We start from the raw sequence: 56741 nt of genomic DNA on the forward strand, positions 1-56741 counted from the left end.
AATACACCGTAGCCGATACCGACGGCCACATCAGCAAACCGGGTACCGTTACCGTCACCTACGACGGCACCACCCCGCCGCCGACGCCACAACCGGGCAACGACGCGCCGGTCGCCAACGCCGACACCATGAAAGGCACGAAAGGCCAGCCGGTCACCGTTGACGTCCTCGCCAACGACACCGACGCGCAGGGCAACAACACCATCGATCCGAAGAGCGTCAAACTGGTCGGCACCAACGGCCAGCCGGTCACCAGCCTGACCGTCGCCGGGGAAGGCACGTGGACGGTTGATGCCACCACCGGCAAAATCACCTTTGCGCCGGAAAAAGGCTTCACCGGCAACCCGACGCCGGTGCAATACACCGTAGCCGATACCGACGGCCACATCAGCAAACCGGGTACCGTTACCGTTACCTACGACGGCACCACGCCGCCGCCGGCAAACGTCAAACCGGCTGCTGCCGCCGATACCGCCAAGGGCGAAGCAGGCAAGGCAGTAGAAATAGACGTGCTCGCCAACGACTCCGACCCGCAAGGCAACGATACCCTCGACAAGGGCAGCGTCAAACTGATTGACCCGGCGACGGGCGAGAAAGTAACCACGCTGAAAGTCGCGGGCGAAGGCACCTGGGAAGTCCTGGCGGACGGCAAAGTACGCTTTACCCCGGACAACGGCTTTACCGGCAACCCGAAAGCGGTGCAATACGTAGTCTCTGACACCGACAAGAACGAAAGCGAACCGGCGAGCATCACCGTTACCTACGACGGCACCACGCCGCCGCCGGCAAACGTCAAACCGGCTGCTGCCGCCGATACCGCCAAGGGCGAAGCAGGCAAGGCAGTAGAAATAGACGTGCTCGCCAACGACTCCGACCCGCAAGGCAACGATACCCTCGACAAGGGCAGCGTCAAACTGATTGACCCGGCGACGGGCGAGAAAGTAACCACGCTGAAAGTCGCGGGCGAAGGCACCTGGGAAGTCCTGGCGGACGGCAAAGTACGCTTTACCCCGGACAACGGCTTTACCGGCAACCCGAAAGCGGTGCAATACGTAGTCTCTGACACCGACAAGAACGAAAGCGAACCGGCGAGCATCACCGTTACCTACGACGGCACCACGCCGCCGCCGGCTGCCGATGCAGAAGTTGCCAGCATTACAGGCGATAAGGCGGTGGAAGGCACGGAACTACACTACGACGTCACCCTGAGCAAGGCGCCGACCGCCGATACCGAAGTCACCCTGAAACTGGTCAACGGCACCGGCGATGTCGCAACCGATCTCGGCAAAGAAGTCGAAGTCAGCACCGACGGCGGCAACACCTGGACGAAAGTCGCGCTTGATGCCGACGGGACCTTCAAAGTCACCGTTCCGGCGGGTAGCACCAATGGTGTCAAGGTCAGCGTACCGACGACGGATGATAGCGAAGTGGAAGGCGACGAAACCATCCGCCTTGAAGGCAAGACTGCCACGCAGCAGACTACCGTGGTGGGCGAAGGCACCATCGTGGACAACGATGCAAGCGGCAACGAGCCGACGCCGCCGACCGTTGCCAAAGACGACGCGCACAAGGGCGGCATGGTCATCACGCCGAACGACAAGGCTGACAAACTGGAAATTGACTACACCAACGAAAGCAACCAGCCGCAGAAAATCACTCTCAACAAAGACCCGGCGAGCGGCGAATGGAAAGCGGACGGCACCTTGCCGCAAGACGTGACCGTTGATGCGACGACGGGCAAAGTCACCCTGCCACCGAAAGAAGTCAAAGACGGCTCAATCGTGACCGCGAAGAACAGCGTGGGCAGCGAAAGCAGCGTTCCGGCGAAAGAAATCGCCGACAGTAACGACGTTACGCCGCCGCCTGCTGACAACCCCACCGAACCCCTGCTGGAAAAAGGCACGGGCAACGAACAGGGCGGCGTCAGCATCAAGCCGCAGGCGAATACCGACAAAGTCGTCATCACCTACAAAGATGAGAGCGACCAGCCGCACACCGTCACCGTGACCAAAGACCCGCAGACGGGCAAATGGAGCGCGGATGGCTTGCCGCAAAACGGCAAACTGGATGCCGACAGCGGCGAAGTCAAACTGCCGCCGGAAGCCATCAAAGACGAAAGCCCGGTAACCGCAGTCGCGCACAACGGCAACAACCCGAACACCGCGACCAGCGAAGTCACGAGCGACGTTAACGGCACCACGCCGCCGACCCCGCAACCGGGCGAGCCGACTGTAACCATCAGTGGTAGCGAAAGCGTCAACGAAGGCGAGGCGGCCAGCTACACCGTCAAACTGAGCCAGCCGAGCGACAAAGACGTCACCGTCACCGTCACCCTGACCCACAAGGGTACGGACGATGCCGACTTCGCCACCGCGCCGGATGCGACCAAGACGCTCACCATCAAGGCGGGCGAGACCGAAGCGAAATTCACGCTGGATATCGCCAAAGACGGCAAATTTGAAGGTGCGGAAAACTACAACCTCACCATCAGCAACCCGCAAGGTGCCGCACTGGGCAAAGACACCAGCGTTGATACCAAGATCGTTGACATCGATACCCCGCCTGCACCGACCATCAGCGAAGGTGCAGAAAAAGGCTCCGTTGACATCACCCCGACTGTGGGCGCGGACAAACTGACCGTCAAATACATCGACGAGAACGACAAACCGCAAACGCTGACCGTCAGCAAAGACCCGGCAACCGGCGAGTGGAAGGGCGATAACCTGCCGCAAGGCGTGGACGTTGATGCGAAGACCGGCAAAGTCACCCTGACGCCAGGTGCTGTCAAGGACAACAGCGACGTGGTTGCGACCAACAGCGGTGGTAGCGAAACCAGCCCCGAAGCCAAAGGCCAGGCGGGCGCGGGCGACAACACCCCGCCGAACCCGCCACAACCGGGCGAGCCGACTGTGACCATCAGCGGCAGCGAGACCGTCGAAGAAGGCGGCATCGCGACCTACAAAGTCACGCTGAGCCAGCCGAGCGACAAAGACGTCACCGTCAAAGTGACCCTGAAGCACAACGAAACCGACGACAGCGACTTCAGCCCGGCGCCGGAAATCACCAAGACGCTGACCATCAAGGCGGGACAAACCAGTGCAGAATTTACCCTGCACCCGGTAGATGACCAAAAAGCCGAAGACAAAGAAACCTACAGCCTCACCCTGAGCGAACCGCAAGGGGCGAAACTGGGCGACCAAACCTCGGTCACAACGGCCATCACCGACAAAGGCACCACGCCGCCGGCTGACGACGCACAAGTCAAGGCCATCAACGCCCCGACGACAGAAGAAGGCCAGCCGCTGGTGTACGAAGTCACCGTTGACACGCCGAAGGCTGATACCACCGTCACCCTGACGCTGAAGAGCGGCACGGCAACGCTGGGTACCGACACCGGCACCCCGATCGAAACCAGCACCGACGGCGGCCAAACCTGGCAAACCGTCACCCCGGACGCCAGCGGCAACTTCACCGCGACCGTTCCGGCGGGCAGCGACAAAGGCGTACAAGTGCGCGTTCCGACCGTTGTTGATACCGAAGTGGAAGGCAAAGAAACCCTCACCCTCGAAGCGGCAGCCAAGGGACAAACCACCCCGGTCAGCGGCGAAGGCACCATCGCCGACCAAGGCACCACGCCGCCGGCTGACGACGCACAAGTCAAGGCCATCAACGCCCCGACGACAGAAGAAGGCCAGCCGCTGGTGTACGAAGTCACCGTTGACACGCCGAAGGCTGATACCACCGTCACCCTGACGCTGAAGAGCGGCACGGCAACGCTGGGTACCGACACCGGCACCCCGATCGAAACCAGCACCGACGGCGGCCAAACCTGGCAAACCGTCACCCCGGACGCCAGCGGCAACTTCACCGCGACCGTTCCGGCGGGCAGCGACAAAGGCGTACAAGTGCGCGTTCCGACCGTTGTTGATACCGAAGTGGAAGGCAAAGAAACCCTCACCCTCGAAGCGGCAGCCAAGGGACAAACCACCCCGGTCAGCGGCGAAGGCACCATCGCCGACCAAGGCACCACGCCGCCGGCTGACGACGCACAAGTCAAGGCCATCAACGCCCCGACGACAGAAGAAGGCCAGCCGCTGGTGTACGAAGTCACCGTTGACACGCCGAAGGCTGATACCACCGTCACCCTGACGCTGAAGAGCGGCACGGCAACGCTGGGTACCGACACCGGCACCCCGATCGAAACCAGCACCGACGGCGGCCAAACCTGGCAAACCGTCACCCCGGACGCCAGCGGCAACTTCACCGCGACCGTTCCGGCGGGCAGCGACAAAGGCGTACAAGTGCGCGTTCCGACCGTTGTTGATACCGAAGTGGAAGGCAAAGAAACCCTCACCCTCGAAGCGGCAGCCAAGGGACAAACCACCCCGGTCAGCGGCGAAGGTACCATCACCGATGCCGCCAACAACACCCCGCCGCAGGCGCCGCAAATCGCCGACGGCGAGGCCAAAGGCAGCGTCACCATCACCCCGGATGCCAACGCCGACAGCCTGAAAGTAAGCTACGAAGACGAAAACGGTGACAAGCACACCCTTGAGCTGCACAAAGAAAACGGCAAATGGGTGCCGAAAGAAACCCTGCCGACAGACGTGAAGCTCGACGAAACCAGTGGCAAAGTCACCCTTGAGCCGAATGCGGTGAAAGACGGCAGCGACGTCAGTGCGACCAACGGCCACGGCGGCGCGGACAGCGATGCCGCCACCCACCAGGCCGGCACGGACGAAGCCAAAGTCATCCAGGGCAACGCCACCAGCGAAGCCATTGCAGCGGATAAAGTCGGTCTGAGCGGTGAGTATTACGGCTACAACGACGATAGCATTGACCGCTTGGTACAAAACGATCCGAAAGTCGCCGCTAATGTCCGTTATCACGCTGATGACAAAACATCCGGTGTAAACCTCAATAACAACAATAACCTGTATGATCTTGATTTCACAGAAAGAATGATCAATGGTCGTAATGGCAGCAAAGTTACTGGCGAGATCAAATCTGCAGCCGAAGGCACCCCAGATGCACGCTTCACCGTTACCGATATCAATTATGGTGGTAAAGCAGCGGTGTCCAGCGGTCTCGCCAACAACGAGAAAACCGCTGTGGGTCAAGGCTTAAGCCAAAGCAGTGCACTGCGCAACTTCCTTGACGTCAATGGCGCGGAAGATGCTGATTCCGCCAGAGTCGAAGCGGGCGCGCCATATAAGGGTACTTCTGGCCTCGGCTATACCACTGATGCTGCCGTACGGATCGTGGGTCACGTCTATTTCGGTGAAGGCACCTACGACTTCAAGTTTGCACTTGATAACGGAGCAACAGTTCGTATTGATGGCAAAGATATCTACAAAGATTTCTCCATCAGCGAGGCCGATACGCTTGGCAAGCACCCGAATGGTATCCACCTGACTGAAGGTGTACATAGTGTGGAAGTCATCTACCTTGAAGAAGGTGCGGTTTCCACCCTGCATATGCAATACAAAGCGCATGGTGCAGCGGATAGCAGCTATCAAACCATGGGGCTGGATAACAACCTCATGCTCAAACCGGAAGCCAGTCTGGATCTAAACCAGTTGCAAGACGTGCACAATACCGGTACGGCAAACAACCCGGCATGGCACGTCCGCACCGGCGCCACGCTGGACGGTGGTGAAGGCAAAGACGATATCACCGGATCCGAAGGTCGCGACTTCATCTATGGCCACGGCGGCAACGACAGCCTGACTGGTGGTAAGGGTGGCGATACCTTCATCTACAATACGAAGGCAGCGAATGGTCACGATGTCATCAAGGACTTCAAGATCGGCGAAGACAAAATCTCGCTCACCGATCTATTGGATACCAAGAGCATCGACGCCAAAACGCCGGGCTGGAAAGGCCTATCGGAAATCCAGAACGCCCAGTGGGATGACAGCGCACACAAACTTAGCTTCGACACCACCGATGGCGTGAAGACCTACCACAACAGCATTACCTTTGAGGGCATGACGCACAGCTACAGCAGTGCCGAAGAATTCCTCAAGGACAACACGCACATCATCTGATTCGTGCAGTGGTAAAAAACAAAGCCGCCCGCAAGGGCGGCTTTTCTTTTAGGCAAATTACCGTAGGGGCGGTTAGCAAGGAACGAGCGTAACCGCCCGCAACAACGAGCAACAGGCTGTTTCCCTATATAGCCATCCACCGAAAGTTTCAGACAAGGCGCGTCGCCGAAGACAGTACGCGGTTGTACGGCACGGGTTTCCCTAAAAGCCTGTTCAAAATCCCGGTCATCCGCACAAATTTGAATGGTTGCGCCAAATTGTCCCCTCCCCCGCAGGGCGAAGCCCGCAGCGGGCGGGTTCCCACGCAAAATGCGTCCGCATTTTGCGTGGGGCTCGGGGGAGGGTTAGGGGCTGTTTACATTTCAACCCTGCCCCGTTGCGGGCTTTGCTCTGCGGTCATCCACCAAACTGCTCCCTCCCCCGTGGGGGAGGGGCGGGGTGGGGGCAGCAAACCATCCGCGTCAGCGACTGCTTGTAAACAGCCGGTAGCGAGGAACGAGCGTAACCGCCCGCAACCACGAGCCAAACAACAGGCTGTTTCCCTTTTTTCAGGAATTGGGATGAAAAAACCGCCGCAGCGGCCTTTTCTCACCCCTTGTCATCCCCGCCTGCAGGCGGTTGCCGCCCCGCCATACGCTGCAACACCTTCTCGCCGCGCCGCTGATGAATCACCGTCATCACAATATGCCCGACGACAAGCGCCAGCAAAAACCACGCGCTACGCCCATGCCAAAGATCGCCAAAATGCGTTAGCGCATTCTCCGCGTTACCGTCGCGCCCGCGGGCTGCATCGCGCAGCAGCGCAATGCCTGGCACGGTGAGCATCAGCACATACAGCGCAAAATGACCGCATCGCACCGCACGATTGCCAGCGGCCGGACGGGTTTCGCTGGCAATCGCCCAAATGATGCGAAACAGCAGCAACATTAGCAGCACCGTACCGAGCGCCTTGTGTGCGGGAACCAGTACCCGCCAGCGTGCATCAATATGCCAGGCGAGCGCCAGCAGAAACATCAGCGCAATACCCAGCGCCATGCTCCAGTGCAGAAAGCGGCTGATACTGCCGTAGCGGTTGCGGGAGTCAGGTTGCATCATTGAATTTCCTCAAAGCTGTAAGTTCTCTGGGCAAGCATACGCGTTTGCACCCGCGGGCAGCATAAAAAATGCGCCCCGCCCACGCTCCCCTGGCACAAACCCGCCCATGCCGCTATCCTGCCGCTATCCCCGCAACCCGGATAACCATGACGACCAAACCCCTGCACATCGCCCTGCTCGCGGGCGAAACCTCCGGCGACCTGCTCGGCGCGCCGCTCCTCACCGTCCTGCGCAATCGCCTGCCCGCAGCCCGCTTCAGCGGCGTCGGCGGCGCGGCGATGCAGGCGGCGGGGCTTGATTCGCTGATCGATATGAACCGCCTCGCGGTGATGGGGCTGGTGGAAGTCTTGCGCCACTTGCCGGACATCCTCGCCGCGCAAAAGACGCTGCTGCAATACTGGGCGGACGACCCGCCGGACGTGTTCATCGGCATCGACGCGCCCGATTTCAACCTGCGCATCGCCCGTGCCCTGCATGCGCGCGGCGTGAAGACGGTGCATTACGTCAGCCCGTCGCTGTGGGCGTGGAAGGAAAAGCGCATCCACAAAATCCGCCGCTGCATCGACCTCATGCTCTGCCTCTTTCCCTTTGAAACCGCGGTGTACGACAAGCACGGCGTGCCTGCGGTCTGCGTCGGCCACCCGCTGCGCGACCGCCTGCAACCTGTCGCCGCAAGCGACGCCCGCGCCGTGCTCGGTCTGCCGCAAGACGTGCCTATCCTCGGCATCTTCCCCGGCTCGCGCCGCGGCGAAATCCGGCGGCTGTTGCCCGATTTTCTCCACACCTATGAACGCCTCAAGGCGGAAAATCCCGCGCTGCACGCCGTGCTTTCGCTGCGCCATCCGCCGGATGACGAAAGCGCCGCGCTGCTCGCCCGCCTGCCCGATTTGCACCCGATTGACGCCGACAGCGCCACGCTGATGTCTGCCTGCGACGCGCTCTTGCTCGCCAGCGGCACGATAACGCTCGAAGCGGCGCTGCTGGCGCGGCCAATGGTGGTCGCCTACCGCGTTCATCCGGTGAGCGCCGTCATTGCGCGCGCGCTGCGTCTTTTGAAAATCAACCGTTTCTCCCTGCCGAACCTGCTCGCGGGCGCGGACATCGTGCCGGAGTGCATTCAGGAAGACTGCAACTCGCCGCGCCTGGCCGCTGAGCTGGCGCCGCTGCTCACCAACGCCCCCGCCGCCGATGCGCAACGCGCCGCGCTTGCCCGCATCGCAGCCGCGCTGCCGCATAACGTTTCCGCGCGCGCGACAGACGCCATCCTCAAACAGTTTCCGTTAAACCCATGAAATCCCAAGCCATTCCCTCACACCCCGCAGACGCCCGCCAACGCGCCGCCCGCCTTGATGCCTTCCTTGAAGCCTGGGACGGCAATCCCCGGTTGCTTCAGATTTCTTACTTTCCGCTGCGCGACAACCGCCCGTTTGATCACTATCAGGCCTTTTGTGACGCCTTTGAGCAAAACCTCACGCCCGTTTTTTGCACCGATACCGCCGACCTGTACCGGCTCGCCGCACTGCTGCTCGGCGAGGCGCTGGTGGCGCATCTGGATTACGCGTGGTGCCGCAGCGGCGTTTTCCCCGATGAGCCGCTGCAAGTCATGCGGGACGGCGCTCACCCCCATGTGCTGCACCTGCCCGGGATGATTGCCAACGTTATCGCGCAAATCGACGAGACCGAACTGCCGCTGCTGCTTGACCGCATCTGTGACGAATACCTGCCCGATGCCGATCTCTACCACTGGCTGCTCGCACTCAACCATCCCAAATACGACGAAGCCGCCTACCGCGCCCGCTTTGGCATCACCCTCAATGCCAACCGCCGCAGCCGTGTCCGCCAACTGCTTGCCTGCAACACGGCCGCCATCCTGTACAACAGCACCCTGCAGCCACCGCTTGTGGCGATGGGGAAAAAGGGCTGGTACGCTGTGGACAGGTTTCTCAACCGGATGGAAAAACAGTTCGCCCGCGACTACGGCGAGGACTGGCGCAACATGACCGTCAATCCCGAGGAACTGCGATGATTGCCGGGGTAGATGAAGCCGGACGCGGTGCGCTGGTCGGCAACGTTATCGCCGCTGCCGTCATCCTGCCCGCGCACTACGACCTGCCCGGCCTGACCGACAGCAAAAAACTGAGCGCGCGCCAACGCGAAGCACTCTACACCGCCATCACCGCGCAAGCCGTCGCCTGGAGCGCAGCGGCGGCAACACCCGAAGAAATCGACGCGCTTAACATCCACCACGCGACGCTGCTGGCGATGCAGCGTGCGCTGGCCGCGCTTGACCCGCCGCCGTCAGAGGCGCTGATAGACGGCAAATTCACGCCGACGCTCGCCATCCCCGCCCGCGCCATCGTTGGCGGCGACGCGAGCGAGGCCTGCATCGCCGCCGCCTCCATCATCGCCAAAGTGACGCGCGACCACGAAATGCTCATCCTGGAGGCGCGCTTCCCCGGCTACGGCTTCGCCGCGCACAAAGGCTACGGCACCAAAGCGCACCTCGCCGCCCTCGCCCGCCTCGGCGCGATGCCGGAACACCGCCGCAGTTACGCGCCGGTGCGGGCGGTCATTACCCAACCCGACCTGCTCTGACCATGCTGCCTTACCGCTCCGAACGCGCTCCGTGGGGCGGCTTTCCGCCCGCCATCCGCAACGGCTACATCGACAGCCTCGCCGCCCTGCCCGACTACCCCGCCGCCAAAGCAGGCGAAGCGCCCGCCGCCTTCCGCCTCGTGCAGAAGCTGCTCAAGCCGGAAACCATTGCCGCCGTTGCCGCCTGCTTCCGCCCCACGCCCGATACCCGCATCGTCCCGGTACACGCCGAAGAACAGGGCGGGCGCAACAAAATCCCGCTGATGCTGGCGCACCTCCTCGCCGACGGCCTCGGCGGCAACCCGGTCGAAACTGGCATCGTGCAAAGCAGCCGCGCCCACCGCACCGGCAGCAACGCCAATCACCGCCTCGCCTTTCCGCCCGCTTTCGATGGCGCCGTCCAGCCCGGCTGCTGCTATATCCTCGTTGATGACACCCTGACCCAGGGCGGCACCCTCGCCGCCTTGCGCGGCCACATCGAAAACCGCGGCGGGCGCGTCCTCGGCGTCGTCGTCATGAGCGCCAAGCACTACTCGCTGCCACTCGCGCCCACCCCGCAAACCCTCGCCGCGCTGCACGCCAAACACGGCGACGCCCTCAATACCTACTGGAAACAGGAATTTCACTATGAACTCAACCGACTCACCCAATCCGAAGCCGCCCACCTCTGCGCCGCCGCTGATCTTGACACCATCCGAAATCGCATCGCTCAGGCAAGACTTGCAGCAGGCGTCGGCGTGGGCGCTGGCGGAGATACAGAAACAGAAAAATACCGCCACATCCTGACCCTGCTGCGGCAAGAAAACCCGGACGCCGTCCTCAAAAGCGAAAAACCCGCCGCCCCCTGCCGCGGCCGCGTGGTCTTCGCCGATAGCGACATCATCGTGCAGCACGTCGCCGACGGCAGCCGCTACTACCAAATCCATGAAAAAAGCGCGCTTGCCCGCGTCCCTGCCGTGGGCGAAAAAGCCAACATCAGCTACGCCGCGCACGAAAAACGGGCGCGGGTGCGGGTAATCAAGACGTGAGCCATATCGCCCGGATGATGCGCCGAGGCGCACCCTATGGCAGATGCTGTGCGTAGGGAGTGTGGCGGCGCAGCCGACACGCACGCGGGGAAGACTGAAACGCGTGCCTACTTGCGGCATACATCCTACAAATCAATAAAAAGCGTGCGTAGGGTGGGGCTTGCCCCACCGCCGCACAATCATGCCAGGTGCAGTCTATGGCGAGTTTGGGCGTTGTTTACCATTCAGCGGATAAGCCCCTCTCCCTCTGGGACTGGGACAGCTCGCGCAGCGAGAGAGGGCTGGGGTGAGGACAGCAAGTAATTGAAAAAGCAGAATTTCGGTTTGTCGATAATATCGCTACCCCCACCCCAGCCCTCCCCCGGGCCCCACGCAAAATGCGTCCGCATTTTGCGTGGGAGCCCGCCCGCTGCGGGCTTCGCCCTGCAGGGGAGGGGGATTTCTCAAATTGCAAACACCTCCTAACCGCGATAGAACAGCCCCGCATCCGGCACCTTGCCGCCGGTGATTTTGGCATTGAGCGCGTGCATTTCCGTGTAGAAATTCAGGATTTCCGCCTCGATGCCGGCAGCGGGAATGGCGGAAAAGCGCGAATGCGGAATGCCGGCAGCGAGCGCTTCTGGTGGGAAGGGCAGGTATTCGGCTGCGAGTTTCGCCGTCTCGTCAGGATGCGCCTTGCTCCATTCGACTGCCGCCTGCAAATCGTCATTGAGCACGACAATAAAATCTTTGTGCTGCGCGATAAATTCTTCGGTAAAAAGCAGCCCGGCGAGCGGCACCCGTGGCGCGCTGTTGAATGCTTCGCCCCAGAGCTGCTGCACGTCCAGCGCGCGCGCGATTTCCCTGCCTTTTTCTTTCGCCTTGATTTGCGCGAGGCTCATCAGCGGTTCGGGCAGGTTGGCGCAATCCACTTTGCCGCTCAGGAACAGTACCAGCGCTTCCGGCGGTGTTGCGGTGTAGCTCACCTTCGCCGCCGCAAAATCCAGCCCCGCTTTTTTGTAGAGGATTTGCAGGAGCAGGTCGGGCATATCGTTTTTGAAGGGGATGACGAGGCTGCGTTGCGTGAGATCGGCGAGGCTGGCGATAAGCGGCTTGCCGTCTTCGACGGGGGCGGCAATGTAGTTCAATCCTTCGCTCATGATGTTGAACAGTTTGACCTTGCGCCCCTGATTGTAGAGGTTGGCGGCGACGTAGCTCGGCACGATGGAGGCGGCAATTTCGCCGTTCACCAACCCGGCGCGCAACTGGTCGGGACTGCGCCAGATTTGCACGTCAAACGGGCTGATGTCTTTCGCCTTGCCTTCGCGCGCGGCGATGGCAAGCAACACGCTCGGCGTCACCGGCGGCCCCCACAGGGTCAGTTTGCCCGCGTTCTGCGCACGGGCGGGGAACGACAATGCGGCGAGCGCGGCGGAGGTGGTTGCGATAAATTGTCGGCGTTTCAACATGATGGTTCTCCGGTTGCAAATGAGAATGGCATTATAGCCCGCGCGTCGTCGCTGTCGTAGGGTATAGCAATCCCCACCAAGCCCTGTACAGCGTTGCGCCGCCTCGCCGTACAGGGCTTGGTGAGTATCGCTATATAATCCGGGCGATAGCTGAAGCGGAGATTGTTATGAACGATGAGCTGTGCGTGGTGCTCTCCACCGCGCCCGATCGCGCCAGTGCCGAACGCATCGGCGAGGCACTGCTGGCCGAACATCTTGTCGGCTGCGTCCAGTACGAGGCGATTCGCAGTCAATACTGGTGGCAGGGCGCGCTGTGCATGGACGACGAGGTGCGCCTTGCCATCAAGACGCGGCGGGCGCTGTATGACGCGGTCGAGGCGGCAATAATCCGCCTGCATCCGTATGACTGTCCGCAGGTATTGTGCCTGCCGGTTGTGGCGGTGAACGCGGGTTACGCGCAATGGTTGGCGGCGACGTTACGATGCGACAACCCTCAATGACGCCGCCCGGCGCGCGCCCTATACTTGCGCGCCGCGGCGCAACTGCCCGCATTCCAACACGAAACCGGAGACATCCCATGCAAGAAACTTTCCCCACCTTTTTTGCCCAGGCACCGACCGTGCGCGTGCGCGACCCGCTCGCCCGTTTCCTCGGCGCCGCAGCGGGTGGCATCCTTGAATACCACTACGCCGATGCGGTGCGCCTCGCCGGGCATTCCTGCCCGACGGTTGCGGGCGCCTACCTCCTCGTCCGTCGCGGTCTGCGCGCGCTCTACGGCGACGACCTGCCCGAACGCGGCGGCATCACCGTGCAAATGCGCGATTCCCGCGACAATGGCACCACCGGTGTCATCGCTACCATCGCCACCCTGCTCACCGGCGCCGCCGCCGAAACCGGCTTTGGCGGCATCGGCGCGCCGGGGCGGTTCCGCCGCCGCGACCTGCTCTCCTACGACGCACCGCTGACCGGGCTGATGGCGCTCACCCGCCTCGATAACGGCGCGCGGGTCGAACTGGAACTCAACGCCAGCATCGTCCCCTTTGCCGCCGATATGCAGACGCTGATGCCGAAAGCGGTCAGCGGCGAGGCGAATGCTGCTGAACTCGCCCGCTTTGGCGAACTGTGGCAAAGCCGCGTCCGCGCCATGCTGATTGAACACGCCGACGACCCGCAAATGTTGCAGGTGTTGTGAGAAAGTCGCCCTGCCTTGCCCGCCTGACGAAAAGCCCCTTTCACGCGCTGCGCGAAAGGGGCTAAATGTATGGCGGGTTGCTGTTTAGAGAAAATAGCGCCGGAAAATATCCGTCACCCCGTAAACCTCATCGGCATCGCTGACGTAGTCGCACACCGCCTTCACTGACTCCGCCGCGTTGGCGGGGCAGGCGGCAAAATCCGCCTGAGTCAGAATCGGCAAATCGCCGGGCGAGTCGCCAATGGCGGCGATGCGCGTCGCCTTTTTGCCGTAGTGCTCAAAGAAAAACTGCGCCCCCGTCCATTTGTTCACCCCGTGCGGGATGATGTCGAGCGCGCGCCCGGAGCAATGCAGGTCAAAACCGTCGGTCTGCAAATGCGCTTCCACCACCGCGCGCACGTCTTCCGCGCGCTTACCCTTTTCGGCGACCAGCGAAATGCACGCTTCCTTGCCGTGGCTCATTGACCAGTGCACGGCGAAACTGTCGCCATGTGCCGCGAGATAGCGCGCCATGTCGGCAATCTGTTCGCGTACTGCCGGGGTCAGTTGCGGCGCGAACACGACCTCGTCTTCCAGATAGTCATAGAGCAGCGCGCCCTGGTCGGCGACCGCATAGCGGCCAAAGCGGACGAACTGCGCGATGGCCTCGATATACGACAACGAGCGCCCGCTGCACAGCACGACTTCCGTCTCCGCATTGCGCGCCAGCGCGGCCAGTGTCTGCATCGCCGCCACGTCAAACGGCGCAAACTTGCCGCGCGACAAGCAGCCGTCAATGTCCAAAAACAGAAAATCGCCTTTCATTTCAGTCCTCCGTTGTGGTTATGTTGGTTCAGGGTGTGTTCTGGATTTCCTGCCATGTGAGCAGGCCAAATTTGCGGCGCTGGCGGGTGTTGCAGGGGCAGGAACAGGGACATGATCAGGCTGGCTATCTGCCAAAAGATGACGCCGCCGATGCCGAAGAGGATGGCGTTGGTTCTGAAATCCGCAAGGATGACGGGCGGGAGGGCGATGTCTTTTTGCCAAAGGAATTTGTGTAGCGGCGCGATTTTTTTGTAGCGCGCCGGGATGTCGGCGGCTTGCAGGTACGCCAGGGCTTTTTCGATGTTTGCGGGATAGGTCATGTGGTCTCCTTTGCGGTTTGCAGGAAGGGTTCATGCCGTTGGGGGACGGGTTTACATACACGATCGCGGGGGTTGGTGTATATAAAGAGATAGAGGTCATAGTTTTCACCATAAGGGGGCACCCCGTCGCACCGTACACGGGATGGGCCTGTTTGCGTTGTTCGATGTGGTCGTCGCGGTTTATTCCTCCCCCGCTTCGTAGCGGCGGGAGATTCAAATTGTAAACAGCTCCACATCACAACAGACGCAGGGTTTTGCAGGGTTTTGCAGGGTTTATTTCGGGTCTGTTTCGCTGTCGGGCAGGTTCTGGATTTCCTGCCATGTGAGCAGGCCGAATTTGCGGCGCTGGTGGCAGTTATAGGCCGCCATGCCGCCAATAATGACGATGAGCACGATGACGTGGATCAGTAGTTCTGTCAGCGTGTGGGGTCGTTTTTGCGGTTTGAGCAGGATCGCCAGCGGATAAAAGATGCAACTCAGGATAGCGAAGATCATAACGTTGGTTTTGAAATCCGCAAGGATGACAGGCGGCAGGGCGATGCCTTTTGACCAAAGGAATTTATAGAGTGGCGTGATTTTTTTGTAGCTCGCCGGGATGTCGGCAGCCTGCCAATAGGACAGGGCTTTTTCGACGCTTGGTGGATATGCCATGTTGAGTTCCTTGTTTTTTGGAGGAATGAGTGCGTCGGAACACATTTGATAATTGGGAAAAATGTTACCGCGCGTATCTTCGGTAACCCACCCCTCCCCCCCCACGGGGAGGGGTGGTGTGTGTTATGGCACGAGGATTTCGTTGCCGCTCAGGTCAATGGTGTAGCGACGGCCGCCTTTTTCGACGATGGCGCGGCCATTTTCGTATGACCAGGCGCGGTCGTACGCGGGTTTGACCGCTTCTTTGCCGTTCGCGTCGAGGTAGCCCCATTGGCCGTCTTTTTTGATGGCGGCGCGACCTTCGCGGTACGGCCAGGCGTCCTGGTACTGCGGCGCGACGATTTCGCGTTCGTTGCGGTCGATATAGCCCCAGCGTCCGTCTTTTTTGACGGCGGCACGACCTTCGCTGTAGGCGAGGACGGTGTCGTAGTGCGGTCGTACCGGTTCGTTTGGCACAAGCAGGCCGCGCGGGGTTTCGCTGGCTACGGCGCGGTCGGCTTTGCGTGTATCGGTTGCGGCGGTCGCGGTGGCGGGGCTGGCAGCCGGGGCGGCGCTGTTGTTCGCGTTTTGGCCACGGTTGGCGGCGGTCGTTTGGTTGGCGCTCGGGCTGTTGTGGTTGGCGGCACGGGCGGCGGCTGCGCTGGCGTCGCTGTTGCCGCCGCTGCTGTAGCCGATAGTGCCGTGGTCGCCGCTGTTGGCGCTGTTGTTGTCGGCGGTGGCGGCGGTGGCGGGTTGTTCGAGTTTGGCCGCACGCGGGCTTTCGGCACCGTTGGTGGCGTCCATCATCACGTTCATCAGCGCGCCACGGTCAACGGCGACGCCCGGTTTGACGGTTTTGCCTTCGGGGTCAATGGCGCGGGCGATGTCCAGCGGCAGCGCCTTGCCGCTGCGTTTGGCGGGGCTGTCGTCGCGCAGGTTGTAGTTGCTTTGGCGGTAGTCTTCGTTGCCCTCGGCTTCTTTTTTGAAGTAGGGGTTTTCGGCGCGACTGCCAAAGAGGTCCAGCGCGTGGCGTTCCAGTCCGTTGATTTTCGGGTTGATGTTCGGGTTTTTGGCCAGGTCGGCGGTGCGCATCAGCATTTCGTCCACTTTGCCTTTTTTTTCGGTGTCCCAGACGATGACGTAGGGTTCGTTTTCGAGGCTGCTGCGGTAGTAGGCGTTGTAGTCGATGCCGCGGAACATATCGTTACCGGTGCGCACGATGCCGCTGTCCTGTTCGGGCAGGCTGCTTTCGTTGCGCAGCGGGTAGGCGAAATAAGGCGCGTTGTGGTCGCCTTTAATGAAGGCGCGCGAGGAGATAATGTTGTTGTAGATTTCGGTGTTTTCCTGGTTCCAGGAGAGGCCGCGGCTGATGGACCAGCGTTCTTTGGCCTGGCAAACGCCGTCTTTCATGTAATTGCAGCCTTTGGCGCGCGAGTCTTCGCGGATGAGGAAGGGGCGGGAGACGCGCGAGATGGTGTTGTTGTAGATGCGGGTGTTGCTGCTGCCGGAGGCGCGGATGCCGTAGTCGCCGCCTTCGATGATGTTGGAGGCGATAATGGTACCGTCGCTGACTTCGTCGAAGATGGCCACCGGCATATTGATGAAGTAGTTGCCGGTAACTTTGGCGTTGATGCAGCCTTCGTCGCACCAGAAGCCGGGCGCGGTGTTGTTGATGAGGTTTTCGCGGAGGTAGTTCGGCGGGCTGTCGCCGTTGTCGAGGATGTTGTTGCGGAAGGTGAAGTCAAGGATGTGGGTGATTTTGACGTGGCCGATGCCGCAGTAGGCGCCGCAGTCTTTGGTGAGGAATTTTTCGTTGTTGTTGCGCGCGAAGTAGTTGTTTTCAAAGACGGAACCGTGGGCGTAGTTGGCGCCCGCGCCATTGGCACCGTTATCAACGAACTGGCTGTTGCGCAGGATGCTGTTTTTCGCGCCCGGAGCGCCTTTTTCTTTGGGGCCGTCGAAGAAGAAGGCGGAGGCACCGCTGCCGTTTTGCGCGAAGATGGCGTCTTCAACGAGGCTGCTTTCGCCGTTGACGCTGAGGGCGATCGGCCCGCTCATGTCAGCGAGGACGGGGTCTTTGTAGCCCCAGTATTGGTGCGGCGAGAATTGGGCGATGTTGATGCCGCGCATTTTGAAGCGTTTGCCGGTGCTGGTCAGCGCCCGTGCGTATTTGGAGATTTCGGCGGTGCCCTGGGTCGGGTCGGAGCCGAGGTACCAGGTGACGTCGTGCGCCGGCGGGATGTTGAAGCCGAGTCGGTTGTTTTCGTTTTTCGGGTCTTTCAGGGTGGTGGGATTCGGGTCTTCGACGTAGAAGGTGCCGGGCTTGACGGCGTCCTTGCTCGCCACCTGTTTCAGCGGTTCGTCGTTGATGAAGGCCTGTTCGGGGTAGGCGGCCATGCCTTCTTTTTTCGGATCGGCGTTGGTGGTGCAGACGCGGCAGAAGCTCTGGTTGCCGGTGGTTTTCCAGAGGTTGCCTTCTTTTTGCCAGCGGTCGGCGGGGATGACTTCGGTGCCTTTCAGCCAGACTTCGCCCTGCGGCTCGGCTTGCAGGGTGATGTCGTCGCGGGTGATGAAGACGTGCGGCTCGCGGTAGATGCCGGTTTTCATGATGATGGTGGTGCCGTTCTGGCTGCGGCGTACCGCCTCGCCCAGGGTGGAGAAGGGTTTGTCGCGGCTGCCAGTCGCGCCTTTGTCGGCGGTGGTGCCGTCTGTTGCGACCCAGATGACGTTGCCGGCGGGAACGGGGTAGTTCTGCGGTTTCGGGTTGTATTTGTGGTGCAGCCCGGCGTGTGCCGCGAGCGGCAATGCACAGAGGATTGCCCAGAGGGCGGTGCGGTGTGTCATGTTTTTGGCTCCTTTCGTTTTTCCGATTGGGAACGGTAGTTTAGCACGGCAGGGATGGCGTGGCGGCGCTTACCTCCCCCTGGGCAAACTGCTATGATGGATTTTCTTCAACTACCGGAGAATCATCATGGCTGTCAAACCCGTCCCGACCCTGATCGCGGTCGCCCTCACCCTCATCATCTGGTTCGCCGTGCCGGTACCGCAAGGTATCGACCCCGGCGGCTGGCATCTGCTGGCGCTGTTCGTCGGCACCATCGCCGCCATCATCGGCAAGGCGCTGCCACTCGGCGCGGTTTCCATCATCGCCGTCGCCCTGGTCGCCATCACCGGCGTGACCGTCGCCCCGGATGCGGCCAAACCCGCCAACCAGGCGATTAAAGACGCGCTTTCTTCCTTCTCCAACCCGCTCATTTGGCTGATCGTCATCTCCATCATGATTGCGCGCGGCGTCATCAAGACCGGCCTCGGCGAGCGCATCGGCTATTACTTCATCGCCCTTTTTGGCAAGCGCACCCTCGGCATTGCCTACGCCCTCGCCCTGTCCGAAACGGTGCTGGCGCCGATTACCCCCTCCAACACCGCGCGCGGCGGCGGTATCATCCACCCCATCATGAAGTCCATCGCCACCGCCTTCGATTCTTCACCGGAAAAAGGCACGCAGGGCAAAATTGGCCGCTATCTCGCGCTGGTGAACTTCAATTCCAATCCCATCACCTCCGGGATGTTCATCACCGCCACCGCGCCCAACCCGCTCGTCGTCAGCGCCATCAATGACGTGATGGGCACCCGTTTCCACATGGACTGGACCACCTGGGCGATTGCCATGTTCATCCCCGGCATGGCCTGCATCCTGCTGATGCCGCTGGTGCTCTACCTCGTCTTCCCGCCAGAAATAAAGGAAACGCCGGACGCGACCCGCTTCGCCCGTGAAAAACTCGCCGCGCTCGGCAAGGTGCGGCGCGATGAATGGTGGATGATTGGCGTCTTTATCCTCCTGCTCGCGCTCTGGGCGGACATTCCCTTCCACCTCAGCGGTGTGGCGGCGCTGAAACTGAACCCGACCAGCACCGCCTTCCTCGGCGTCGCCATCCTCCTCGTCAGCGGCGTGCTCAACTGGGGCGACGTCACCGGCGAAAAAAGCTCGTGGGATACGCTCATCTGGTTCGGCGCGCTGGTGATGATGGCCGAATTTCTCAACAAACTCGGCGTCATCGGCTACTTTGCCAACCAGATTCAGGGCGGCATCGCCACCCTTGGTCTCGGCGGCTACACCGCGATGCTCCTGCTCGCGCTCATCTACCTCTACGCGCACTACTTCTTCGCCAGCACCACCGCGCATATCTCCGCCATGCTGGTCGCCTTCTACGGTGCGGGCATCGCCCTCGGCGCGCCGCCGCTGCTCTTTGGCCTCATTCTCGCCGCCGCTGGCAACCTGATGATGAGCCTGACCCACTATGCCACCGGTACCGCGCCAGTCATCTTCAGCTCCAACTACGCCACCCTCGGCGAATGGTGGAAGGCGGGCTTTGTCACCAGCATCGTCAATTTCACCGTGTGGATCGCCGTCGGCCTCGTCTGGTGGAAGGTGATGGGCTATTACTGATGGTAGGATGCGAAAAAGTCGGGATTGTCCCGGCTTTTTTGTGCGTGTGGTCACGCAAACCCGCGCTGCAAACGGGCGGCGGGTTATATAGCGATACACCGAAAGCCTCAGACAAGGCGCGCGGTCGAAGACAGTAAGCGGTTGTACGGCGAGACGGCGCAACACCGTATGAGGCTTTCGGGGCTAGCCGTGAGGCTTTGTAGGTTGGGTCACGCGCGTACCCCGCTAACCCAACCTACGGATGAAATTATCGTGTTACGACCAGTTGTAAACACGCCCCAAGCGGATGGTTAATATGTTCAGGCATTGTCGATATAGGCGCTCTGCTCAATATGCTTGATGCGGTCGCGCAGCGCGGCGGCGGCCTCGAATTCGAGGTTTTTCGCGTGCTCCAGCATTTGTTTTTCCAGCTGTTTGATGAGTTTCGCCGCCGCTTTCGGGTCTGCCGGGAGCGCTTCGCGCTCGCGTTCGCGGTGCGCTTTTTTTGCCTTGATGGCGACGTGCGCGCCTTCCATGACGTCGGTGATTTTTTTGCGGATGGTCTGCGGGGTGATGCCGTGTTCTTCGTTGTATTTTTGTTGTTTTTCGCGGCGGCGCGCGGTCTCGTCCATCGCCGCCTGCATCGAGCGGGTGATGTTCGCCGCATACAGTATCGCTTTGCCCCGCGCGTTGCGTGCGGCGCGGCCAATGGTCTGAATCAGGGCGCGCTCTCCTCTGAGGAAGCCTTCTTTGTCGGCATCGAAGATGGCGACCAGCGATACTTCCGGCATATCCAGCCCTTCGCGCAGCAGGTTGATGCCGACCAGCACGTCAAAGGTGCCGAGGCGCAGGTCGCGGATGATTTCCATGCGCTCCACGGTGTTGACGTCGGAGTGGATGTAGCGCACGCGCACGTCGTGTTCCATCAGGTAGTCGGTGAGGTCTTCCGCCATTTTTTTGGTGAGGGTGGTGATGAGGACGCGCTCGTCGGCGGCGACGCGCGCGCGGATTTCGCCGAGGACGTCTTCCACCTGGCTGTCCACCGGGCGCACTTCCACTTCGGGGTCAAGCAGCCCGGTCGGGCGCACGACTTGTTCGACGGTCTGCCCGCTGTGCTGTTTTTCGTAGTCGCCGGGGGTGGCGGAGATGTAGATGGTCTGCGGCGCAAGCGCCTCAAATTCTTCGTATTGCAGCGGGCGGTTGTCCAGCGCGGACGGCAGGCGAAAGCCGTATTCGACCAGCGTTTCTTTGCGCGAGCGGTCGCCCCGGTACATGCCGTTCAGCTGCGGGATGGTGACGTGGCTTTCGTCTATCATCAAAAGCGCGTCTGCGGGCAGGTAGTCGTGCAGGGTCGGCGGCGGTTCGCCCGCCTCGCGCCCGGAGAGGTAGCGCGAGTAGTTTTCGATGCCGGAGCAGTAGCCGAGCTCTACCATCATTTCCAGGTCAAAGCGGGTGCGCTGTTCGAGGCGCTGCGCTTCCACCAGTTTGTTTTGTGCGGTGAGGACGGCAAGGCGGTCGCGCAGCTCTGCCTTGATTTGGTCGATGGTGTTCAGGACGGTCGCGCGCGGCGTGGCGTAGTGGGTTTTCGGGTAGATGGTGATGCGCGGCACCGCTTCGAGCATTTCGCCGGTGAGCGGGTCGAAGTAGCGGATGCTTTCGATGGTGTCGTCAAAGAGTTCAAAGCGCACCGCGTACCAGTCGGATTCGGCGGGCATGATGTCGAGCACGTCGCCCTTGACGCGGAAGGTGCCGCGCAGCAGCTGGGTGTCGTTGCGCGTGTATTGCAGCTCGGCGAGATGCGAGAGGACGTCGCGCTGGTCGATGGTTTCGCCGCGCGAGAGGTGCAGCCGCATTTGCCGGTACTGGCTGGGGTCGCCCAGGCCGTAAATGCTGGAGACGGAGGCGACGATGATGGTGTCGCGCCGCTCGAGGATGGCCTTGGTGGCGGAGAGGCGCATTTGTTCGATGTGTTCGTTGATGGAGGCATCTTTTTCGATGAAGGTATCGGAGGCAGGAACGTAGGCTTCCGGCTGGTAGTAGTCGTAATAGGAGACGAAGTATTCCACCGCGTTATGCGGGAAAAATTCGCGCATTTCGCCGTAAAGCTGCGCCGCCAGCGTCTTGTTTGGTGCGAGAATCAGCGCCGGACGCTGCGCACGCGCGATGACGTTCGCCATGGTGAAGGTTTTGCCGGAGCCGGTGACGCCGAGCAGGGTTTGCTTGGCAAGGCCGTCTTCCAGGCCTTCCAGCAGCTGCTCGATGGCGGCGGGCTGGTCGCCGGAGGGCTGGTAATTGCTGACGAGTTGGAAAAGGTCGCTCATGGGGAATCCTGAAACGGGTGACGGGCAACATTATAGGGCGGCGGCGGGGCAAGTTTTTGCGCGCCCTGCCAGCGCCGGGTAGAATCTGCGCGCCTGTTACCGGAGAATCCCCATGCGCAACCTGTTTCCCTTCCTCATCGCCCTCGCCTTCCCGCTTGCCCACGCCGCCGACAGCGCGCTGGATGCCGCCCGTCTCTTCTTTGAAGCGGTGCGCGACCAGCAGGGCGCTGCCGCCGTCGCCCAGCTTTCCATCCCGGACGACCAGCGCGACGCCTTCCAAAAAATGATTGATGACGGCGACATCACCCGCATCTTCGCCGAGCACGGCGGCATTGACCACTTCAGCATTGACGAAACCGGCGTCAAGGGCGAGCAGCAGCAGCTCGTGCGCGTCGCCGTCCACACCAAAGACGGCAACAGCGCGCCCTTCGGCGATATCCTCATCATCCGCACTGCCGACCGTGGCTGGCTGGTGGACAGCCGCAGTTTCTAACCCAACCCGGAAACCCCATGAGCATCAAAAACGACCGCTGGATCAAAAAGATGGCCGAACAGCACGGCATGATTGACCCTTACGAACCCGGCCTCGTCAGCCACGACGAAAGCGGGCGCAAAATCGTCTCCTACGGCACCTCCAGCTACGGCTACGACGTCCGCTGCGCTCGCGAATTCAAAGTTTTCACCAACATCAACAGTGCCATCGTTGACCCCAAGGCCTTTGATCCGCAGAGCTTCGTCGATATCGAAAGCGACGTCTGCATCATCCCGCCGAACAGCTTTGCCCTCGCCCGCACCGTCGAATACTTCCGCATCCCGCGCGACATCCTCACCATCTGCCTCGGCAAAAGCACCTACGCCCGTTGCGGCATCATTGTGAACGTCACCCCGCTAGAACCCGAATGGGAAGGCCACGTTACCCTCGAATTCTCCAACACCACGCCGCTGCCGGCAAAAATCTACGCGCACGAAGGCGTCGCGCAAATGCTGTTTCTCCAGTCCGACCAACCCTGCGCCATCTCCTACAAAGACCGTGCGGGCAAATACCAGGGACAAACCGGCGTCACCCTGCCGCGCACCTGAAGCGCCAAAACACCATAAAAAAACCGGGCATCGCGCCCGGTTTTTTATCGCCCGCTCAAAACCACGGACGCCTTCCCTGCACATAAATCCGCTCAAAATCCTCATCTGGTTTACAGGCATAAATAATGCACTCAACCAGCCCAATTACCCCGGCAATAATGGTTGGAATGCCCAAAAGCAACATACCGGGGAAAAAACACAGCAGCATGATAATTCCCTCCCTGGTATAACCGAGGAAAAACTTGTGCACGCCAAGACTGCCCAAAAAGAAGGCAAGCAATGCAGCAGGCAACTTTTTTGAAGAAGTAAAAAGCAGCGGACGCTCAATGCGGTAAATTTCGCCCGCGCGCTCACCCGCAGGCGAAAAATCCACTTCCTGACCATTTTGCGGCGCAATGTTACTTTTCCAGTCGTGCTGCACAAAGACATAGCGTTTGCCGTCTTCACCGGCAATCAATCCATTTTGATTTTGCGGATTATAATCAAGGATGGTTCCTTTCATGATGTACTCCAACTAATATGTAGCATCGCTACGGATTAAAACAAGGGTTAGCAGTCTCGCCTAATTTCTAATACCGACCAAATATACCGAAAACATCCACAGCACACAACTTGCGACAACAACAGCGAGCTGCACTGACCACGATGAATGCAGGTACCAATGAATAAAAATCAGAATGGCGCCAAGAAAGCCGCAATGCCCGGCAATATAAACCCGTCGCTCCTCATTGAGTCGATGGAATAACGTCCCCTTACGGATTTTCTTGCCATGCAGGCCAACGATATAAACTGCAAAAAACCACAGCGCACAGCCGAGTGATACCAGCAATAACATTTGCCAGCCTGTACTGACGGTATAGCCTTTTTGAAGCGCCAATACAAGGCCAAACCAGCCGAGCAAGTCTGCCGTGTTTTTGCATTGCGCCGGATTCTGTTTTTTCTTCAAGAAAATTTCAATACTCATAAAAGCTCCATAGTAGCCAAAACTTATTTATCTTTGATACCAACCAAAGCAATACAAAAAGCAAAAATAATCATGACAAGAACAAACAAAAGCAAAATGTGCCACCATTTATATTCTAGGATACTGGCGTTTACGATCAGCAACATTCCCAGAGCAGTACCACTATCCGCAATAAATGCGCGCTGCTCGTTATTGATCCGCCGCAACAGCATTCCTTTTTTCTTGAACGCCCTGCCACCAATGCCCGCCAAATAAACGGCGAAAAGCCAGATGATGCAGGCAGTAAGCAAATACAACAGGATTCCTGCCCGACTAGTGTTGATGTAAAAATGTGCGAACATTAGTAGCGCAGCAATCCAGCCCAGGATATTGGCGATTTGCCGCCGTTGCAGCGGGTGCATTTTTTTGAAAGCCGTTGCAAGAGACATATTGATTTTCCTCCACATGATAGAAACGGTATTTACCAGGAATATGAATGCGCCTTGACGATGCGACCATAGCGCATATGCCAATAGTTGCAAAGATAAAAAATATCTTGCGGCAGTAAAGCCCGCTGAACAGCCGGCATCTGCACGGCCTCACCAATGGCGAATATTTTCCACCAATATTCCGGGGCAAACCGTCCCAAACTACGACTGTCAAGCCGTATATATTCGCCGCTGATATAAAAACGGACAAACAGAACAGACAGGGAAAGTTCGATGATTCCTTCATAAATTTTCCTCTGCGACGCGTGCAGGTCGCAGACGATGGCAAACAGGCAAACGGCTATTAGTAAAACCAACAGCGCGGAAATGAGGCGATTGACGCGACAATGGGCGCGAATAACGCGGAAAACGTCAAAATAGCGCTCCGCCGCTTCCGCCTTGCGGTCTTCATCAATCAGTTTCTGAATGTCGCCCAGCTCGCTGTTAATCATAATCTCGCCGCGATACAGCGCGCGCATCCGCTGTTTACGCTCAAAAGTGCCAATCAGGTCGCCATTTCTTTCCATTGCCCGTACTCCAGTTTTGACTCCCAGGCATTGTAGCAGCGCCATAAAAACGCCCGCACCGCGACAATTTTGTCTGCGCCCTGCCCGCTTCATGTGAGTTCATGTTGGCAAAAACGCACAAATCCACAACATCTTCGCCAAAACGGTGCCATTCTTGCCAAAATACTTGCGCAGGCTTAGTAAATTAGAACCCTTCTTGTTCTCACAACAGGCTATTTTTATTCAGAAAAAAGCGTTTTCCCCTGCTGACGCCCCGGCGAATCATGTTAAAATGCCCACATTATTAACAGAGGCATAACAAGAGGTACTTTATGGATATTATCCAGTCCGATGTGGCCATCATTGGCGCCGGAGGTTCCGGGTTACGCGCGGCGATTGAAATCGCCCGCAGCGCACCAAACGCAAAAATCACCCTGATTTCAAAAGTCTATCCGATGCGCAGCCATACGGTTGCGGCAGAAGGCGGCTCGGCAGGCGTGGTGCGCGACGATGACTCGCTGGAATACCACTTCAACGACACCGTCTCCGGCGGCGACTGGTTGTGCGAACAGGACGTGGTGCAATATTTCGTTGAACACGCCACGGAAGAAATGATTCAAATGGAGCACTGGGGCTGCCCGTGGTCGCGCCTGCCCGATGGCCGCGCCAACGTGCGCCGTTTCGGCGGGATGAAAATTCCGCGTACCTGGTTTGCCGCTGACAAGAGTGGCTTCCATATGCTGCACACCCTGTTCCAGACCTCGCTGCAATTCCCCAACATTCACCGCCTCGACGAACACTTCGCCCTCGATTTGATTGAATCCAACGGCGAGCTGCACGGTGTCCTCTGCTATGACGTGCAAAACGGCGTGCTGCGCGCGGTACAGGCAAAAGCAGTCATCATCGCCACCGGTGGCGCAGGCCGTGTCTTCGCCTTCAACACCAACGGCGGCATCGTCACCGGCGACGGCATGGCGCTCGCCTACCGCCACGGTGTGCCATTGCGCGACATGGAATTTGTGCAGTATCACCCGACCGGGCTGCCCGGCTCCGGCATTTTGATGACCGAAGGCTGCCGTGGTGAAGGCGGTATCCTCACCAACAAGGACGGCTACCGCTATTTGCAGGATTACGGTCTGGGGCCGGAAACGCCGATTGGCGAGCCGAAGAACAAATACATGGAACTCGGCCCGCGCGACAAACTCTCGCAAGCCTTTTACCACGAGTGGAAAGCAGGCCGCACCATCGAAAACCCGCGCGGTGCGGTGGTCAATCTCGACCTGCGCCACCTCGGCGAAGCCTACCTCACCGAACGGCTGCCGTTTATCTGCTCGCTGGCGAAAAAATTCGTTGGCGTTGACCCGGTACACGAACCGATCCCGGTACGCCCGACCGCGCACTACACCATGGGCGGCATCGAAACCAATTCCCGCTGCGAAACCCGCATCAAGGGGCTGTTTGCCGTCGGCGAATGCTCCTCCGTCGGTCTGCACGGCGCCAACCGCCTCGGCTCCAACTCGCTCGCCGAACTCTGCGTCTTCGGCAAGGTAGCCGGGGAAGATGCCTGGAAACACGCGAGCAGCGCAGGCTATTTCGCCAGCAAGGAACAATTCGCCGCAATGGCGGAAGAAGCCTGGAAACCGTTTGCCGAGCTGAAGAACCGCAGCGGCGGCACGGAAAAACCCAGCGACATCCGCAAAGAGCTGACCAGCATGATGGAAGCGGAAATCGGCATTTACCGCAGCGCCGAGAACAGCGAGCGCGCCATTGCCAAGCTGAACGAGCTGAAAGCGCGCTACGAAAAAGTGCGCGTTACCGACCACAGCGACACCTTTAACACCGACTGGCTGACCACCATCGAACTGGGTTACCTGCTGGACGTCGCAGAAACGATGATTTATTCCGCCGAAAGCCGCACCGAGTCGCGCGGTTCGCACCAGCGCCTCGACTACCCGGAGCGCGACGACGACAAATTCCTCAAGCACACCCTCGCCTTCCGCCGCGACGGCGACAAACCGGAAATTGCCTACAGCGACGTCTGCATCACCAAATCGCAACCGGCGAAACGGGTGTACGGCGCAGAAGCAGAAAAGGCAAACCACTGAGAGGCACCCCATCATGAGCAACAAAATCCGAATCAACCTGATGCGCTACCGTCCTGACGAGGACGAAAAACCCTGGGCGCAACCCTTTGAAATCGAATGGACACAGGATATGTCCATCCTCGACGCCCTTGCCCTGCTGAAAGACGACTTTGACCCGTCCATCGCCTACCGCTGGTCCTGCCGCATGGAAGTCTGCGGCTCCTGCGGCATGGTGGTCAACGGTCAGCCGCGCCTTGCCTGCTCCACCTTCGTCCGCGAATTTGCCGACGTCGGCGAAATCACCATCGGCGCGCTCGACCAGTTCCCGATTGAAAAAGACCTGGTCGTGGACCTTGACCCGTTTATCAACAAACTGAACGCGGTCAGCCCGTTCATCATCACCAAAAACCCGCGCGCGCTCGCCGAAAAAGAATACCTGCAAACCCCGCAGCAACTGGCGAAATTCAAGCAGTACACCATGTGCATCAACTGTATGCTCTGCTACCAGGCCTGCCCGCAAATCGGCATCAATGCCGACTTCCTTGGCCCGGCGGCCATTGCCCTCGCCCAGCGCTACAACCTTGACAACCGCGACCAGGGCGACCGCCAGCGCTTCAGCGCGCTCAACGACGAAAACGGCGTCTGGCCGTGTACCTTCGTCGGTGCCTGCTCCAACGTCTGCCCGAAACACGTTGACCCGGCGGGCGCCATCCAGCAGGCCAAAGCCGCCGCCGTCCCGTACTGGGCGATGAGCATGGTAACCAAGGACAAAAAGGAGGCATGACATGGCACGCAAACCCTACATCCACCAGCAACCCGACGGCTGGTACAAAAAAAGCAGCTTCTATATCTGGTATATGTGGCGCGAAGCAACCGCCATCACCACCGCCATCACCGCGCTCAACCTCTTCTACGGCATCGCCTGCCTTGCGGGCAGCCAGGAAGCGTGGCTTGGCTGGATAGCCTGGCAGAAAAACCCGATTATGTTCCTGCTGAACCTCGTCGGCATCGCCGGTGCCCTGCTTAACAGCAAAACCTGGTTTGAGGCGATGCCGAAAGCCATCCGCATCCAGCGCGGCGAAAAATTCCTGCCCGACCAGGTACTTATCCGCGCGGGCTGGGGTGCCTTTGGCGGCGTCCTCGTCATCCTGCTGATTATCGTCGCCTGGCTGGCATAAGGAGCAAACCATGAGCGAAAACATCGAAAAAACCGCAAACAAAACCTACTGGTGGCATTTCAATTACGAACACGCCCGCCACCTGCGCCACTTCAAGCCGATTTACTGGGGACTGTTCTCCGTCGGCGGCACCATCGCCGCGCTGGCACTGGCACCGATTATCATCGTCCTCTCCATCGCCCTGCCCTTCGGCTGGCTCGGCAGCCCGGCGGAGTTCTACCAGAGCATCCACGGCTTTGTGGCCAACAAATTCGTCTATCTGGTACTCACAGGCATCATTTTTTCGATGATGTGGCACGGCGTACACCGCTTCTACTACCTGCTGCACGACCTGCACTACCACATCGGCAACCGCTTCCGTAACATCTGCTACCTCGTGACCATCGCAGTCTTTCTCCTCACCCTCTACGCAGGCTGGTTCTGAAACCCGCCCCGCCCACGAAAAAACGCAGCCGGAGCTGCGCTTTTTCGTGCAGGCGACGTTCACAGCAGTTACGACTGTGCCAAAATTGGCCTTTCCCGCATCGCCCGGGACGACGTCATAAACATCCCCAACTCAACCGGAGACTCGCCATGCAAAAACTGACCCTTTCCCTCCTCCTCGCCCTCGGCGCCAGCCTTGCCGCCTGCGACCAGCCAAAAAGCGACGCCGACAAACCCGCCACCACCCAAGCCACGCCTGCCTTTATCGGCACCTACAAAGGCGTGCTGCCCTGCGCCAGTTGCGCCGGCATTGAGACCACGCTTGAACTCAACGCCGACGGCAGCTACCGCCTGACCACGCTCTTCCTTGAAGTGCCGGACGCCAAACCGGAAACCGTTACTGGCCGCTACCGCCAAAGCGACGACAAAACCCTGATTCATCTTGACGAAAACGGCGACGGTTTCACCTACGCTATTGGCGACAACCAACTGGAAATGCGCGACAGCGACGGCACGAATGGCGGCCGCAGCGAAGAAGAAAACGCCAACTACCGCCTGAAAAAACAATAAACCCCAATAATGCAGGCCGGGCATCCACGCCCGGCCTGAAAATCTTCCCCAAACCATGTCATTCCAACCCGACTTCAACCACCCCGACAGCCAAAGCTGGCAGCGCCTCATCGCCTGGCCGGGCATTATCATTTTTGCCCTCGCCGTCATTGCCCTGCCACTGGCTTCCTTTATTGCTGACAGATTCGTTTCCGGCATTCTTCACTATCTGGTCATAATTGCCCTCTTCATGGCAATACTCAAAGCGCTTATACCGCTACATAAATACCTGACCCGCATTTGTGACAATCATACCCCGGCGGTTATTTGCGACCGTCAGGGCATTACCTTTTATAATCTGCGCGACTGTATCACTCATCAATGGCGCTGGACAGATTTACACAAAATCAGCTATCCCGATGATCCTTTTCCGCTGAAATTGTTCATGGAAACACGCGACGGCACAAAAACCACCATACGCTTTGAATTGGAATTACGCGCTGAATTAGTACCGGAAATTGCCGCCGTGGCCATGCGCTATCTGCAAGATAATTGCCATGCCGCTACCACCAATCCCGCCCCGGAAATCACAACTACAGCCTCAAAAACACATACGCCCATTCCTGAACGATGCTGGTATCCGGGCGCATCCAGCATTGCCAACGCCAATCTAAAAATATTTGTCTGTGCCATGATGCTTGCCGTAATCATCATTCTTGATACGGCCATCCTGCACTACATCGCTCTTTCCCCCTGGCTTGCGCAAGGACTCGTCGTGTGCAGTATTCTCTTTGTCCTCTGGTTATGCCGCGCTGCATGGCAATGCTACCGCCACAATTTTCATGCTGATCGCAGTCGCATTCTCGCTCGCGCCGATGACAAAACCCTGACAATTTATCCCTATGACGACAAGCCCGTTTCCCTTTACTGGACGGAAATTCGCAGCGTCAATTACCATCCAGCCTCCCGCTATCAGCCGGAAACATTGGTTATCACTGACCGCAACGGCGGTAAGCAAGAAATTACCATTGATAATTTTGGCGCCGACATTGGCAAGTCCATTGGCACCTATGCCCATGCCTTTCTGCATAACGAACCGCTACCGCCACCCTTAACCGTTACCCGCCCTGCCCTGCTCGCCTATATGGTACTCATCATTAACCTGCTCATTGCCGCAATTGCAATCTGGCTGACACTAACCGATAGCACATCATTTCCAAACCATCATGAAGAAACCCTTTTTTTCATCGGCCTTTTACTTAATTTTGCCGTCCTGTTTGGGCAAAAACGGCAGGTGGTACGGTAATAGATAGATACCGTGACAAAAAACCGAGCATCGCGCCCGGTTTTTTTATGTCTTCTCAACCTACCAGCAAATCCACCAGCGCGCTGCTTTCTATTCCACCAAAATAATAGCGGCTATCTATCTGACTGAAAGCCAGTTCGACCGCCTCGCGGCGGTAAGGAATACCAGTCAGCAATTTTTCCACGTCGGCAATATCGCCCATACCGAAGAAATCGCCGTAGATTTTCAGCGACTGAATCACGCCGCGCTCCACACTAAAGCGGAAATCGACCGCACCTTGCGGGAATTTGTAATAGCGCTCGCTGGTAAAAGCGGGCGATTTGCCATAATTCCAGTCCCAGTTGGCGAAGCGTTCGGCGCGGATTTGTGCGACTTTTTCCCAGTCCGCATCGGTCAAATGGTATTCCGGCACTTGCGCGCGGTCTTTGACGCCAAAGATATGCAGCAACAGCGCATCACGAAACTCGCGCGTAGTCATATCCTTGTATTCCGGTGCGACAAAGGGTTTGATATTGGTGACGCGGCTGCGCACTGATTTGATACCTTTCGATTCAATTTTGTCTGCACGAGGTTTCAGTGCCTGGGTAACGGCATCCAGATCGGCATCAAAGAGAATGGTGCCGTGGGCAGTCATGCGGCCATTTTTGACATACATTGCATTGCCGGAAAATTTCTTGCCGTCTATCAGCAAATCATTGCGTCCTTCGAGTTTAGCACCGGCAACGCCCATTTGATGCAAGGCTTCAATAACCGGTTTGGTGAAAACGGAGAAATCGCGCGACAGGCTGTTTTCATCCTGGATAAAGCAAAAGGAAAAATTGCCCAAATCATGATAGACCGCACCACCGCCAGACATTCGCCGCACGACGTGAATCCCGTTTGCTTCGACATAGGCCTGGTTCACTTCTTCCACGGTATTTTGATTGCGGCCAATAATAATTGACGGCTCGTTGATGTAAAACAGCAATAGCGGCTCATCGCTCAGGCGGTTTTCCACCAGATAGGTTTCCAGCGCGATATTGGTACGCGGGTCGGTAATTTCCCGGTTATCGACAAATTGCATAATTGGCTCCAAAAAGGGTTTGAATTTCTCATGATGTATTGGCGGAAATTCTATACCATAAGGCATCATCATTTCCGGAGTTCCCCATGCTGAAATGGCTCTCGCTTGCCCTCATTGCCACCGGCGTGCTGCACAATACCCTCGCCGTGCTGTCCATGCGCGAGGCGCTGCACCGCATCCGCGCGCAGGGCGTGTTTAACAGCGTACACAGCAGCGAACCGCAGACCTTCGCCTTTCTCTGGTTTGTCGTCGCCGGTTTCGCGCTGATGCTGATTGGCCTGACCTTCTGGCAACTGGCCGATGCCGGGCGCCTCGGCTGGCTGCCCATCCTCGCGCTGTTTGCCCTCGCCGCCTTCATCGCCCTGCTCTTGCCAAAACCCGGCCCGCTATTGCTGCTCGCGCTGGCGACCGCGTTTGTCGTAGCCAAAGGCAGATTGGTATAGCAATACTCACAAAGTTCTGTACAAGGCGCGACGCCGAAGGCAGTACGTCTTTGTACGGCGAGGCGGCGCAACACCGTACAGGGCTTTGCGAGGATTGCTATAAATCAAGAAAAAGCGGGGCGAACCCCCGCTTTCACCGCTCCTGCCCGCTGCAACACGGGCAACCCGGCACATGGTCGCTTTCACCTTCCGCGTCCTCCGCCTGGCGCGCGTAACGCCAAAGCAGCGCCTCGCCTTGCAGTTTTTCGCCGGTAACAGCGGGCTTTTTCGCGACAGGCTTCATGCCAAGCCCTCCCAGAAGCGGCGGGCAATGTGCTGCCCGGTTGCCTTCTCAATCTCGCGCATACAGGTCGGACTGGTGACGTTTAACTCCGTCAGATAACCGCCAATCACGTCCAGCCCGACCAGATACAATTTTTGCTCGGCAATCAGCGGTTTAACCTGTTCGACAATCCACCATTCGCGCTCGGTTAGCGGTTGCACCACGCCCCGGCCACCGGCGGCGAGATTGGCGCGGAACTCGCCCTCGGCGGGCAGGCGCGCCAGCCCGTGATCGACCGCCTCGCCGTTGATGACGAGAATGCGCTTGTCGCCCTCGCTCACCTTGTCCAGATAGCGCTGCACCATCAGCGTTTGCAGGCCGTCCGGGTTCATCGCGTCCAAAATCGCGTTGGTGTTCTTGTCGCCCTGGGTCAGCTTGAAGACGCCGCTGCCGCCCATGCCGTCCAGCGGTTTCGCCACCGCCTCGCCGAACTCGCGCAGAAAGGCGAGAATCTCGCCGCGCGACTTGGTAACGAGCGTCTCCGGCGTGCATTGCGGCAGGCGGGTAATGGCGAACTTCTCGTTCATGTTGCGCAGCGCCTGCGGCGGATTGACCACCCGCACCCCCTGCGCCTCCAGCAAATCGAGCATATAAGAATCATAGACATAGCGCAGGTTAAACGGCGGATCCTTGCGTTGCAGCACCACATCGACATCGCCGAGGTCAATCACCTCCTCGTTCAGCACGCGGAAGAAATCCTCATCCTGATCATGGAGTTGCACCGTGCGCACATACGCCTGCACCGCGCCGTCGCGCACCTGCCAGTCGCGCTGGCCGAAGACCATCACCCGGTGGCCGAGCGCCTGCGCGGCAAGCATCAGCGCAAACGTCGTGTCCTTGTAAGGCTTGATTGACTCCAGCTCGTCCATCAATACCGCAATATTCATCACATACCTCCAAACATTACTGAAAAAAGCATCATAAGCTATCATGCCGCTTCATTACCATTTCCACGGAGACCGGCCATGCAAGACCTCACCCTCGCCCACGGCAACATCGGCATCGAACGCGAAACCCTGCGCACCAATCCCGACGCCACCCTCGCCACCACGCCGCACCCCGTCGCCCTCGGCAGCGCCTACACCCACCCGAACATCACCACCGACTACGCCGAAACCCTGCTCGAACTCGTCACCGACCCGCACCCCACGCCGGACGCCGCCTACGCCCAACTCCTTGCCCTGCACCGCTACAGCGCGCAAAACATCGGCGCGGAAAGCCTCTGGCCGGGCAGTATGCCCTGCATCCTCCCGGAAAACAGCGACGACATCGCCATCGGCTACTACGGCACGAGCAACGGCGGCAAAATGCGGCGGCTCTACCGCGAAGGCCTCGGCCACCGCTACGGCAAAACCATGCAAATGATCGCCGGCATCCACTTCAACTACTCGCCGCCCGCCGCCCTGTGGGCGCAACTGGCGGCGCGCGACGGCGAGACCGCCGACCAGGACTACATCAACCGCCGCTACATGGGCGCACTGCGCGCCATCAACCGCCACGCCTGGCTCATCAACTACCTCTACGGCGCCTCCCCCGCGGTGCACGACAGCTTCATCCCGGCGCGCGCCGTGCTTGACCCGCTCGCACCGCACACCCTTGGCTGGACGGGCGCGACCAGCCTGCGCATGAGCGACCTCGGCTACCAGAACAAAACCCCGTTCACCATCAGCTTCAACGACCTCGCCACCTACACCCGCGACCTCGCCAGCGCCGTATCGACCCCCGCACCGCGCTTTGAGCACCTCGGCCTCTACAACCCCGACGGCAGCCGCAAACAAATCAGCACCCATATCCTGCAAATCGCCAACGAATACTACACCGCCGCCCGCCCCAAACAACCCATCAAAAACAACGAACTGCCGACACTGGCGCTCGCGCGGCGCGGCATCGCCTACCTCGAACTGCGCCTCTTGGACTGCAACCCCGAAGACCCCTGCGGCGTCAGCCTCGACCAACTGCGCCTCCTCGAAACCTTCATGCTTTGGGTCATCCTGAACCCCGAACCGCCGCAAAACCACAGCGCCCGCGACGAAAACGCGCACAACCGCCTGCGCACCGCCTGCTGCGGCCTCGCCGACCACTTCACCCTCAAACAACACCAGCGCGACCGCCCCGTGCAAACCGTCGCCCTTGAGCTGCTGCACGCACTCGAACCCGTTGCCGCGCGGCTGGACGCAGAACGCGGCGAGCGTGCTACCAGCGCCGCCCTCGCCGCCCTCATCAAAGAAGTCGAAGCGCGCCGCCACCTGCCCTACCGCGCGCAGGACGGCAACCAACAGGGCTTCCTCAACTACCACCTCGACTGGCGCGACCGCCACGCCGCCACCCTGCACGCCCCACTCGCCGCCGACGTCGCACAAACCTTAAAAGAACAGGCCGCCGCCAGCCTCGACAAACAGCGCGAAAAAGAAGCCGAACCCCAGCCCGACTTTGAAAGCTACCTGCGCGAGCACTTCGCGCCGTTGCAGGAACTCTTGCAATAACTACTGGAGAAAATAATGTACTACATACTGTTAGGGTTCGTTCCCTTTATTGGCAATATTATTGGCGGTATAGAAAAACCGTGGAATCACAAAGTTATTATTTTAATCCTTTGCGGTATCGCTATCTATATTGTCGGAGTAATTACGGATGCCTGGGATGCGCAGATTAGCATACTTCTTATCACTATCGTATTTATGGTGTCATCAGGAGGCATATATCACCTCATTCATTTCTACCCCGACAAAAAAATCCGCCTAAAATTCTGGAAAAAACAAAACCCGGATAACGAATAAACGTAGGTCGGCCATTTATGGCCGACATGGAAACGTCGGGCACAAGTGCCCGACCTACAAGCTGTTGTAATAAATACGGAGGGAGAATGACAAAAGTATTTTTGGGAATTGTGTTATTTATCGGAAAAATTATTGGAAGTTGGGAAAAATCCTTTAAACAAAAAATATTGCTGCTTATCCTGACTTACATTGTTGCCTATCCTGTGCTGATGCATTTACCTGATGCGGTATGGGCAAAAAACAATCGCCCGATGGCTGCGCTCATCTTGGCTGGCTTTGTACTGGGAACTGCCACTTTTACCCATCTGCTTGCATTTCATCCCAACAAAGAAATCAGGCTGAAATTCTGGAAGCGACAAAACCCGGATAACGAATAAACGCAGAGCGGACAATCCTGTTCAGTATCAAAAATGCCGAGCGTAAGTACCCGATTTACGAATGGACGTCAATAGAATTCCTTCCAAACCATAACTTGCACGACAACCCGACAAAATCCCAAACCTGCCGGGCTGTTGTCTGCTGCCCCCACCCCAGCCCTCCCCCGTGGGGGAGGGCTGGGGTGGGGGCAGGGATACAAATTCCAAAAATCTATCCCTTTGCCTGGTTTGTAAAGAGGTCTAATATGTATAGCCATCCACCGAAAGTTTCAGACAAGGCGCGTCGCCGAAGACAGTACGCATTTGTACGGCGAGGCGAGGCGACGCAACACAGTATGAGGCTTTCGGTGGATGGCTATAGAAAAAGAACCGAAAAACCAAAATACTGCCGCTTGCCATCATTTATGCCGTAGCCTGTCTGTTTATCATGCTTATGTGTACCATAACCGGCGCAAAGGGTAATTGCTTGTTACTGGCACTCATGGTTGCAGTCTTTTCCATGATTCCAACAGGTTGCATCCTCCTTTCTGCCGTGCATGGCAACAAAAAAATCCGCCTGAAATTCTGGCAAAAAGCGGATAAAGCATAACGGTAAAAAAATACCAGATACAGGAAATCACCATGTCCATCCTCAAAGCCATCCTTGACGCCATCATTGCCGTATTGCGCATTATCGTGGAAACAATCCTGGCGATTCTCCGCGGTATCCTTTGGCTGTTAAGAAAGGTATTCATCGACATCATTTGGGACAGCATCATTGACTTCTTTTGGGGTAACTGAATCCCGCACAAAAAATCCCCGGCATCACCGGGGATTTTTTATGCGCCTTGTCGCTTGAGTTCATCTAATGTTTTGCCGGCCTCGTTACGCCATTCCTGCCAGCCATTAGTCGAGCGCCCAAGGATGACATCGGACGCGCCGCTGGGGCTTTTGAATGAATAATCACGGGTAAAGCGGTAAATGCCGTCTTCGCCTGCTGCCAATATGCCTTCTTCAATCAGGCGTTGGCGCACTCGCGCTGCCCCTGTTCCCTCGAATGAGGCTACGCTATTCGAGCGGATTGCCGAACCCTCAAGAACAACAAATTCATCCGTGGTATATACAGCTTTCGCTTCCACGCTGTGTTGTGGTTGGCGCAGGTAGAAGGCTTCGCTTTGTTCGGCAGGGGTACTGACACCTTCGGCACGGGTATCTTGTGTCGTTGCCTCAAAAATACGCTGGCCGAGGGTGGTGAGCAGTAATGCGGTGGTTTCGTGCAGTTCAAGGCATTCTGCTTTTAGCGGGGCAGGGGTATGCGGGCGAGTGCCTGCATTGCTGTTTTCCAGGGTGTAACGACCAACTTCTTTGGCTGCCTTAATCGCCAACGATTCAAGAAAGAGCGTATGGGTTTGCGTCATGCTGTTTGTGCTCGAGACCATGACAAGCGCGCGATCGAAGTCTTTTTTACTGTCGTGTTCCTTAAGTCTGGCTGTCAGAGTGCCTGTTTGGCCGATATAGAGTCGTGGCAATGTGCCTTCTTCTTCGCTTTCTTTAATGAGGAAATAGACACCGACCTGCTTTGATTCATCCAGCTTAAAAAAATCAGCCAACAGAGGGCGCGGAACTTCAAACAGGCGCACGGTGCGGTTGATGATTTCAGCAATGCGCAGACCGCGCGGATTGCCTTTGGGCAGATAGATTTGGATGGTTTGCGGATGTTGGCTCATGCAAGGCTCCTTTACAGATTGGATGGATGGAAAATTTTGCGGTGGTGCGCCGAGGCGCACCCTATGGCTGTCGTTTACATACAGGATAGCGGCTATCGTGTATGTAAACGCTATCCCGTCTGCAACAATATCTGGCTCAGAAATTCCTGCGCGCGCGGGTGTTGCGGATTGGTGAAGAAGTCTTCCGGGGTGGCGCGCTCCAGGATTTCGCCTTTGTCCATGAAGACGATACGGTCGGCGACGGTGCGGGCGAAGCCCATTTCGTGCGTCACCACCAGCATGGTGATTTGGCTGTGTTCGGCGAGTTCGACCATCACGTCCAGCACTTCTTTAATCATCTCCGGGTCAAGCGCCGAGGTCGGTTCATCGAACAGCAGCACGTCGCAGTCCATGCACAGCGCGCGGGCGATGGCGACCCGTTGCTGTTGTCCGCCGGAAAGCTGGCCGGGGTATTTGTCCGCCTGGTCGCGGATGCCGACGCGCTCCAGGTATTGCCGCGCCACCGCTTCCGCCTGCGCACGCGGCTGTTTGTTTACCCACACCGGGCCAAGGGTGAGGTTTTCGAGAATGGTCAGGTGCGGGAAGAGGTTGAATTGCTGGAACACCATGCCGACTTTGCGCCGCAGGTCGCGCGTCTGCCGCACGCTGCCGTTCAAGAGTTCGCCATCCAGGCGGATTTCGCCTTCCTGATAGTTTTCGAGGCGGTTGATGCAGCGGATAAGCGTCGATTTGCCGGAGCCGGACGGGCCGCAGATGACGAGGCGCTCGCCTTTGGCGATGTCGAGGTTGATGTCTTTCAGCGCGTGGTATTTGCCGTACCACTTGTTGAGGCGGTGAATGGTGATGGCGTCTGTCATGCGCGCTCCGGGGTGAAATGGCGTTCGATGCGGTAACTGGTGTGGCTCATGCCGTAGCAGAGGGCGAAGTAAACGAGGGCACAGAAGGCGTAACCTTCCATGCCATGCCCCAGCCAGGCGGGGTCCTGCCCGGCGGAGTGGACGATGCCGAGGAAGTCGTAGAGGCCGATGATGGAAACCAGCGTGGTGTCCTTGAACAGGCCGACGAAGGTGTTGGTAATGCCGGGGATGACGGTGGTCAGCGCCTGCGGCAGGATGACGAGGCGCATCTTCGCCCAGTAACCGAGGCCGAGGCTGTCCGCCGCTTCAAACTGCCCGCGCGGAATCGCTTGCAGGCCGCCGCGCACCACTTCCGCCATATAGGCCGAGGCAAAGAGGGCGACGCCAATCAGCGCGCGCATCAGGTTGTCGATATGCAGCTGCGGCGGCAGGAACAGCGGCAGCATCACGTTTGCCATAAACAGCACCGTCACCAGCGGCACGCCGCGCCACAGTTCGATGAAAGCGACGCAGACGCCGCGCAGAAACGGCATATCGGACGTCCGCCCCAGCGCCAGCAACACGCCAAACGGCAGCGAAAACACCAGCCCGGCAGAGGCGACCACCAGCGTCAGCATCATCCCGCCCCACAGGTTTGGCCGCACTTCCGGCAGGCCAAAGACGCCGCCGCGCAGCAGATACCACGACAGCACCGGCAGCACGAACAGCGCGAACAGCAGCGCCAGCAGGCGTTTGCGCCCGCCACAGCACCACAGCGCGAGGAAATTCGCCGGAACGATGCCGAGGAAAAGCAGCCAGACGCGCCAGCGCTCGCTTTCCGGGTAAAAGCCGTAGAGAAACTGGTTCAGCCGCACCTTGATAAAGACCCAGCAGGCACCGCCGGAGGTGCAATCGGTGGCGGTCGAGCCGCGAAAATCCGCCTGCCACAGCGCCCAGTTGAAAAGCGGCGGCACAATGCGGTAAAGCGCGTACAGCGCCAGCACGGTCAAAACGGCGTGCAAGGGCGTGGCGAACAAATTGCGGCGCAGCCAGCACCACAGGCCAAATTCCGAGGCGGGCGGCGGGCGGTCGGGCAAATAAGAAAAATCACTCATCGTTCAACAATCCTGATGCGGCGGTTATAAAGCGTCATCGCCAGCGAAATCAACAGACTGATGGCGAGATAAACCGCCATCGTCAGGCCGATAATCTCCACCGCGCGCCCGGTCTGGTTGAGCGCGGTGCCGGTGAAGACCGAGACCAAATCCGGGTAGGCAATGGCGGTCGCCAGCGACGAATTTTTCACAATATTCAAAAACTGGCTGGTCATCGGCGGCACCATCACCCGCAGCGCCTGCGGCAAAATCACAAGGCGCATCACCCGCGCCGGCGGCAGGCCGAGCGCTTCCGCCGCCTCGTACTGGCCGCGCGGCACCGAGGCAATGCCGCTCCTCACATACTCGGCGATGTAAGAGGCACTATAAAGCGACAGTGCCAGCCACAGCGCCATCAACTCCGGCAACAGCGTTACCCCGCCGCGGAAATTAAAACCCTGCAACAGCGGGCGCGACAACTGCGACGGCTCAACCAGCAGCGCAAAAGCGGCCAGCGGCAGGGCGACGACGAGCAGCAGATACGCCCACCACAGGCGCAACACCTGCCCGCTTTGCGCCTGACGGCGGCGGTTCCAGCGCGCGAGCAGCGCGGCGAAAACAATACCAACGGCACACAGCGCGAGCGCCGTTTGCAGCGCCGACTGCCACAGCGGCGCTATCAGCGACAGCCCGCGATTACTCAACACCGCCAGACAACCCGCCTCATCACAACCGAGACGCAGCGAACTGGCGCGTGGCGAGGGCAACACCGCGAGCACGGCGAAATACCAGAAAAAAAGCTGCAACAACAACGGAATATTGCGGAACACCTCCACATACACCGCCGCCAGTTTGCGCAGCAGCCAATTACGCGACACCCGCAGCACGCCGACCACGACACCGACCAGCGTCGCCGCGACAATGGCGAGCAGCGACACCAAAAGCGTGTTCAAAAGACCAATGACAAACAGCCAGCCGTAACTGTCGCTTTCCTGATAGGGCAACAAATGCTGGCTGACCGCGAACCCGGCGGGGTTATCCAAAAAACCGAAACTGAACACCAGCCCGCGCGCCGCCATATTTGCCGCCGTATTGCGCCAAAGCATGAGCGCGACCACGACAATCAGCGCCAGCAGCAGGAGCTGAAACAACGCCCGCCGGAAAGAAGCTGCATACCACATCAAACAACACCTCAACAAAACGGCTCCCTCCCCCTGTGGGGCTGGAACAGCTCGCGCGAAGCGCGAGAAAGGGTTGGGTTGGGGTTCATCATCGCTACCGCCGATGCCTTTCGCATAACCTCATACCCTAAAAAAAACATAGGGTGCGCCTTGGCGCACCGTCTTAATTCAACAAACAAAGCGTCGCATACCGCCGAATGGCTCCCTCCCCCGTGGGGGAGGGTTGGGGTGGGGGCAGCAAACCATCCGCAAAGCGACAAAACCGGCACCACAAAAAACAAAGGACACTCACGCGCCCCTGCCCTCCAGCTTCGCCTCCAGCGCGGCAATGCGCGCCTCCGCCTGCGCGAGCAACTGCGCCTGCGCCTCGAACTCGCTGCGCGGCACCCAGTCAAACTGCGCCAGCTTGTCATCGAGCAGCGAACGCGCCGCCGCCTTCACCTCCGCCTGCACCGGGCGCAGCGAATCCGGCATTTTCTGCTCCAACTGATCCAGCAAAAAAGAAAAAGGGTTACTTTTCATCGCGTCCTCCGCTCATAGATAATGACAAATGCAGTTTAACACGAGAGGCAAACATGAAAAATTCACTCATCATCAGCGCTGCACTCCTCATATTCCCCACCGTTGCCCTTGCTGACGGCGACCCCGCGCGCGGCAAGGCACTCACCGGTGCCTGCACCGCCTGCCACCAAGAAGACGGCAATGGGCGCGACAACGGCGCGGGTGCCGATTCCTGGCCGCGCCTTGCCGGTATCAACGCCGACTACCTCGCCGCCCAGCTTGCCGCCTACAAAAAAGGCGAGCGCCGCGCCGCCTCGATGAAAACCTTTGCGATGATGCTGGACGAAGGCAAGGCGGCCGACATCGCCGCCTATTACGCCGCATTGCCGCCCACTGCCGCGACCACCACCACCACGGCGGACGCCGCCCAACTGGCGCGCGGCAAACAGCTCGCCGAGACGGGCGACCCCGACAAACAAATCAAACCCTGCCGCGAATGCCACGGCGCGGACAACCGCGGCGACGGCAAAATCCCGGCCATCACCGCCCAGCCCGCGCCCTACCTGCGCGCACAAATCACCGCGTGGAAACAGGGCGACCGCGCGAACGACAGCGCCGACCCTAAGGGGATGTTCCAAACCGCGCGCCAACTGGATGACGCCGACAGCGCCGCCGTCGCCGCCTGGCTCTCGACACAGGCGCCGTAAAACAGCGCAGGGCGGAGAAAGCGTGCGCCAGAGCGTACCCCGTGGCGCTGGCTTTGCGTGCGGGCAAGCGCCGCCCGGCAGTTCCAACCCTCATCAAGCCAAAGGAAATCCCCATGCACTACCGACAATGGCTGGCATTAAATGGCGACCAAAAAATGGTTTACTACCTCGGTCTGGCCGAATGCACCGTTCCCCTGCTGCACGCCTCGCCGCATATTGCCTTTATCCGCGAGGCGCTTGATGCCTGCTGGCATTGGCTGACGCACCGGGAAATTCATCCCGCCGATTTTTATCATTATTTTGAAGATGAAGAGACTAAAGACAGTTTGCTGATGCTTATGCAGGATGAAAATGATGAAGTATTGCTGGCAGCATGGATTTGTATCACTGAATCAGTCGGCTTCATTTTGTATAACGGCTTTAAACACCATCACCATGTACAACCCCCATCAACCGAAGGGTTTGAACTATCCGGGGAAATATTCGACGGTTTTGCCCAAAATTTTCAAAAAATCTTCCCCGCCGTGCGTGCGGAACAACTGGAAACACAAATGTTCGCCCTGCTCGCCGCCGACCCGGACGACATCTTCGACAAGGATTGGGTACTCGCCCGCCTCAATACCGCTTCATAGGGGATTTCAATGCCCTTCCCCTGCAGGCCGAATCCCGCTGCGGAGCTGGAACAGCTCGCGCGCAGCGAGAGAAAAAGTATAGGGTGCGCCTTGGCGCACCGTCGGATTGCAATACCCGTCCGTAGGTTGGGTTAGGCGCTTGTGCCGTAACCCAACGTGGAAATGTTAAGAGCCTGTTTAGCGTCTCTGCGCGAGCTGCTCCGGTTGCTCGTACCTCGCCAACCCAAGCTGCGCAAGAAATCCTCGTGTGGCGGCCAAAAGTAAACCGCTCCTGACCCTGCCTGCATCTGCCCGCGACGCCGCCCGCCGCCTGCCGCCTGCCACCATGCTAAAATCCGCGTCATCTTTACTTCACTCGGAAACCGCCATGCACCAGCGCCTTTTTATCGAAAAACGTCCCGAATTTGCCGACGATTACGCCCTCACCGAGCGCCTGAAAACCCGTCTTGACCTCGCCGGATTGCAGCGGGTGCGGCAGCTTGCCGTGTATGACCTCTACGACTGCCCGGAAGCGCTGTTGCCTGCTGCCATCAGCCGCGTTTTCAGCGACCCGGTCAGCGACGAAGTGCGCGACGCCCTGCCCAAGGCGGATTTCACCCTCGTCATTGAGCCGCTGCCGGGGCAGTTCGACCAGCGCGCCGACTCCGCCATGCAATGCCTGCGCCTGCTCGATGACGCCTTCGCGCCGACCGTGGTTACCAGCGCGCAGGCGTGGCTGTTTGAGGGTGATTTGAATGATGACGCGCGCGCCAAGCTGCGCCAGCACCTGATTAACCCCATCGACAGCCGCGAGAAAGATTTGGCGGAAACAGCGCTGCCGCCGCATCACCCCGCCGATCCGGTGCCGCGTTATGACGGGTTCAACGCGCTTGATGCGGACGGTCTCGCCGCCTGGCACGCCGCACAAGGCCTCGCGATGACGCTGGCCGATTTGCAACTGGTACAAAGCCATTTCCGCGCCGAAAACCGCGAGCCGAGCGAGACGGAAATCCGCGTACTGGATACCTACTGGTCGGACCACTGCCGCCACACCACCTTTGCCACCGCCTTGCACGACATCACCTTCCCGCAGACGGAGTTCGGTGCGGCACTTGCCGACGATTTCGCCGGATACGAAGCGCAGCGGCAGGCAGTCTATGGCGACAAAGCCGCCGCCCGCCCTTACACCCTGATGGATCTCGCCACCATCGACGCCAAATATCAGCGCGCGCAGGGCGGCCTGCAAGACGTGGAGCTTTCCGCCGAAGTGAACGCCTGCTCCGTCTATATTGACGTCGATGAAGACGGACAAACGCGCCCGTGGCTGCTGCAATTCAAAAACGAAACGCACAACCACCCGACCGAAATCGAGCCCTACGGCGGGGCGGCGACCTGCATCGGCGGCGCCATCCGCGACCCGCTCTCTGGCCGCGCCTACGTTTACCAAGCGCTGCGCCTCTCCGGCAGCGCCGACCCGCGCGAGCCCTACGCCGCCACCCTGCCCGGCAAACTGCCGCAGGCGGTCATCGCCGAAGGCGCGGCGGCGGGCGCGTCCTCCTACGGCAACCAAATCGGCCTCGCCACCGGACAAATCGTTGAGTACTACCACGACGGCTTCAAGGCGAAACACATGGAAGTGGGCGCGGTCGTCGCCGCCGTCCCGGCGGAAAACGTGCGCCGTGAAGAGCCCGCGCCGGGCGACCTTGTCCTGCTGATTGGTGGCGCGACCGGGCGCGACGGCTGCGGCGGCGCCACCGGCTCGTCGCGTGCACAACACGGCGGCTCGCTGCAAGAATCCGCCGCCGAAGTACAAAAAGGCAACCCGCCGGAAGAACGCAAACTGCAACGCCTCTTCCGCAACCCCGACTTCTCCCGCCGCATCAAACGCTGCAACGACTTCGGCGCGGGCGGCGTCGCCGTCGCCATCGGCGAACTGGCAGACGGCCTCGACATCAACCTTGACGCCGTCCCGGTCAAATACCAAGGCCTCTCCGGCACCGAGCTTGCCATCAGCGAATCACAAGAGCGGATGGCGGTGGTCATCGCCCCCGCAGACCTCGCTACGATGCAGGCACTCGCCGCCGCCGAAAACCTCACGGCCAGCCACGTCGCCACCGTCACCGCCGACGCGACCTTAACCATGCACTGGCAGGGCGACACCATCGTTAGTCTCAAGCGCGACTTCCTCGACAGCAACGGCGCCGCCAGCGCGCAGCACGGCGTGCGCATTGCCGAACCGGACGACAGCGCCAGCCCGCTTGCCGTCGCCAGCGAGAAAAACTGGGTGGAGGCGCTCAAGGCGCAACTCGCCACCCTCGCCCACGCCGAACAAAAAGGCCTCGGCGACCGCTTCGACCACAGCGTCGGCGCCGCCTGCGTCCTCGTCCCCTACGGCGGCCGCTACCAGCGCACCCCGGCAGAAGCCAGCGTGTACCAACTGCCGACCGAAGGCAAAACCCACACCGCCTCCATCCTCGCGCACGGCTACAACCCTGCCGTCAGCGCGTGGTCGCCCTACCACGGCGGCCTGCTCGCGGTGGTGGACGCCACCGCCCGCCTCGTCGCCTGCGGCGGCAACGCCGAAGCCGCGCACTACTCGCTGCAAGAATACTTCCGCCGCATGGGCGCGGAGGCGGACAACTGGGGACAACCCTACGCCGCCCTGCTCGGCGCGCATCACGCCTTGTCGGCACTCAATCGCGCCGCCATTGGCGGCAAAGACAGCATGAGCGGCAGCTACCACAACCTGCACGTGCCGCCGACGCTGATTGCCTTCGCCGTCGCCGCGGTGGACGTGCGCCGCGTCATCAGCCCCGAATACAAAGACAAAGGCCACCAACTCTACTGGCTGCGCTGCCCGCAAGACGCGCTCGGCCGCCCCGACCTCAAGGCATTTGCCGCCAACAACCGCTTCCTATTTGAGGCCATCGGCGAAGGCAACGTCAAAAGCATCCGCGCCGTGCGCCACGGCGGCATCCTGCAAGCCCTCTACGAAAGCGCGATTGGCAACGGCATCGGCGTTCACATCGACCAACTCGAAGACGGCTTTGCCCCCGAATACGGCGGCTACCTCATCAGCAGCGACGGCGGCCTCGGCATCGCCGACAACCTGCAACACCTCGGCTTCACCACCGACAGCGGCAAACTCGAAATCAACGGCCAAAGCGCCGCTATCAAAGACCTCTACGCCATCGCCAGCGCCACACTCGCCAGCGTTTACCCGCTCTACGAAAGCGTAGGCGAAGCCACGCGCGTCCCGCTCGCCACCGCCAAAGACGCACAACGCCGCCCGCGTACCGTGAGCGGCATCGCCACGCCGCGCGTCTGCCTGCCCGTCTTCCCCGGCACCAACAGCGAACTCGACACCGCCCGCGCCTTCCGCAAAAACGGCGGCGAAGTGAAAGAGACCGTCATCTGCAACCAAAACCGCGACGCGCTCGACGCCAGCCTGCAAGCCTTCGCCGACAACCTCGCCAACAGCCAAATCCTCGTCCTCGCCGGTGGCTTCAGCGCGGGCGACGAACCGGACGGCTCCGGCAAATACATGGCCAACGTCCTCGCCAACCCGCGCATCGCCGACGCCATCGCCGCCCTCCTGGAACGTGACGGCCTCATCCTCGGCATCTGCAACGGCTTCCAGGCACTCATCAAAAGCGGCCTGCTGCCAAACGGCAAAATCGCCGCGCCCGCGCCGGGCGATGCGACCCTCACCCACAACCGCATTGGCCGCCACATCGCGCGCATCGCCACCACCGTCGTTGCCAACAACCACAGCCCGTGGCTCGCCGACTTCCAGATAGGCGAAGCGCACAGCGTCAACTTCTCGCACGGCGAAGGCCGCTTTACCGCTTCCGATGCCGTCTTGAAAGCGCTCATCAAAAACGGACAAATCGCCTTCCAGTACGCCGCCCCCGGCGACCTCGCGCCGAGCATGGACCCGAAACACAACCCGAACGGCTCACTCTACGCGGTAGAAGGCATCACCAGCCCCTGCGGCCGCATCCTCGGCAAAATGGGACACAGCGAACGCCACCAGCACCACGGCCAGCAAAACTACCCCGACTTCCGCCCGCAGAACATTTTCGCCGCAGGCATCAAGGCGTTCAAATAACCGCGCGCCCGCACGGCAATAACGCTAGAATCCCGCGCTTTCTTCAAAGACTTAGAGGTAACACATGAACAACGACGGCATGGCGACCCGCTACCAGCCCGCAGAAATCGAAAACAAATGGTACAAAGTCTGGGAAACGGGCGGGCATTTCGCGCCTGCGGGCGACGGCGAACCCTACGCCATCATGATTCCGCCGCCGAACGTTACCGGCACGCTGCACATGGGACACGCCTTCCAGGACACCATCATGGACGCGCTCATCCGCTACCAGCGCATGAACGGCCGCCGCACCCTGTGGCAGCCAGGCAGCGACCACGCCGGCATCGCCACGCAGATGGTGGTGGAGCGCCAGCTCAATGCGCAGGGCAAAACGCGGCACGATTTGGGGCGCGAAGCCTTCACCGCCAAAGTGTGGGAATGGAAAGCCGAGTCCGGCGGACAAATCATGCAGCAGCTGCGCCGCCTCGGCGCCTCGCTGGACTGGACACGCGAACGCTTCACCATGGACGACGACCTCTCGCGCGCCGTGCGCACCCTCTTCGTCAAACTCTACGACGACGGCCTTATCTATCGCGGTAAGCGTCTCGTCAACTGGGATCCGGTGCTGAAAACTGCCATCTCCGACCTCGAAGTCGAAAACCGCGAAGAAAACGGCCACATGTATCACGTCCGTTACCCCTTCGTCGCCGGACAGGGGCTGGACGGGCAGTATATGCACATCGCCACCACCCGCCCGGAAACCATCCTTGCTGACGGTGCGCTTGCCGTGCATCCTGATGACGAACGCTACCGCCACCTGCTCGGCAAAATGGTGCACGTCCCGCTGACCGAGCGCGTTATCCCCATCATCGCTGATGAATACGTCGAAATGGACTTCGGTACCGGCTGCGTGAAAATCACCCCCGCGCACGACTTCAACGACTACGCCGTCGGCCAGCGGCACACCATGGAAGTCATCAACCTGATGAACCCCGATGCCACCCTGAACGACAATGTCCCTGCCGCCTATCGTGGCCTTGACCGCTGGGTGGCGCGGGAAAAAATCGTTGCCGACCTTGATGCTGCCGGATTACTGGAAAAAGTAGAACCGCACACCCTGAAACGCCCCTACGGCGACCGCAGCGGCGTCGTCATCGAGCCCTACCTCACCGACCAGTGGTTCGTGGACCTGTCCAGCGACAAAGGCATGGCCAAACTCACCCAGCCCGCGCTCGACGCCGTGCGCGATGGCCGCATCAAATTCGTGCCGGACAACTGGAAAAACACCTACTACAACTGGATGGAAAACCTGCAAGACTGGTGCATCTCGCGCCAACTGTGGTGGGGGCACCGGATACCTGCGTGGTACGATGCCGACGGCAACACTTACGTCGCCGAAAACGAAGCGGCGGCGCGCGCCAAATACCAGTTGCCCGCCGAGCTGCCGCTGACGCAAGACGAAGACGTGCTCGATACCTGGTTCTCCTCCGCCCTGTGGCCATTTGCGACCCAAGGCTGGCCGGACGACAGCGCCGATTTGCGCGAATTCTATCCGGGCAACGTCCTTGTCACCGGCTTTGACATCATCTTCTTCTGGGTGGCGCGGATGGTGCTGATGGGGCTGTACTGCATGGACGGCGAAGTCCCCTTCCGCGAGGTATACATCCACGGCCTCGTGCGCGACAGCGAAGGACAAAAAATGTCCAAATCCAAAGGCAACGTCCTCGACCCGCTCGACATCATCGACGGCATTGATGGCGAAGCCCTGGTCGCAAAACGCACCAGCGGCATGATGCAGCCACAAAAAGCGGCGAAAATCGAAGCACAAACGCGCAAAGAATTTCCCGACGGCATCGCCGCGCACGGCACCGACGCGCTGCGCTTCACCTTCGCCGCGCAGGCGACCATGGGGCGCGACGTCGTCTTTGACCTCAAGCGCGTCGAAGGCTACCGCAACTTCTGCAACAAACTGTGGAATGCCGCCCGCTTCGTCCTCATGCAGACCAAAGGGCAGACCATCACCGCCGCGCCCTTTGCCGAAAAAAGCGCCGCCGACCGCTGGATCTACGGCGCGCTCGACCGCACTACCGCCGCCGTGCGCGAGGCATTTGCCAGCTACCGCTTCGACTTCGCCGCGCAGGCGGTGTACGAATTCCTCTGGAACCAGTACTGCGACTGGTATCTGGAGCTGGTCAAACCCGTGCTTGCCAAAACCAACGCCGATGAGGCGGAAAAAGCGCGCACCCGCCACACCCTGCTTGACGTCCTCGAACAAACGCTGCGCCTCATCCACCCGCTGATGCCCTTTATCAGCGAAGAAATCTGGCAACAAACCGCGCCCGCGCTTGGCATCAGCGGCGACACCATCATGACCCAGCCCTACCCGCAGGCGACAAACGGCAGCGACCCTGACGCGGATGCCGAAATCAACTGGCTACAACAAACCCTGCTCGGCGTACGCAAAATCCGCGCCGACATGAACATCGCCCCCGGCAAAGCGCTGCCGCTCATCATCAGCGGCCAGGACGAAGCCGCCGCGCGCCACCTCGCCCAGCAAGAACGCTGCCTGCTCGCGCTGGGGCGACTGGACAGCGTGCGCGTCCTCGCCGCAAGCGAGACCGAACCCGAAGCGGCCGCCTTTATGGTTGATGGCGCAAAAAACATGATTCCGCTCGCGGGGCTCATCGACAAAGACGCCGAACTGGCGCGGCTTGACAAAGAAATCGACAAACTCGCGAAAAACATCGCCCGCCTGCAAGGCCAACTCGGCAACGAACGCTTCACCGCCAAAGCGCCGCCGGAGCTGGTCGCGCAAACCCGCGCGCTGCTCGCCGCCGACGAAGAAACCGTCGCCGCCCTCAAAGCACAGCGGGAAAAAGTCGCGGCGATGTAAGAAAAAATCTCCCTCCCTCGCAGGACGCTCAGCGCGTGCCACGGGGGAGGGTTGGGGAGGGGGTGAGCGATATTTGTTGATGCGCCGGAATTCCAATTTTTCACATTTGCTGCCCTCCCCCCTCTCCAAACACTACTGTCCGGAATAAAACCAGGCGCCCACAAAAAAGGGTTGCAGGCTCCCGTTTCCCGGGGTAAGACCCCGTACAACAACTCAAAAAAACAAAAGCTGCAACCCATGTACACGATATCCCGCATCCACGCCCTTATCAAGCCCGCCATGCACGGCACCTTCCAGCATCACGTTGATGCCTGCGAAGCCGACAAATACCGCAAAAAATTCAGCTGTTACGACCTGCTTGTCGCCATGCTTTTTGCCACCTTCAGCAACAGCAAAAGCCTGCGCATTCTCGAGCAGCGCTTCAACGCCCATCCCACCGGCCATTACCATCTGCGCACCCGTGCGATTCATCGCAGCACGCTCGCCGACGCACTCGCGCAAAAGAACATCACGCCCTTCACCACCTTTGCGCAAAGCCTGATGCAAAGCGCCGACCGCAGAGTGCGGCGGGAAAGCAAAACCCTGCAGTACCTGCTCGATTCCACCACCATTGACCTGCGCGGGCGCGGCTTTGACGACTGGACACGTCCCAACCACAACAGCCGTGGCGTCAAGCTGCATCTCAAAATGGAACACGGCGGGAAATGCCCGGTGGAAGCCAGCCTGAGCCACACCAACGTCAACGACCTGGACGCAGGCAAGGCCATGAGCATTGAGGCAGGCAGCACCTACGTCTTCGACAAGGGCTACTGCGACTACAACTGGTGGCATGAGATTGACGCAGCGGGCGCGTATTTCATCACGCGGCTGAAGAAAAACGCGGCCTTTGAAGAGGTTGGCGAAAATGCCGTGTGCGAGGAACACATCCTCAGCGACCGGAAAATCCGCTGCAAACACAAAAAAGTCAGCGGCAAGAAGCAGCAAAACCACTATCACGACAAAGCATTGCGGCGCATTGAAGTGGCGCGCGAAGAAGGCAGGACGCTGGTGTTGGTGACAAATGACCACGAAAGTAGCGCAGCGGAAATTGCGGACAACTACAAAAAGCGCTGGCAAATCGAGCTGCTGTTCAAATGGATGAAACAGCACCTTGCGCTGGAGCGGCCGTACAGCCGGACAGAAAATGGGGTCAGGCTGCACATTGTCTGCGTGCTGATAGCGTACCTGCTGCTCAGGCAGGCGCAGCGGGATGCGCGGGAGACGGGGAGTTTGCATTTGTACCTGGTGAAAATTTTGGGGTCTTTTTTTTTGCGGCGGGAGTCGGCATACGCCCACTACCGAAGGCGGCGGGAGCGGCGTGGTTGTGCAGCTCAAGAGGAATTTTCATTGTTTTAAAAAGGATTTTTATGGCGGATTTATTCCGGACAGTAGTGCCCTCTCCAAAGGGACTGGAACAGCTCGCACAGCGGGAAAGGGGCTTTGTTCCCTAATTGTAAACAGTCAGCGATACAGCAAAAGCCTCAGGCAAGGCGCGCCGCTGAAGGCAGTAGCAGTTGTACGGCGCGGGTTTCCCTAAAAAATGGCTCCGCCATTTTTTAGGGTGCCCGGTCAAGCGGCGCAACACCGTATGAGGCTTTCGGTGGATGGCCATAAAAAAACCGGCGAGACCGCCGGTTTTTTTATGGCATCAAAAGCAGCTTATTTGACCACTTCGCCGCGTTCGCCGTGAAAGACCTGCTGGAAGGACTCGTTGCCATAGGGGTCGGTGTAATTGACGTCGCCGACGACTTCTTCGGCGCGGGTACCGCTGATAACCAGGTTGTAAGTACCGCGCTTGCCGCCCGTATAAACGTCATGGGCAATGACATCGCCTTTGCTCACCCCGTAATAAGTGCCGTACAGCCCTTCATGCTGACCGATGGGCGCTTCTGCCAGCTCGAATTTTTCGTGCAGGGTGTTGGCGCTGATTTCGCCGGAACCTTTGTGGTTACTGAAATCAACGACGTAGTTCAGTTTGGCATCGTTCTGCGCGTTGTGGTCAAAGACGCGACCAACATAGAGCGCGCGGCCACTGGTCGGCAGGTTGTCGTACGGGGTCGGCGTGGTGTAGTACATCCGCCCGGTATCCATCACCGGATCGCCGTCGTGGCGGCCATAGGCGTAGGCGCCCGCATAGAAGCCACGGAAGGAACGCAGCGCCAAATCCTGGCTGACACGTTTTTTGTTTTTGTCATTCTGGCTGCTGTATTCGGTCTGTGCCGTGCCGGAATAGAAGCCGCGCGGCAGGGTCATGCTGTTGATGCCCATTTTGTAGGCGCCGCGGTCTTCACTCGCCAGCGACTGGCCGTCCACGGTCAGGTTGTAGTGGCTGTAGCCGTCGAGTTCGTCCGGCCAGCGGTATTCTGCGCCGCGTTTGTTCGCCCAAATCCATTCGCCGGCCGGGGATTCGGGGGCGATGATTTTGTTTTGTTTGGTCTGGCCGCGCGGGGTTGGGTCGGCTGCGGTGTTGTTGTCGTCACTGCCACCGCAGGCGGCGACCAGGCAGAGGGTTAGCGCAGAGATAAGCCATTTTTCCTGCATTGTTGGTTCTCCTGAATAGTGTTGGATGTTTCCTCGGATTTCAGCGGTTTTTTGCCGCGTACTCACGGTCGTAAAAGGTTGCCGAAACTGTCGGTATTTTAACCTTTTTGTCATAAACGGCAATGTTTTTCCGCCCGTGTAGCCTGCTTTAGATCATGTTCAGCTCGATTTTGGCGCGCAGGCTCATCATTTCCATGCCCCAGGGCGGGTCCCATTCCATCACCACTTCGCACTCCAGCACGCCATCGACCGCCTCCACCGCGTCCTTGACCCAGTCGGGCATGACGCCTGCCACCGGGCAGCCGGGCGCGGTCAGGGTCAGGTGGATTTCGGCCTTGCCGGTTTTTTTGTCGTAGTCCAGCGCGTAGATGAGGCCGAGTTCGTAGATGTCCACCGGGATTTCCGGGTCATAGACGCCTTTGAGCGCGAGGATGATGTCTTTTTCGACCGGCGACAGGCCGGGGTCGTCAGGGTCTTTGTTGTAGGGGACGTTTTCCGGGTCAATCGTGAGCATCGGGGTTCCTTTTGGCTTGGTGTTGGTGGTTTTTCGTATTTACATACAGTTGAGCGCTCGTGGTGTATGTAAAGCGGTTGCAGGGTGGGCTTTAGCCTACCGTTTTTCGTGGTGGGGCAAGCCCCACCCTACGTTTTTTATTCTGTCTTCGCCGCGTTTTTGCCGTGCAGGGCGGCGTCCAGGGTGTGCCAGGCAAGGGTCGCGCATTTGACGCGCGAGGGGTATTCGCGCACGCCTGCCAGCACTTTCAGTTTGCCGACGCTGTCCGGGATGGGGTCCTGGGTGGTGGCGATGTGGTGGAAGTCGTTGTAGAGCTGGCTAAATTCGGCGATGGTTTTGCCGCGCGCGAGGTCGGTCATCAGCGAGGCGCTCGCTTTGGAGATGGCGCAGCCGTCGCCGACGAAGCTGATGTCGGCGAGTTGGTCGCCGTCCATGCGCACGTAGACTTTGAGGTTGTCGCCGCAGAGCGGGTTGTGGCCGGTGGCGCTGTGGTCGCAGGGTTCGAGTGCGTGGAAGTGGCGCGGGTGTTTGCTGTGGTCGAGGATGACTTCCTGGTAGAGGGCTTTGAGGTCGTTCATGCGAAGAGTTCCTGGGTGGCGCGCACCGCGGCGACGAGGCGGTCGATGTCGTCGTGGTCGTTGTAGGCGGCGAAGGAGGCGCGGATGGTGGCGGGTACGCCGAAGCGGCGCATCACCGGTTCGGCGCAGTGCTGGCCGACGCGCACCGCGACGCCGTGTTGGTCGAGGACGGTGCCGGCGTCGTGCGGGTGGATGCCGTCCAGGGTGAAGGAGATGACCGCTGCTTTGTGCGGCGCGGTGCCGATGATGCGCAGTCCGGGCAGTTCGCGTAATGCGGCTTCGGCGGCAACGCGCAGGGTTTCTTCGTAGGCGCCGAGGTTGGCAACGCCTTTGGCGGCAAGCCAGTCCAGCGCGGCGCCGAGGCCGATGACTTCGACGATGGGCGGCGTGCCGGCTTCAAATTTGGCGGGCGGGGCGGCGTAGAGGGTGCGCTCGAAGCTGACGCTCAGGATCATGTCACCGCCGCTTTGGTAGGGCGGCATGGCGTCAAGCAGGTCGTAGCGTCCGTAGAGGACGCCGACGCCGGTCGGGCCGTAGTGTTTGTGCGCGGAGAAGGCGAGGAAGTCGCAGCCGAGGGCTTGCACGTCCAGCGGCATGTGGGCGACGGCTTGTGCGGCATCGACTATGGTGATGATGCCGCGCGCTTTGGCGCGGGCGATGAGCGGCGCGAGGTCGTTGATGCTGCCGAGCGCGTTGGAGACGAGCGCGGCGGAGAAGATTTTGACGCCGTCGAGCAGTTCGTCGAAGTTGCTGCTGTCGAGCGCGCCGTCGTCGTCGATGGGGACGACAACGAGGTCGGCGCCAAAGCGCTGGCAGGCGCGCTGCCACGGCACGATGTTGGCGTGGTGTTCGAGCGCGGTGAGTAGCACGCGGTCGCCCGGTTTGAGGACGAGTTCGCCGAGGGAACTCGCCAGCAGGTTGAGCGCTTCGGTGGTGCCTTTGGTGAAGATGATTTCTTCGGCGCGCGCGGCGTTCACGAAGCGGGCGACTTGTGCGCGCACGGCGTCGTAGCGCGCGCTCAGTTGTTGCGAGAGGTAATGCACGCCGCGATGGATGTTGCTGTAGTGGTGGCGGTAGCAGTCGTTCATCGCGTCGATGACGGCGCGCGGTTTTTGCGTGCTGGCGGCGTTATCGAGGTAGGTCAGCGGTTTGCCGTTCACCGGCTGGTCGAAGACGGGAAATTCGTTTTTCATGCGGCCTCGCTGTCGTTGTCGTCGCCGAGCCAGACGGCGCTGATGGTTTGGTGCACGGCTTCCGCCAGCGCTTCGTGTTCGACGACGACGGCTTCGTGGAGGAAGCTCAGGATGAGCATTTTTCGCGCCGCTTCGTAGCCGATGCCGCGCGAGCGCAGGTAGAACAGCGCTTCTTCATCGACTTTGCCGGTGGTCGAGCCGTGCGCGCATTGGACGTCGTCGGCGTAGATTTCCAGACGCGGCACGCTGTGCGAGCGGGCGCTGTCGGAGAGGAGGATGTAGCGGCTGTCCTGACGCGCGTCGGTTTTTTGCGCGCCGTGGGCGACGTAAATCATGCCGTCGAAGATGCCTTGCGCGCTGCCGTCGAGCGCGCCACGCACCCGCTGGTGGCTTTCGCTGTTTTCGGTGAGGTGGCGCACGTTCAGGTGGTAATCGCCGACCTGTTTGTCCGTGAGCAGTTGCACGCCGCCGAAGGCGAAGTGTGTGCCTTCGCCGTGCAGTTCGCTGTGGATGTCCAGCCGCAGCAGGTCGCCGCCCGCTTGCAGCGCATTGACGCGGACGCGGCTGTCGGTGGCTTGCTGGACGGCGACTTGCGCCACTTGCGCGGTGCCGCTGTCGCCATGAAACCACAGGGCAATGTCCACTTGCGCGCCGTCTTCGGCATCAACGGTGATGACTGGCAGTTGCGCGCCGTGGCGGCTGGCGCGGTAGTCCATCCAGAAGGCGCTGCGGCTGTTTTTGCCGGCGCGGATGTGAATGCGCGAGGGTTGCAGGCGGCGGGCGAGGAGGTCGATGTTGAGCGCGGCGATGTCGGCAAGGTCGGCGTCGTCGGGGACGGTGAGCAGCAGCGCTTCGGGCAGGAGCGCGAGGTTCAACGCGGCGAAGGCGGCGTCGTCCAGCGCCAGCAGGGCGCGCTCGGCTTCGGTAAAGGTGCCGAAGTCTTCGCCGATGGCATCGGGCAGGTCAAATTGGTAGTCGGCGTTTTCGACGCGGCGTGCTTCATCGCGCAGGGCATCGAGCGGCGTCCAGCGCCAGGTTTCGCGGCGGCGCAGGTCGCCCATCGTCTGCCAGCGGGTGAAGGCTTCTTGTTGTAGCGCGCCTGCGGCGGCGCGGATGTCCGGGAAGAAGGCTGTCATCAGGCACTCCGGGCGGCGCCGGCTTCTTCGCCACGGAAGTCGGCATAGCCTTTGGCTTCGAGTTGCAGCGCCAGCGTTTTGTCGCCGCTTTCGACGATTTCGCCATTGACCAGCACGTGGACGAAGTCCGGCACGATGTATTCCAGCAGGCGCTGGTAGTGGGTGATGACCATGAAGGAACGGTTGGCATCACGCAGGGCGTTCACGCCTTCGGAAACGACGCGCAGCGCGTCGATGTCGAGGCCGGAATCGGTTTCGTCCAGCACGGCGAGGCGCGGTTCCAGGACTGCCATTTGCATGATTTCGTTGCGCTTTTTCTCGCCGCCGGAGAAACCGACGTTCACCGCACGTGAGAGGAAGCTGTCGTGCATCTTCACGCTTTTCATGCGTTTTTGTAGCAGGTCGTAGAATTCCATCGCGTCCATTTCGCCCTTGCCTTCGTAGGCGCGCTTGGCGTTTACCGCTGCTTTCAGGAAGTAGAGGTTGCTGACGCCGGGGATTTCTACCGGGTACTGGAAGGCGAGGAAGATGCCGGCGCAGGCGCGCTCGTCCGGCTCCATTTCCAGCAGGTCGCGGCCGTCATAGGTGATGCTGCCTTCGGTGACGACGTAGCCCTCGCGCCCGGCGATGACGTTCGCCAGCGTCGATTTGCCGGAGCCGTTCGGCCCCATGATGGCGTGGACTTCGCCCGCGCCGATGCGCAGATTGACGCCGTTCAGGATTTTTTTGCCTTCTTCGGTGGCAACGTGCAGGTTGTGGATTTCTAGCATGGGTAGTTCCTTTTTGTGTGTAAGCGGTTTACATACAGGGTAGCGCTCAAGGTGTATGTATATTTAATGGGTAACGGTTTTGGAAAAGAGGTTGATGACCGCCACGCCCGCGACGATGAGCGCGATGCCAAGCACGGCGGGCGGGTCGAGTTTCTGCCCCAAGGCGAGGCCGATGAGGGCAATCAGCACGATGCCGCAGCCCGACCAGATGGCATAAGCCGTGCCCACCGGAATGCTGCGAAAAGCAAGCGAGACGAAGTAGAAGCAGACGGCATAAAGGGCGAGCGAAGCGGCGGCGGGCAGCCATTTGCTGAAGCCGTCGCTGATTTTGAGCAGGGTGGTGGCGATGACTTCGAGGATGATGGCGAGGGTGAGGGAGAGCCAGGGGTTCATGTGGATTCGTGGTTTGGTAGTGTTTTACGTACAGGGTAGCGACTAAGGTATATGTATATTTGAGCCTCATAAAATGACGTTACTGAGGGAGAAAATAAACTTGGTAAGTCCGAACAGATAAAGAACGCCCAAAATAATTAGTCCCGCCATAACCCCCGCTAATGTTTCAAGGAAACCTTTTCCAAACGCTTCTTTTGCATTTTCTGCCCGGTATTGTGCAAGTAGTCCGATGAGCCATCCCATAATCCAACTAATCAATATCCAGAAATAGTCGTGAACGCCAAAAATTCTGAAAGACAAATTGAAATGGCTCAACATAAAAAACCAGAATAATGCATTGCCACTAAGCGCAACGCCACTCAAGAAATAGGGTTTTGCCCTCAATGCCCAGGCAACCACGATTGGCAACACCAATCCCGCTATTAGCAAAAAATAGGGACGCATCATATTGGGCTGTCCCGTCAGCGGGATGGCAATCGCCGCTGGCAGGCATAGCGCCAGGGCGATTGA

53 protein-coding genes (1 of these 53 cut by a window edge) are annotated in these 56741 nt (G+C 59.6%); 26 read left to right on the forward strand and 27 right to left on the reverse strand.

The window, feature by feature from the left end; all coding sequences use genetic code 11:
* Window positions 1–6050, forward strand: a 6050-nt coding sequence (locus ACO54Z_RS05945; RefSeq protein ID WP_485996195.1) for an Ig-like domain-containing protein, incomplete at its 5' end; no start/stop codon positions are given.
* 588 nt (window positions 6051–6638) lie between these two features.
* Here the strand turns inward: ACO54Z_RS05945 and ACO54Z_RS05950 are convergent.
* Window positions 6639–7145 (reverse strand): cytochrome b, encoded by a 507-nt coding sequence (locus ACO54Z_RS05950; protein ID WP_485996196.1) that lies wholly within the window; start codon window positions 7143–7145, stop codon window positions 6639–6641.
* A 146-nt stretch (window positions 7146–7291) separates the two neighbouring features.
* On the opposite strand from ACO54Z_RS05950, the gene lpxB reads away from it, so the two are divergent.
* The 4 genes from lpxB to ACO54Z_RS05970 are packed head-to-tail and all read left to right on the forward strand — an operon-like array spanning window position 7292 to window position 10768.
* On the forward strand, window positions 7292–8437 hold the full coding sequence (gene lpxB / locus ACO54Z_RS05955) for a lipid-A-disaccharide synthase (protein WP_485996197.1): 1146 nt from the start codon (window positions 7292–7294) through the stop codon (window positions 8435–8437).
* Window positions 8434–9171: a hypothetical protein gene (locus tag ACO54Z_RS05960; RefSeq protein WP_485996198.1), complete on the forward strand. Its 738-nt coding sequence runs from the start codon at window positions 8434–8436 to the stop codon at window positions 9169–9171. Before lpxB ends, ACO54Z_RS05960 begins: the two co-directional genes overlap by 4 nt.
* Window positions 9168–9740, forward strand: coding sequence for a ribonuclease HII (rnhB, locus tag ACO54Z_RS05965; RefSeq protein WP_485996199.1), 573 nt, complete (start codon window positions 9168–9170; stop codon window positions 9738–9740). The genes ACO54Z_RS05960 and rnhB overlap by 4 nt, the downstream gene beginning before the upstream one ends.
* 2 nt (window positions 9741–9742) lie before the next feature.
* Window positions 9743–10768 (forward strand): phosphoribosyltransferase, encoded by a 1026-nt coding sequence (locus ACO54Z_RS05970; protein ID WP_485996200.1) that lies wholly within the window; start codon window positions 9743–9745, stop codon window positions 10766–10768.
* A 461-nt stretch (window positions 10769–11229) separates the two neighbouring features.
* On the opposite strand, the gene ACO54Z_RS05975 is transcribed toward ACO54Z_RS05970, so the two are convergent.
* Window positions 11230–12216 (reverse strand): ABC transporter substrate-binding protein, encoded by a 987-nt coding sequence (locus ACO54Z_RS05975; RefSeq protein WP_485996201.1) that lies wholly within the window; start codon window positions 12214–12216, stop codon window positions 11230–11232.
* Between the two features lie 167 nt (window positions 12217–12383).
* On the opposite strand from ACO54Z_RS05975, the gene cutA reads away from it, so the two are divergent.
* Both cutA and ACO54Z_RS05985 read left to right on the forward strand, forming a co-directional pair.
* Entirely contained in the window at window positions 12384–12716 is a 333-nt protein-coding gene (gene cutA / locus ACO54Z_RS05980; RefSeq protein ID WP_485996202.1) for a divalent-cation tolerance protein CutA, read from the forward strand.
* Window positions 12717–12793: 77 nt separating this feature from the next.
* The gene (locus ACO54Z_RS05985) at window positions 12794–13408 is read left to right on the forward strand and encodes a hypothetical protein (RefSeq protein ID WP_485996203.1); all 615 of its coding nucleotides are present in this window, start codon (window positions 12794–12796) and stop codon (window positions 13406–13408) included.
* An 84-nt stretch (window positions 13409–13492) separates the two neighbouring features.
* Here ACO54Z_RS05985 and ACO54Z_RS05990 read toward each other — a convergent pair whose 3' ends face one another.
* The 4 genes from ACO54Z_RS05990 to ACO54Z_RS06005 all read right to left on the reverse strand — a co-directional run bounded on the left by ACO54Z_RS05990 (window position 13493) and on the right by ACO54Z_RS06005 (window position 18006).
* Window positions 13493–14212, reverse strand: coding sequence for an HAD family hydrolase (locus ACO54Z_RS05990; RefSeq protein ID WP_298079683.1), 720 nt, complete (start codon window positions 14210–14212; stop codon window positions 13493–13495).
* Window positions 14209–14532 (reverse strand): DUF6404 family protein, encoded by a 324-nt coding sequence (locus ACO54Z_RS05995; protein WP_485996204.1) that lies wholly within the window; start codon window positions 14530–14532, stop codon window positions 14209–14211. The genes ACO54Z_RS05990 and ACO54Z_RS05995 overlap by 4 nt, the downstream gene beginning before the upstream one ends.
* A 273-nt stretch (window positions 14533–14805) precedes the next feature.
* The gene (locus ACO54Z_RS06000) at window positions 14806–15183 is read right to left on the reverse strand and encodes a DUF6404 family protein (protein ID WP_485996205.1); all 378 of its coding nucleotides are present in this window, start codon (window positions 15181–15183) and stop codon (window positions 14806–14808) included.
* Window positions 15184–15306: 123 nt separating this feature from the next.
* The gene (locus ACO54Z_RS06005; RefSeq protein ID WP_485996206.1) at window positions 15307–18006 is read right to left on the reverse strand and encodes a WG repeat-containing protein; all 2700 of its coding nucleotides are present in this window, start codon (window positions 18004–18006) and stop codon (window positions 15307–15309) included.
* Window positions 18007–18133: 127 nt separating this feature from the next.
* On the opposite strand from ACO54Z_RS06005, the gene ACO54Z_RS06010 reads away from it, so the two are divergent.
* Window positions 18134–19609, forward strand: a complete 1476-nt coding sequence (locus ACO54Z_RS06010; RefSeq protein WP_485996207.1) for a DASS family sodium-coupled anion symporter — start codon at window positions 18134–18136, stop codon at window positions 19607–19609.
* 299 nt (window positions 19610–19908) lie between these two features.
* On the opposite strand, the gene uvrB is transcribed toward ACO54Z_RS06010, so the two are convergent.
* The gene (uvrB, locus tag ACO54Z_RS06015) at window positions 19909–21909 is read right to left on the reverse strand and encodes an excinuclease ABC subunit UvrB (protein ID WP_485996208.1); all 2001 of its coding nucleotides are present in this window, start codon (window positions 21907–21909) and stop codon (window positions 19909–19911) included.
* A gap of 112 nt (window positions 21910–22021) precedes the next feature.
* Between uvrB and ACO54Z_RS06020 the strand changes: the two genes are divergently transcribed.
* Together ACO54Z_RS06020 and dcd are read left to right on the forward strand one after the other, a co-directional pair.
* Entirely contained in the window at window positions 22022–22402 is a 381-nt protein-coding gene (locus ACO54Z_RS06020; protein WP_485996209.1) for a hypothetical protein, read from the forward strand.
* A gap of 17 nt (window positions 22403–22419) precedes the next feature.
* Window positions 22420–22989: a dCTP deaminase gene (dcd, locus tag ACO54Z_RS06025; protein ID WP_485996210.1), complete on the forward strand. Its 570-nt coding sequence runs from the start codon at window positions 22420–22422 to the stop codon at window positions 22987–22989.
* 55 nt (window positions 22990–23044) lie between these two features.
* Here dcd and ACO54Z_RS06030 read toward each other — a convergent pair whose 3' ends face one another.
* Genes ACO54Z_RS06030 through ACO54Z_RS06045 form a run of 4 tightly spaced genes read right to left on the reverse strand, consistent with a single transcriptional unit; the run spans window position 23045 to window position 25040 of the window.
* Window positions 23045–23491 (reverse strand): TM2 domain-containing protein, encoded by a 447-nt coding sequence (locus ACO54Z_RS06030; protein ID WP_485996211.1) that lies wholly within the window; start codon window positions 23489–23491, stop codon window positions 23045–23047.
* A 60-nt stretch (window positions 23492–23551) separates the two neighbouring features.
* Window positions 23552–23953 (reverse strand): hypothetical protein, encoded by a 402-nt coding sequence (locus tag ACO54Z_RS06035; protein ID WP_485996212.1) that lies wholly within the window; start codon window positions 23951–23953, stop codon window positions 23552–23554.
* Between the two features lie 23 nt (window positions 23954–23976).
* On the reverse strand, window positions 23977–24381 hold the full coding sequence (locus ACO54Z_RS06040) for a hypothetical protein (RefSeq protein WP_485996213.1): 405 nt from the start codon (window positions 24379–24381) through the stop codon (window positions 23977–23979).
* 32 nt (window positions 24382–24413) lie between these two features.
* A complete protein-coding gene (locus ACO54Z_RS06045) occupies window positions 24414–25040 on the reverse strand; it encodes a hypothetical protein (RefSeq protein ID WP_485996214.1) in 627 nt (208 codons plus the stop codon).
* Between the two features lie 218 nt (window positions 25041–25258).
* On the opposite strand from ACO54Z_RS06045, the gene frdA reads away from it, so the two are divergent.
* From frdA to ACO54Z_RS06075, 6 genes are all read left to right on the forward strand, one after another.
* Entirely contained in the window at window positions 25259–27031 is a 1773-nt protein-coding gene (gene frdA / locus ACO54Z_RS06050; protein WP_485996215.1) for a fumarate reductase (quinol) flavoprotein subunit, read from the forward strand.
* A gap of 13 nt (window positions 27032–27044) precedes the next feature.
* Window positions 27045–27794 (forward strand): succinate dehydrogenase/fumarate reductase iron-sulfur subunit, encoded by a 750-nt coding sequence (locus tag ACO54Z_RS06055; RefSeq protein WP_485996216.1) that lies wholly within the window; start codon window positions 27045–27047, stop codon window positions 27792–27794.
* 1 nt (window position 27795) lies between these two features.
* Window positions 27796–28188 (forward strand): fumarate reductase subunit C, encoded by a 393-nt coding sequence (locus ACO54Z_RS06060; protein WP_485996217.1) that lies wholly within the window; start codon window positions 27796–27798, stop codon window positions 28186–28188.
* Between the two features lie 10 nt (window positions 28189–28198).
* Entirely contained in the window at window positions 28199–28612 is a 414-nt protein-coding gene (frdD, locus tag ACO54Z_RS06065; protein ID WP_485996218.1) for a fumarate reductase subunit FrdD, read from the forward strand.
* A 149-nt stretch (window positions 28613–28761) separates the two neighbouring features.
* The gene (locus ACO54Z_RS06070) at window positions 28762–29181 is read left to right on the forward strand and encodes a copper resistance protein NlpE (RefSeq protein ID WP_298079334.1); all 420 of its coding nucleotides are present in this window, start codon (window positions 28762–28764) and stop codon (window positions 29179–29181) included.
* A 55-nt stretch (window positions 29182–29236) separates the two neighbouring features.
* Entirely contained in the window at window positions 29237–30466 is a 1230-nt protein-coding gene (locus ACO54Z_RS06075) for a hypothetical protein (protein ID WP_485996219.1), read from the forward strand.
* A gap of 55 nt (window positions 30467–30521) precedes the next feature.
* Here the strand turns inward: ACO54Z_RS06075 and lplA are convergent, their stop codons facing one another.
* Window positions 30522–31529, reverse strand: a complete 1008-nt coding sequence (lplA, locus tag ACO54Z_RS06080; RefSeq protein WP_485996220.1) for a lipoate--protein ligase — start codon at window positions 31527–31529, stop codon at window positions 30522–30524.
* Window positions 31530–31615: 86 nt separating this feature from the next.
* On the opposite strand from lplA, the gene ACO54Z_RS06085 reads away from it, so the two are divergent.
* Window positions 31616–31972, forward strand: coding sequence for a DUF6463 family protein (locus ACO54Z_RS06085; protein WP_485996221.1), 357 nt, complete (start codon window positions 31616–31618; stop codon window positions 31970–31972).
* A 133-nt stretch (window positions 31973–32105) separates the two neighbouring features.
* Here ACO54Z_RS06085 and ACO54Z_RS06090 read toward each other — a convergent pair whose 3' ends face one another.
* Complete coding sequence (locus ACO54Z_RS06090) at window positions 32106–32255, reverse strand: MerR family transcriptional regulator (protein ID WP_485996222.1); 150 nt, start codon at window positions 32253–32255, stop codon at window positions 32106–32108.
* Window positions 32252–33181, reverse strand: a complete 930-nt coding sequence (gene gshB, locus ACO54Z_RS06095) for a glutathione synthase (RefSeq protein WP_485996223.1) — start codon at window positions 33179–33181, stop codon at window positions 32252–32254. Before gshB ends, ACO54Z_RS06090 begins: the two co-directional genes overlap by 4 nt.
* 78 nt (window positions 33182–33259) lie before the next feature.
* Here gshB and gshA point away from each other — a divergent pair, with 78 nt between their 5' ends.
* The 4 genes from gshA (at window position 33260) to ACO54Z_RS06115 (ending at window position 36228) form a co-directional block, all read left to right on the forward strand.
* Window positions 33260–34777 (forward strand): glutamate--cysteine ligase, encoded by a 1518-nt coding sequence (gshA, locus tag ACO54Z_RS06100; protein ID WP_485996224.1) that lies wholly within the window; start codon window positions 33260–33262, stop codon window positions 34775–34777.
* Between the two features lie 15 nt (window positions 34778–34792).
* A complete protein-coding gene (locus ACO54Z_RS06105) occupies window positions 34793–35071 on the forward strand; it encodes a hypothetical protein (RefSeq protein WP_485996225.1) in 279 nt (92 codons plus the stop codon).
* A gap of 86 nt (window positions 35072–35157) precedes the next feature.
* On the forward strand, window positions 35158–35448 hold the full coding sequence (locus ACO54Z_RS06110; protein ID WP_298079453.1) for a hypothetical protein: 291 nt from the start codon (window positions 35158–35160) through the stop codon (window positions 35446–35448).
* A 621-nt stretch (window positions 35449–36069) separates the two neighbouring features.
* Window positions 36070–36228 carry a hypothetical protein gene (locus ACO54Z_RS06115; RefSeq protein WP_485996226.1) on the forward strand — a complete coding sequence of 53 codons (159 nt, stop codon included), beginning with the start codon at window positions 36070–36072 and terminating at the stop codon, window positions 36226–36228.
* 38 nt (window positions 36229–36266) lie between these two features.
* Here ACO54Z_RS06115 and ACO54Z_RS06120 read toward each other — a convergent pair whose 3' ends face one another.
* From ACO54Z_RS06120 to ACO54Z_RS06140, 5 genes are all read right to left on the reverse strand, one after another.
* Window positions 36267–37154 (reverse strand): GIY-YIG nuclease family protein, encoded by an 888-nt coding sequence (locus ACO54Z_RS06120; RefSeq protein ID WP_485996227.1) that lies wholly within the window; start codon window positions 37152–37154, stop codon window positions 36267–36269.
* Between the two features lie 110 nt (window positions 37155–37264).
* Entirely contained in the window at window positions 37265–38011 is a 747-nt protein-coding gene (locus tag ACO54Z_RS06125; RefSeq protein ID WP_485996228.1) for an amino acid ABC transporter ATP-binding protein, read from the reverse strand.
* Complete coding sequence (locus ACO54Z_RS06130) at window positions 38008–39105, reverse strand: amino acid ABC transporter permease (RefSeq protein WP_485996229.1); 1098 nt, start codon at window positions 39103–39105, stop codon at window positions 38008–38010. The genes ACO54Z_RS06125 and ACO54Z_RS06130 overlap by 4 nt, the downstream gene beginning before the upstream one ends.
* A complete protein-coding gene (locus ACO54Z_RS06135; protein WP_485996230.1) occupies window positions 39102–40265 on the reverse strand; it encodes an amino acid ABC transporter permease in 1164 nt (387 codons plus the stop codon). Before ACO54Z_RS06135 ends, ACO54Z_RS06130 begins: the two co-directional genes overlap by 4 nt.
* Window positions 40266–40553: 288 nt before the next feature.
* Entirely contained in the window at window positions 40554–40787 is a 234-nt protein-coding gene (locus ACO54Z_RS06140) for an accessory factor UbiK family protein (protein WP_485996231.1), read from the reverse strand.
* Window positions 40788–40840: 53 nt separating this feature from the next.
* On the opposite strand from ACO54Z_RS06140, the gene ACO54Z_RS06145 reads away from it, so the two are divergent.
* From ACO54Z_RS06145 to ACO54Z_RS06165, 5 genes are all read left to right on the forward strand, one after another.
* Window positions 40841–41473: a c-type cytochrome gene (locus ACO54Z_RS06145; protein ID WP_485996232.1), complete on the forward strand. Its 633-nt coding sequence runs from the start codon at window positions 40841–40843 to the stop codon at window positions 41471–41473.
* Window positions 41474–41514: 41 nt separating this feature from the next.
* Entirely contained in the window at window positions 41515–42105 is a 591-nt protein-coding gene (locus ACO54Z_RS06150; protein WP_485996233.1) for an Imm6 family immunity protein, read from the forward strand.
* Window positions 42106–42352: 247 nt separating this feature from the next.
* Window positions 42353–46195: a phosphoribosylformylglycinamidine synthase gene (locus tag ACO54Z_RS06155; RefSeq protein WP_485996234.1), complete on the forward strand. Its 3843-nt coding sequence runs from the start codon at window positions 42353–42355 to the stop codon at window positions 46193–46195.
* Window positions 46196–46259: 64 nt separating this feature from the next.
* Complete coding sequence (locus ACO54Z_RS06160; RefSeq protein ID WP_485996235.1) at window positions 46260–49067, forward strand: valine--tRNA ligase; 2808 nt, start codon at window positions 46260–46262, stop codon at window positions 49065–49067.
* Between the two features lie 237 nt (window positions 49068–49304).
* Window positions 49305–50462 (forward strand): IS4 family transposase, encoded by a 1158-nt coding sequence (locus ACO54Z_RS06165; RefSeq protein WP_485996236.1) that lies wholly within the window; start codon window positions 49305–49307, stop codon window positions 50460–50462.
* A gap of 303 nt (window positions 50463–50765) precedes the next feature.
* Here ACO54Z_RS06165 and ACO54Z_RS06170 read toward each other — a convergent pair whose 3' ends face one another.
* The 8 genes from ACO54Z_RS06170 to ACO54Z_RS06205 form a co-directional block, all read right to left on the reverse strand.
* Window positions 50766–51647 (reverse strand): factor H binding protein domain-containing protein, encoded by an 882-nt coding sequence (locus ACO54Z_RS06170; protein ID WP_485996237.1) that lies wholly within the window; start codon window positions 51645–51647, stop codon window positions 50766–50768.
* A gap of 148 nt (window positions 51648–51795) precedes the next feature.
* On the reverse strand, window positions 51796–52161 hold the full coding sequence (locus ACO54Z_RS06175) for an iron-sulfur cluster assembly protein (RefSeq protein ID WP_485996238.1): 366 nt from the start codon (window positions 52159–52161) through the stop codon (window positions 51796–51798).
* A 137-nt stretch (window positions 52162–52298) separates the two neighbouring features.
* Window positions 52299–52739 (reverse strand): Fe-S cluster assembly sulfur transfer protein SufU, encoded by a 441-nt coding sequence (sufU, locus tag ACO54Z_RS06180; protein WP_485996239.1) that lies wholly within the window; start codon window positions 52737–52739, stop codon window positions 52299–52301.
* Complete coding sequence (locus ACO54Z_RS06185) at window positions 52736–53932, reverse strand: aminotransferase class V-fold PLP-dependent enzyme (RefSeq protein ID WP_485996240.1); 1197 nt, start codon at window positions 53930–53932, stop codon at window positions 52736–52738. Before ACO54Z_RS06185 ends, sufU begins: the two co-directional genes overlap by 4 nt.
* On the reverse strand, window positions 53929–55068 hold the full coding sequence (gene sufD / locus ACO54Z_RS06190) for a Fe-S cluster assembly protein SufD (protein ID WP_485996241.1): 1140 nt from the start codon (window positions 55066–55068) through the stop codon (window positions 53929–53931). Before sufD ends, ACO54Z_RS06185 begins: the two co-directional genes overlap by 4 nt.
* Entirely contained in the window at window positions 55068–55838 is a 771-nt protein-coding gene (gene sufC, locus ACO54Z_RS06195; RefSeq protein ID WP_485996242.1) for a Fe-S cluster assembly ATPase SufC, read from the reverse strand. Before sufC ends, sufD begins: the two co-directional genes overlap by 1 nt.
* Before the next feature lie 63 nt (window positions 55839–55901).
* Window positions 55902–56231: a DMT family transporter gene (locus tag ACO54Z_RS06200; protein ID WP_485996243.1), complete on the reverse strand. Its 330-nt coding sequence runs from the start codon at window positions 56229–56231 to the stop codon at window positions 55902–55904.
* Window positions 56232–56297: 66 nt separating this feature from the next.
* Window positions 56298–56741 carry the 3' portion of a hypothetical protein gene (locus ACO54Z_RS06205; RefSeq protein WP_485996244.1) on the reverse strand. 24 nt of this gene lie beyond the right edge of the window, so the window shows 444 of its 468 coding nt (coding positions 25–468); the start codon falls outside the window, past its right edge — the gene reads right to left on this strand; its stop codon occupies window positions 56298–56300.

The organism is Cardiobacterium sp. (assembly GCF_057314735.1).

Excerpts from the sequence above, each read along its gene's own strand:
- ACO54Z_RS06090 (WP_485996222.1), bottom strand. The coding sequence starts at position 32,255 with ATGAAGCCTGTCGCGAAAAAGCCCGCTGTTACCGGCGAAAAACTGCAA.
- cutA (WP_485996202.1), top strand. The coding sequence starts at position 12,384 with ATGAACGATGAGCTGTGCGTGGTGCTCTCCACCGCGCCCGATCGCGCC.
- lplA (WP_485996220.1), bottom strand. The coding sequence starts at position 31,529 with ATGCAATTTGTCGATAACCGGGAAATTACCGACCCGCGTACCAATATC.
- ACO54Z_RS06020 (WP_485996209.1), top strand. The coding sequence starts at position 22,022 with ATGCGCAACCTGTTTCCCTTCCTCATCGCCCTCGCCTTCCCGCTTGCC.
- ACO54Z_RS06110 (WP_298079453.1), top strand. The coding sequence starts at position 35,158 with ATGACAAAAGTATTTTTGGGAATTGTGTTATTTATCGGAAAAATTATT.
- ACO54Z_RS06185 (WP_485996240.1), bottom strand. The coding sequence starts at position 53,932 with ATGAAAAACGAATTTCCCGTCTTCGACCAGCCGGTGAACGGCAAACCG.
- gshB (WP_485996223.1), bottom strand. The coding sequence starts at position 33,181 with ATGAATATTGCGGTATTGATGGACGAGCTGGAGTCAATCAAGCCTTAC.
- ACO54Z_RS06055 (WP_485996216.1), top strand. The coding sequence starts at position 27,045 with ATGAGCAACAAAATCCGAATCAACCTGATGCGCTACCGTCCTGACGAG.
- ACO54Z_RS06200 (WP_485996243.1), bottom strand. The coding sequence starts at position 56,231 with ATGAACCCCTGGCTCTCCCTCACCCTCGCCATCATCCTCGAAGTCATC.
- ACO54Z_RS05975 (WP_485996201.1), bottom strand. The coding sequence starts at position 12,216 with ATGTTGAAACGCCGACAATTTATCGCAACCACCTCCGCCGCGCTCGCC.
- ACO54Z_RS06175 (WP_485996238.1), bottom strand. The coding sequence starts at position 52,161 with ATGCTCACGATTGACCCGGAAAACGTCCCCTACAACAAAGACCCTGAC.
- sufU (WP_485996239.1), bottom strand. The coding sequence starts at position 52,739 with ATGAACGACCTCAAAGCCCTCTACCAGGAAGTCATCCTCGACCACAGC.
- rnhB (WP_485996199.1), top strand. The coding sequence starts at position 9,168 with ATGATTGCCGGGGTAGATGAAGCCGGACGCGGTGCGCTGGTCGGCAAC.
- ACO54Z_RS06035 (WP_485996212.1), bottom strand. The coding sequence starts at position 23,953 with ATGAGTATTGAAATTTTCTTGAAGAAAAAACAGAATCCGGCGCAATGC.
- ACO54Z_RS06145 (WP_485996232.1), top strand. The coding sequence starts at position 40,841 with ATGAAAAATTCACTCATCATCAGCGCTGCACTCCTCATATTCCCCACC.
- ACO54Z_RS06040 (WP_485996213.1), bottom strand. The coding sequence starts at position 24,381 with ATGTCTCTTGCAACGGCTTTCAAAAAAATGCACCCGCTGCAACGGCGG.
- ACO54Z_RS06085 (WP_485996221.1), top strand. The coding sequence starts at position 31,616 with ATGCTGAAATGGCTCTCGCTTGCCCTCATTGCCACCGGCGTGCTGCAC.
- ACO54Z_RS06115 (WP_485996226.1), top strand. The coding sequence starts at position 36,070 with ATGTCCATCCTCAAAGCCATCCTTGACGCCATCATTGCCGTATTGCGC.
- ACO54Z_RS06070 (WP_298079334.1), top strand. The coding sequence starts at position 28,762 with ATGCAAAAACTGACCCTTTCCCTCCTCCTCGCCCTCGGCGCCAGCCTT.
- sufD (WP_485996241.1), bottom strand. The coding sequence starts at position 55,068 with ATGACAGCCTTCTTCCCGGACATCCGCGCCGCCGCAGGCGCGCTACAA.
- ACO54Z_RS06125 (WP_485996228.1), bottom strand. The coding sequence starts at position 38,011 with ATGACAGACGCCATCACCATTCACCGCCTCAACAAGTGGTACGGCAAA.
- ACO54Z_RS06045 (WP_485996214.1), bottom strand. The coding sequence starts at position 25,040 with ATGAAGCGGGCAGGGCGCAGACAAAATTGTCGCGGTGCGGGCGTTTTT.
- ACO54Z_RS05990 (WP_298079683.1), bottom strand. The coding sequence starts at position 14,212 with ATGAAAGGCGATTTTCTGTTTTTGGACATTGACGGCTGCTTGTCGCGC.
- ACO54Z_RS05960 (WP_485996198.1), top strand. The coding sequence starts at position 8,434 with ATGAAATCCCAAGCCATTCCCTCACACCCCGCAGACGCCCGCCAACGC.
- ACO54Z_RS06165 (WP_485996236.1), top strand. The coding sequence starts at position 49,305 with ATGTACACGATATCCCGCATCCACGCCCTTATCAAGCCCGCCATGCAC.
- frdA (WP_485996215.1), top strand. The coding sequence starts at position 25,259 with ATGGATATTATCCAGTCCGATGTGGCCATCATTGGCGCCGGAGGTTCC.
- ACO54Z_RS06120 (WP_485996227.1), bottom strand. The coding sequence starts at position 37,154 with ATGAGCCAACATCCGCAAACCATCCAAATCTATCTGCCCAAAGGCAAT.
- ACO54Z_RS05950 (WP_485996196.1), bottom strand. The coding sequence starts at position 7,145 with ATGATGCAACCTGACTCCCGCAACCGCTACGGCAGTATCAGCCGCTTT.
- lpxB (WP_485996197.1), top strand. The coding sequence starts at position 7,292 with ATGACGACCAAACCCCTGCACATCGCCCTGCTCGCGGGCGAAACCTCC.
- ACO54Z_RS05985 (WP_485996203.1), top strand. The coding sequence starts at position 12,794 with ATGCAAGAAACTTTCCCCACCTTTTTTGCCCAGGCACCGACCGTGCGC.
- ACO54Z_RS06075 (WP_485996219.1), top strand. The coding sequence starts at position 29,237 with ATGTCATTCCAACCCGACTTCAACCACCCCGACAGCCAAAGCTGGCAG.
- frdD (WP_485996218.1), top strand. The coding sequence starts at position 28,199 with ATGAGCGAAAACATCGAAAAAACCGCAAACAAAACCTACTGGTGGCAT.
- ACO54Z_RS06140 (WP_485996231.1), bottom strand. The coding sequence starts at position 40,787 with ATGAAAAGTAACCCTTTTTCTTTTTTGCTGGATCAGTTGGAGCAGAAA.
- ACO54Z_RS05970 (WP_485996200.1), top strand. The coding sequence starts at position 9,743 with ATGCTGCCTTACCGCTCCGAACGCGCTCCGTGGGGCGGCTTTCCGCCC.
- ACO54Z_RS06030 (WP_485996211.1), bottom strand. The coding sequence starts at position 23,491 with ATGAAAGGAACCATCCTTGATTATAATCCGCAAAATCAAAATGGATTG.
- ACO54Z_RS06060 (WP_485996217.1), top strand. The coding sequence starts at position 27,796 with ATGGCACGCAAACCCTACATCCACCAGCAACCCGACGGCTGGTACAAA.
- sufC (WP_485996242.1), bottom strand. The coding sequence starts at position 55,838 with ATGCTAGAAATCCACAACCTGCACGTTGCCACCGAAGAAGGCAAAAAA.
- ACO54Z_RS06130 (WP_485996229.1), bottom strand. The coding sequence starts at position 39,105 with ATGAGTGATTTTTCTTATTTGCCCGACCGCCCGCCGCCCGCCTCGGAA.
- ACO54Z_RS06105 (WP_485996225.1), top strand. The coding sequence starts at position 34,793 with ATGTACTACATACTGTTAGGGTTCGTTCCCTTTATTGGCAATATTATT.
- ACO54Z_RS06170 (WP_485996237.1), bottom strand. The coding sequence starts at position 51,647 with ATGCAGGAAAAATGGCTTATCTCTGCGCTAACCCTCTGCCTGGTCGCC.
- ACO54Z_RS06010 (WP_485996207.1), top strand. The coding sequence starts at position 18,134 with ATGGCTGTCAAACCCGTCCCGACCCTGATCGCGGTCGCCCTCACCCTC.
- ACO54Z_RS06135 (WP_485996230.1), bottom strand. The coding sequence starts at position 40,265 with ATGTGGTATGCAGCTTCTTTCCGGCGGGCGTTGTTTCAGCTCCTGCTG.
- ACO54Z_RS06005 (WP_485996206.1), bottom strand. The coding sequence starts at position 18,006 with ATGACACACCGCACCGCCCTCTGGGCAATCCTCTGTGCATTGCCGCTC.
- ACO54Z_RS06000 (WP_485996205.1), bottom strand. The coding sequence starts at position 15,183 with ATGGCATATCCACCAAGCGTCGAAAAAGCCCTGTCCTATTGGCAGGCT.
- ACO54Z_RS05995 (WP_485996204.1), bottom strand. The coding sequence starts at position 14,532 with ATGACCTATCCCGCAAACATCGAAAAAGCCCTGGCGTACCTGCAAGCC.
- ACO54Z_RS06160 (WP_485996235.1), top strand. The coding sequence starts at position 46,260 with ATGAACAACGACGGCATGGCGACCCGCTACCAGCCCGCAGAAATCGAA.
- dcd (WP_485996210.1), top strand. The coding sequence starts at position 22,420 with ATGAGCATCAAAAACGACCGCTGGATCAAAAAGATGGCCGAACAGCAC.
- gshA (WP_485996224.1), top strand. The coding sequence starts at position 33,260 with ATGCAAGACCTCACCCTCGCCCACGGCAACATCGGCATCGAACGCGAA.
- uvrB (WP_485996208.1), bottom strand. The coding sequence starts at position 21,909 with ATGAGCGACCTTTTCCAACTCGTCAGCAATTACCAGCCCTCCGGCGAC.